The organism is Oceanospirillum beijerinckii DSM 7166 (assembly GCF_000422425.1).
GTDB lineage: Bacteria > Pseudomonadota > Gammaproteobacteria > Pseudomonadales > Halomonadaceae > Oceanospirillum > Oceanospirillum beijerinckii.
Genome location: NZ_AULT01000050.1, coordinates 1 through 46,698, shown reverse-complemented (window position 1 = coordinate 46,698; position 46,698 = coordinate 1). Strand labels below are relative to the sequence as shown.

At 47.7% G+C, this 46,698-nt stretch carries 39 protein-coding genes and 1 pseudogene; 18 read left to right on the top strand and 22 right to left on the bottom strand.

Annotation, left to right across the window (positions count from 1 at the left end; all coding sequences use genetic code 11):
* The 3 genes from H579_RS25875 to H579_RS29685 all read left to right on the top strand — a co-directional run.
* Positions 1-657 (top strand): Rpn family recombination-promoting nuclease/putative transposase (locus tag H579_RS25875; protein WP_036566377.1); only part of this gene is annotated, 657 nt, incomplete at its 5' end.
* Between the two features lie 232 nt (positions 658-889).
* On the top strand, positions 890-1,147 hold the full coding sequence (locus H579_RS29690) for a DUF2442 domain-containing protein (protein WP_245583285.1): 258 nt from the start codon (positions 890-892) through the stop codon (positions 1,145-1,147).
* Entirely contained in the window at positions 1,148-1,399 is a 252-nt protein-coding gene (locus H579_RS29685; RefSeq protein WP_245583284.1) for a helix-turn-helix domain-containing protein, read from the top strand.
* Here the strand turns inward: H579_RS29685 and H579_RS30115 are convergent.
* The 3 genes from H579_RS30115 to glyA form a co-directional block, all read right to left on the bottom strand.
* The gene (locus H579_RS30115) at positions 1,392-1,541 is read right to left on the bottom strand and encodes a DUF4351 domain-containing protein (protein WP_157834630.1); all 150 of its coding nucleotides are present in this window, start codon (positions 1,539-1,541) and stop codon (positions 1,392-1,394) included. The two genes, H579_RS29685 and H579_RS30115, sit on opposite strands and share 8 nt — an antisense overlap.
* 219 nt (positions 1,542-1,760) lie before the next feature.
* A complete protein-coding gene (locus tag H579_RS0115000; protein ID WP_028301363.1) occupies positions 1,761-3,143 on the bottom strand; it encodes an L-serine ammonia-lyase in 1,383 nt (460 codons plus the stop codon).
* Positions 3,144-3,235: 92 nt separating this feature from the next.
* A complete protein-coding gene (gene glyA / locus H579_RS0114995; RefSeq protein ID WP_028301362.1) occupies positions 3,236-4,516 on the bottom strand; it encodes a serine hydroxymethyltransferase in 1,281 nt (426 codons plus the stop codon).
* A gap of 597 nt (positions 4,517-5,113) precedes the next feature.
* On the opposite strand from glyA, the gene H579_RS0114990 reads away from it, so the two are divergent.
* From H579_RS0114990 to folD, 4 genes are all read left to right on the top strand, one after another.
* On the top strand, positions 5,114-5,839 hold the full coding sequence (locus H579_RS0114990; protein WP_028301361.1) for a response regulator: 726 nt from the start codon (positions 5,114-5,116) through the stop codon (positions 5,837-5,839).
* A 112-nt stretch (positions 5,840-5,951) separates the two neighbouring features.
* Complete coding sequence (locus H579_RS0114985; protein WP_036566376.1) at positions 5,952-6,680, top strand: substrate-binding periplasmic protein; 729 nt, start codon at positions 5,952-5,954, stop codon at positions 6,678-6,680.
* 19 nt (positions 6,681-6,699) lie between these two features.
* Positions 6,700-9,345 carry an ATP-binding protein gene (locus H579_RS25865; RefSeq protein WP_051227679.1) on the top strand — a complete coding sequence of 882 codons (2,646 nt, stop codon included), beginning with the start codon at positions 6,700-6,702 and terminating at the stop codon, positions 9,343-9,345.
* 166 nt (positions 9,346-9,511) lie between these two features.
* Positions 9,512-10,375 (top strand): bifunctional methylenetetrahydrofolate dehydrogenase/methenyltetrahydrofolate cyclohydrolase FolD, encoded by an 864-nt coding sequence (folD, locus tag H579_RS0114975; RefSeq protein WP_028301358.1) that lies wholly within the window; start codon positions 9,512-9,514, stop codon positions 10,373-10,375.
* Between the two features lie 139 nt (positions 10,376-10,514).
* Here the strand turns inward: folD and H579_RS29175 are convergent, their stop codons facing one another.
* Together H579_RS29175 and H579_RS0114965 are read right to left on the bottom strand one after the other, a co-directional pair.
* The gene (locus tag H579_RS29175; RefSeq protein ID WP_157834629.1) at positions 10,515-10,661 is read right to left on the bottom strand and encodes a hypothetical protein; all 147 of its coding nucleotides are present in this window, start codon (positions 10,659-10,661) and stop codon (positions 10,515-10,517) included.
* Between the two features lie 336 nt (positions 10,662-10,997).
* Entirely contained in the window at positions 10,998-14,432 is a 3,435-nt protein-coding gene (locus H579_RS0114965) for a beta strand repeat-containing protein (RefSeq protein WP_028301357.1), read from the bottom strand.
* Between the two features lie 696 nt (positions 14,433-15,128).
* Between H579_RS0114965 and H579_RS0114960 the strand changes: the two genes are divergently transcribed.
* The 4 genes from H579_RS0114960 to H579_RS0114945 all read left to right on the top strand — a co-directional run bounded on the left by H579_RS0114960 (position 15,129) and on the right by H579_RS0114945 (position 19,616).
* Entirely contained in the window at positions 15,129-16,766 is a 1,638-nt protein-coding gene (locus tag H579_RS0114960; protein WP_028301356.1) for an ATP-binding protein, read from the top strand.
* Positions 16,767-17,043: 277 nt separating this feature from the next.
* Entirely contained in the window at positions 17,044-17,586 is a 543-nt protein-coding gene (locus tag H579_RS0114955) for a hypothetical protein (protein ID WP_028301355.1), read from the top strand.
* Positions 17,587-17,707: 121 nt separating this feature from the next.
* Positions 17,708-18,892: a tetratricopeptide repeat protein gene (locus H579_RS0114950; RefSeq protein ID WP_036566375.1), complete on the top strand. Its 1,185-nt coding sequence runs from the start codon at positions 17,708-17,710 to the stop codon at positions 18,890-18,892.
* Between the two features lie 22 nt (positions 18,893-18,914).
* Positions 18,915-19,616 carry a response regulator gene (locus tag H579_RS0114945; protein WP_028301353.1) on the top strand — a complete coding sequence of 234 codons (702 nt, stop codon included), beginning with the start codon at positions 18,915-18,917 and terminating at the stop codon, positions 19,614-19,616.
* A gap of 48 nt (positions 19,617-19,664) precedes the next feature.
* On the opposite strand, the gene H579_RS0114940 is transcribed toward H579_RS0114945, so the two are convergent.
* The 4 genes from H579_RS0114940 to H579_RS25860 form a co-directional block, all read right to left on the bottom strand.
* Positions 19,665-20,228: a hypothetical protein gene (locus H579_RS0114940; RefSeq protein ID WP_028301352.1), complete on the bottom strand. Its 564-nt coding sequence runs from the start codon at positions 20,226-20,228 to the stop codon at positions 19,665-19,667.
* 408 nt (positions 20,229-20,636) lie between these two features.
* Positions 20,637-22,547 (bottom strand): PhoX family protein, encoded by a 1,911-nt coding sequence (locus H579_RS0114935; protein ID WP_028301351.1) that lies wholly within the window; start codon positions 22,545-22,547, stop codon positions 20,637-20,639.
* A 275-nt stretch (positions 22,548-22,822) separates the two neighbouring features.
* A complete protein-coding gene (gene modB / locus H579_RS0114930) occupies positions 22,823-23,497 on the bottom strand; it encodes a molybdate ABC transporter permease subunit (RefSeq protein WP_028301350.1) in 675 nt (224 codons plus the stop codon).
* 447 nt (positions 23,498-23,944) lie between these two features.
* On the bottom strand, positions 23,945-25,954 hold the full coding sequence (locus H579_RS25860) for a methyl-accepting chemotaxis protein (RefSeq protein WP_169449715.1): 2,010 nt from the start codon (positions 25,952-25,954) through the stop codon (positions 23,945-23,947).
* 343 nt (positions 25,955-26,297) lie between these two features.
* On the opposite strand from H579_RS25860, the gene H579_RS0114920 reads away from it, so the two are divergent.
* Positions 26,298-26,516 carry a hypothetical protein gene (locus H579_RS0114920; protein ID WP_028301349.1) on the top strand — a complete coding sequence of 73 codons (219 nt, stop codon included), beginning with the start codon at positions 26,298-26,300 and terminating at the stop codon, positions 26,514-26,516.
* 161 nt (positions 26,517-26,677) lie between these two features.
* On the opposite strand, the gene gcvA is transcribed toward H579_RS0114920, so the two are convergent.
* Positions 26,678-27,580 (bottom strand): transcriptional regulator GcvA, encoded by a 903-nt coding sequence (gcvA, locus tag H579_RS0114915; protein WP_342662792.1) that lies wholly within the window; start codon positions 27,578-27,580, stop codon positions 26,678-26,680.
* Between the two features lie 114 nt (positions 27,581-27,694).
* Here gcvA and H579_RS25855 point away from each other — a divergent pair, with 114 nt between their 5' ends.
* Entirely contained in the window at positions 27,695-27,880 is a 186-nt protein-coding gene (locus H579_RS25855; RefSeq protein WP_036566374.1) for an RSP_7527 family protein, read from the top strand.
* 619 nt (positions 27,881-28,499) lie between these two features.
* Here H579_RS25855 and H579_RS0114905 read toward each other — a convergent pair.
* Entirely contained in the window at positions 28,500-29,444 is a 945-nt protein-coding gene (locus tag H579_RS0114905) for a DMT family transporter (protein ID WP_051227677.1), read from the bottom strand.
* 198 nt (positions 29,445-29,642) lie between these two features.
* On the opposite strand from H579_RS0114905, the gene H579_RS25850 reads away from it, so the two are divergent.
* Entirely contained in the window at positions 29,643-30,056 is a 414-nt protein-coding gene (locus tag H579_RS25850) for a thiol-disulfide oxidoreductase DCC family protein (RefSeq protein ID WP_051227676.1), read from the top strand.
* Between the two features lie 127 nt (positions 30,057-30,183).
* Here the strand turns inward: H579_RS25850 and megL are convergent, their stop codons facing one another.
* The 5 genes from megL to H579_RS0114870 all read right to left on the bottom strand — a co-directional run bounded on the left by megL (position 30,184) and on the right by H579_RS0114870 (position 35,975).
* Positions 30,184-31,392: a methionine gamma-lyase gene (megL, locus tag H579_RS0114895; protein WP_028301346.1), complete on the bottom strand. Its 1,209-nt coding sequence runs from the start codon at positions 31,390-31,392 to the stop codon at positions 30,184-30,186.
* Between the two features lie 388 nt (positions 31,393-31,780).
* Positions 31,781-33,004, bottom strand: coding sequence for an organoarsenical effux MFS transporter ArsJ (gene arsJ / locus H579_RS0114885; RefSeq protein ID WP_028301345.1), 1,224 nt, complete (start codon positions 33,002-33,004; stop codon positions 31,781-31,783).
* Positions 33,005-33,154: 150 nt separating this feature from the next.
* Positions 33,155-34,171, bottom strand: a complete 1,017-nt coding sequence (locus H579_RS0114880; protein WP_028301344.1) for an ArsJ-associated glyceraldehyde-3-phosphate dehydrogenase — start codon at positions 34,169-34,171, stop codon at positions 33,155-33,157.
* Positions 34,172-34,249: 78 nt separating this feature from the next.
* Positions 34,250-34,603, bottom strand: coding sequence for a metalloregulator ArsR/SmtB family transcription factor (locus H579_RS0114875; RefSeq protein WP_036566373.1), 354 nt, complete (start codon positions 34,601-34,603; stop codon positions 34,250-34,252).
* A 298-nt stretch (positions 34,604-34,901) separates the two neighbouring features.
* Positions 34,902-35,975, bottom strand: coding sequence for an NAD(P)H-dependent flavin oxidoreductase (locus tag H579_RS0114870; protein WP_051227675.1), 1,074 nt, complete (start codon positions 35,973-35,975; stop codon positions 34,902-34,904).
* A gap of 164 nt (positions 35,976-36,139) precedes the next feature.
* Between H579_RS0114870 and H579_RS25845 the strand changes: the two genes are divergently transcribed.
* The gene (locus H579_RS25845; RefSeq protein ID WP_036566372.1) at positions 36,140-37,015 is read left to right on the top strand and encodes a LysR family transcriptional regulator; all 876 of its coding nucleotides are present in this window, start codon (positions 36,140-36,142) and stop codon (positions 37,013-37,015) included.
* Between the two features lie 76 nt (positions 37,016-37,091).
* Here H579_RS25845 and H579_RS29170 read toward each other — a convergent pair whose 3' ends face one another.
* The 5 genes from H579_RS29170 to H579_RS0114840 form a co-directional block, all read right to left on the bottom strand.
* Complete coding sequence (locus H579_RS29170) at positions 37,092-37,265, bottom strand: hypothetical protein (protein ID WP_157834628.1); 174 nt, start codon at positions 37,263-37,265, stop codon at positions 37,092-37,094.
* 170 nt (positions 37,266-37,435) lie between these two features.
* A complete protein-coding gene (locus tag H579_RS0114855) occupies positions 37,436-38,323 on the bottom strand; it encodes a DMT family transporter (protein ID WP_028301341.1) in 888 nt (295 codons plus the stop codon).
* A gap of 225 nt (positions 38,324-38,548) precedes the next feature.
* Positions 38,549-39,214 carry an anthranilate synthase component II gene (locus tag H579_RS0114850; protein WP_028301340.1) on the bottom strand — a complete coding sequence of 222 codons (666 nt, stop codon included), beginning with the start codon at positions 39,212-39,214 and terminating at the stop codon, positions 38,549-38,551.
* Positions 39,215-39,225: 11 nt separating this feature from the next.
* Positions 39,226-40,722, bottom strand: coding sequence for an anthranilate synthase component I family protein (locus H579_RS25840; RefSeq protein ID WP_084624159.1), 1,497 nt, complete (start codon positions 40,720-40,722; stop codon positions 39,226-39,228).
* Between the two features lie 8 nt (positions 40,723-40,730).
* Entirely contained in the window at positions 40,731-40,988 is a 258-nt protein-coding gene (locus H579_RS0114840) for a Trp family transcriptional regulator (RefSeq protein WP_028301339.1), read from the bottom strand.
* A 342-nt stretch (positions 40,989-41,330) separates the two neighbouring features.
* Between H579_RS0114840 and H579_RS25835 the strand changes: the two genes are divergently transcribed.
* The 3 genes from H579_RS25835 (at position 41,331) to H579_RS29165 (ending at position 46,261) form a co-directional block, all read left to right on the top strand.
* Positions 41,331-44,018: a sensor domain-containing protein gene (locus H579_RS25835; protein WP_169449714.1), complete on the top strand. Its 2,688-nt coding sequence runs from the start codon at positions 41,331-41,333 to the stop codon at positions 44,016-44,018.
* 206 nt (positions 44,019-44,224) lie between these two features.
* On the top strand, positions 44,225-45,883 hold the full coding sequence (locus H579_RS0114830; protein WP_084624158.1) for a methyl-accepting chemotaxis protein: 1,659 nt from the start codon (positions 44,225-44,227) through the stop codon (positions 45,881-45,883).
* Positions 45,884-46,096: 213 nt separating this feature from the next.
* Entirely contained in the window at positions 46,097-46,261 is a 165-nt protein-coding gene (locus tag H579_RS29165) for a hypothetical protein (protein WP_157834627.1), read from the top strand.
* Positions 46,262-46,502: 241 nt separating this feature from the next.
* On the opposite strand, the pseudogene H579_RS29480 reads toward H579_RS29165, so the two are convergent.
* Positions 46,503-46,698 (bottom strand): annotated as a pseudogene (locus H579_RS29480) (IS4-like element ISCku4 family transposase); the annotation flags it as partial.

The following is a 46,698-nucleotide window of genomic DNA, read 5'->3' as shown; positions in this document are numbered from 1 at the left end:
AAAGCGAAACAGAACTTCTTTAAAGATCGTAGCCTGTTTTATGCGACCTTCCCTATTCAACAGCAGGCTCAACGCGGCGACTGGAACTTTAAACTCTCTGCGGTATATACCATAGGTATTCTGGATTTTATCTTTGATGATGAAACCCCTGCCACCCGAAACGATGTCGTACACCACGTTCAGCTCAAAGATCAGCATAACCAAACGTTTTACGACAAGCTGACCTTTATCTATCTGACGCTACCTAATTTCACCAAAACAGAAGACGAACTGGAAAGCCTACAGGACAAGTGGTTCTATCTTTTTCGCCACCTGCATGAGCTGGAAGAGATTCCACCCCGCCTTAGGGAAAAAGTGTTCTTAAGTCTGTTTGAAAAAGCCAATATTGCTCAATTTCAACCCGAAGAACGCCAAGCCTACGAGTCTAGCCTGAAGTATTACCGTGATTTAAAAAATGTCATTGATACGGCCCGAGACGAAGGACGTGAAGAAGGTGAACAGATCGGCTATGAAAAAGCTCAATCTGAAGCACATCAGAAAATTGCGTTAGCTGTAATGAACTTAGTAAAGCTTGGCCTACCAGACCAACAGGTCGCAGAAGCTTTTCAGCTTAGCGTAGATGAAATCCAGGAGATTAAGAAGTCTTACCACGATTGAAAAAAGCCAGAGAACAAGAAAACCAGGACAGTCATTATTTAGGACATGATTTGATGGCTGTCCTTTCATCTCACTTTCATCCCATCCTTTCTCCTGCACCTTGCCACCAAACATCAAACAATCGGGGACATCCAGCATTTACGCCTTGATTCTCAAGGATTATTTCACGGTTATCCTACACTCTTAACATAGCCGTTCAGGGCGGTAACCCCGGTAAGTTATAGATGATGTGATGTTGAAAATTACTGATGCAGACTGGTTAATTGACCATAAATTAGAGCTGGTTTTTAGCGATGGCTTTGCAGGTACGGTGGATCTGACAGAAATCTTCCAGGCTCCTGCATTTAAGGTGGTTACAGACTTTAAACGCTTTGCTTTAACAACTGAAGGCCATCTTGATTGGGGAGAAGTTCAACTCACCGCGAGTACCGTTCGGGATATCACTGAGGGTGATTTCACCCACGCGCCTGAACAGAGCGATCTACAGTAGATGGAAGACGTGATTAAACAAGCGGCTTGGGATTCCATTCAGGAAGGTCGCCCCGATATTTTGCAGGCGGCAATTCGGGCCTATGTCGAGCAATTTGGCCATAAACAGGTCGTTGAGCGGGCTGGCATTAAAAGTCGCACCAGCGCTTACCGCTCACTCAAACCTGAGGTGTCGCCAAACTTTGGTACTCTGGTTCAGTTGGGGCATGCTGTCGTTGAGATCGCTCAGGAACAACAATCTCAGACTATTTGACCTCAAACACCTGCTCAAGTGTCTCAACTTGCAGTAGCTGCTCACCCCATTGCTCTAACTGAGTAGTATCGGCTTCAGCTAGCTTATCAATAACCCAATCAGGTAACTCACCAAAACGAAACTTAATCTGTTTTGTGAGCAGACGCGCTTCACCTTAAAGCAATCCTTCTTTTATAGATAGCAATGAGATTTTTACCAGAGAGGGATATAAACAAATAAGAAAAGCTCCGGGAGAGGGACCAACCCCGGAGCTTGGGCATTCTCTGAAAGCACGACAGGGCGTCGTATCAGACTGGGGTGTGCTGTTAAACGACTAATTCAGAGGTTTCCCGCAAGGTGTAAAGTTAAGCACAGCAAATCACTAACATTCGATTACGTTGACGGCGAGTCCTCCTCTGGAAGTTTCTTTGTACTTATCCAGCATATCCCGACCCGTGTCGCGCATGGTTCTGATCACTTTGTCGAGGGAAACGAAGTGTTCACCATCACCGCGTACTGCCATCGCCGCCGCGTTAATGGCTTTCATGGAAGCCATAGCGTTACGTTCAATACAAGGCACTTGCACCAGACCACCGATAGGATCGCAGGTCAGACCCAAATTATGTTCCATACCGATTTCTGCGGCATTCTCGACCTGTAGCGGTGTGCCGCCGGTCGCTTCCGCTAAACCTGCCGCCGCCATGGCACAGGCCGAGCCTACTTCACCCTGGCAGCCCACTTCAGCGCCCGAGATTGAAGCATTCTCTTTAAATAAAATTCCGACTGCTGCCGCTGCTAATAGGAAGCGGATCACGCCTTCTTCGTCTGAGTTAGGGCACCAGTTGGTATAATAGTGCAGTACTGCTGGGATAATCCCCGCCGCGCCATTTGTCGGTGCGGTAACCATACGACCACCTGCGGCGTTTTCTTCATTCACTGCCAGGGCGTACAGGTTAACCCAGTCCATGGCACCCAGTGATGGGGTGATCATGTCCATACGGGTACGGTTTTTTAGTTCACGATGCAGCGCTGCGGCACGGCGTTTTACTTTCAACCCACCAGGCAAAATACCTTCGTTTCTGATGCCGTTTGCTACGCACTCTTTCATCACTTGCCAGATTTCAAGAATACCGGCACGGATCTCTTCTTCTGTGCGCCAAGCCTGTTCGTTGGCCAGCATCACATCAGAGATCGACAGACCCGTTTGCTTACAGATCTGTAATAATTCTTCACCTGTACTGAAAGGATATTTCAGTGGGGTGGTATCTTCTACAATTCGATCGGCACCCGCAGCAGCCTCATCAACCACAAAACCACCACCGACGGAGTAGTACACCTTCTCGGCAACCACTTCATTTTTGGCGTTAAACGCGGTAAAGCTCATGCCATTAGCGTGAAACGGCAGAGACTCTTTCATGTGGTAGATCAGATCTTCCGATTCATCAAAGTCGATCACTCGCTCACGCAGCAGAGACATTTGGCCTGTCTGGCTGATCTCTTCGGCACGGGGTACCACAATGGTCGGGTCGATCTTTTCCGGCAGATAACCTTCCAGCCCCAACAGAACTGCTGGACCTGAACCGTGACCTTTACCCGTTGCCCCCAGAGAACCAAACAGCTGAGACTGTACACGGCTGACCTGATTTAACAGATCACTATCACGCAGACCTTCGGCAAACATCTGCGCCGCTTTCATCGGACCTACGGTATGGGAACTGGATGGACCGATACCGATTTTCAGCATATCGAATAAGCTGATCGCCATGTCAAAACACCTCTAAAGAGTCACACGTCGCGCAAGGCGACGTGGACAGATTTACGCAATTTCTTATGCCTGTATATCAGACAACCAGAGGCTTATTTGTATACCGGGTAGTCTGCACACAGAGAGCGCACTTTCTCTTTTACTTCAGAGATTTTAGCTTCTGTAGCGTCTTCGCCTTGCTGCATCGCATCCAGAATATCGACGATCCAGTTAGTCAGAGTGCGACACTCGTCTTCTTTCAGACCACGGGTAGTGATTACCGGAGAACCGATACGCAGACCAGAGGTCACAAATGGAGACTGAGGGTCGTTTGGTACGGCGTTTTTGTTTACGGTGATAGAAGCACGACCCAGAGCAGCATCGGCATCTTTACCGGTCAGACCTTGCTTGATCAGGCTCAGCAGGAACAGGTGGTTCTGAGTGCCACCGGATACGACGTCGTAACCGCGCTCGATAAAGACCTGCGCCATAGCATCAGCGTTTTTCACAACCTGCGCCTGGTACTCTTTAAACTCAGGTAACAGAGCTTCCTTGAACGCCACCGCTTTTGCTGCGATAACGTGCATCAGAGGACCACCCTGACCACCCGGGAATACCGCAGAGTTCAGTTTCTTCTCCAGCTCTGGCTTAGCACCTTCACGCTGGAATTGCGCTACGATCAGACCGCCACGTGGACCACGCAGGGTTTTGTGAGTGGTAGTCGTCACTACGTCAGCATACGGCAGTGGGTTCGGATACAGACCGGCGGCAACCAGACCGGCAACGTGTGCCATATCGACAAACAGGTAAGCGCCTACTTCATCAGCAATCTCGCGGAAACGCGCCCAATCAACGATCTGAGAGTAAGCAGAGAAACCGGCAACGATCATTTTTGGCTGGTGTTCTTTCGCCAGTGCTTCAACCTGATCGTAATCGATCTCACCAGCATCGGTCAGACCATACTGAACCGCGTTGTAGATTTTACCGGAGAAGTTTACGTGTGCACCGTGAGTCAGGTGACCACCATGTGCCAGGCTCATGCCCAGAATGGTATCGCCTGGTTCAACCAGGGCCATATAAACCGCAGCGTTCGCCTGAGAACCAGAGTGCGGCTGTACGTTTGCGTAGTCTGCACCGAACAACTCTTTTGCACGGTCGATGGCCAGTTGCTCAACTACGTCGACGTGCTCACAACCACCGTAGTAACGTTTTTCCGGGTAACCTTCAGCGTATTTGTTGGTTAGCAGAGAACCCTGAGCCTGCATCACACGAGGACTGGTGTAGTTTTCAGAAGCGATCAACTCGATGTGGTCTTCCTGACGTACCGCTTCGTCCTGCATTGCACTCCACAGTGCTTCATCGAAGTTTTGGATCTGATCGTCTTTACTAAACATTCTTTTTATTCTCCTGGTTTGAGAAACTTGGGCAAGGTTGCTTAATCAACGTCTGCCTAACCATAATTCCGACCTGTTAAATCCATTGAGTGAGACGCTCGTTGAAACTTCAGGTCCGAGATTCAGCATGCTGAACCCTTTAAAGTTTCGTCATAGTAATCAGGGAAAACGGCTCGCAACTGCTTCCCAGCGGCCTAATAGTGTCGATTTGCGACAGCCCGGAAACATATTTCTCAAGCCCTGTCAGATTGCGACAACCCGATGTAGAAACACGACACATAGAAAAGGACTAATATTTTTTTTGATCTGGAACAGTTTGAAAATGTATTAAAGAAGGAAGACTTGTAGCTGACAGATAAAGCGAAAAGAAAGCAATCAACAGAACAGTATGCAGAAAGAACAACCCAACCGTTTAAGGCCGGAAATAGCTGTGAAAAAGTGTCCAAAGTTGTAAACAAAATGTAAACAATGCTTGTAAAACGCTCATCCTTGTCGCAGGCTAAAAGCGACAGCTATCGCTGATAAAACAGTTTTTGTCGCAGACTAAAAATAGTCTTAGCCTATCAACACAATAAGAATAACCCCGGAAGTCACACCATGCATACAGACGCCAAGATTCTGGTTGTCGACGACGAAGAGATCACCCGAGATTGCCTGAGCAGTTATTTTGAAGAGGAAGGCTATCGGGTGTTTTGCGCCGAAACCGCCGAAGAAGCGGAAGGGATTCTTAATAGTGAAGCCATAGATGTTGTCCTGCTGGATATTCGTTTACCCGGTAAGGATGGCCTGACACTAACCCGTGAGCTGAGGGTTCACAGTGAAGTGGGCATTATTCTGGTCACCGGTCGTCAGGATGAGGTGGATCGCCTGATTGGCCTGGAGTGTGGTGCCGACGAATACGTCACCAAGCCCTTTAATCCCCGTGAGATTCTGGCGCGCAGTAAAAACCTGATCCGCCGGGTTCGTCATAGCCAAAGCAAACCCACCGATGCCCTGCCTCATAGCTTTAAAAGTTTCGATCGCTGGAAACTGAACATGGATCGCCGTCAACTGCTTGATGAGCGCCGTCAGGAAACGCAGCTGACCGAAGGTGAATTTAAACTGCTGACCTGCCTGATGGAGCAAGCGGGTGAAGTGATGAGCCGGGAACAGATTCTGGATCAGATTCGTAACCGGGAATGGGTGCCCAGTGATCGCACCGTTGATGTGCTGATTGGCCGACTGCGCCGCAAATTAGGTGATGATACGACCAACCCTAAACTGATCCTGACCGTGCATGGTGCGGGTTATCTGTTTACCCCTAAACCTGTTGATCTCAACTAGGTCTATCTCCATGATCACTGTATTCGGTAGAGGGCGATATTCTGCTCTCTATCCATCTGCTTTTCTAAACAAACGGCTGTTGCTATGTCTACCGGGCTTGCTTGTGTTCTGTATGGCTTTAACAGCTTATGCTGAACCCAATCGCTCACTAAAAGCCTGCGGTCACCCCTTTTACCCTCCGGTATCCTGGCACAGTGAAAACCGCTTAATGGGTCTCGCTCCAGCAGTAACGAAGCAACTGTTTGCGGAGTTGGGCTTTAAGGTACAGCTCAGCGCCGACAGTAACTGGAAGCGCTGCCTGCTGGAAGTGGAACAGGGCAATGCAGATATCATAGTAGCAGCCTACCGTATTAGCAGCCGGGAAGCTTATCTTCGCTACTCCGAACAACCCCTTATTGCCGACAAGGTCATACTGTTTGTTAATCGTCAGCAGCCCATGGGCTTCACTCACCTCAGGGATCTCAGAGGTAAAACCGTAGGTCTATTACTGGGCGATAGCTGGGGCGATGAGTTTGATCACTTTATCAGACAGAACAGCCGCATTGAGTATGTCTCCCGTGGGGAACAAAACTTTTCCAAACTGGCTCTCGGTCGGATCGACTATATGCCCGGAGGTAAACTGAGCGGCCAGTTGCAAAGCCACAAGTTGGGTTTTCATGATCAGATAATGGCGCTGGATACCGAGATCACCACAGAGCATTATTATCTGGCCATTGGCCGTCAGAGCGGTCTGAACAGCTACCTACCCTACCTGAATCAACGACTGAAAGAGATGAACGATGACGGCACCATAGAGCGTCTAAGGGCATATTACAGCTTTCAGTATCTGAATACGCCTTAAGCGATTGATGAGCTGGCTTATGAGTTTCTGGCTAAAAAAACGCCCCCGTTACGCCCGACAACACCCGCTGGGTTACCGCATTATGGTGTATGTCATCGCGTGCAGTTTTATCTTTATTCTCTTCTCTACTGCGCTGCAGCTATCACTGGATTATCGTCGCGAACTTAAAGCCATTGATCAACAAGTGGAGCTAATTCGCAGCAGTTATCTGGCCAGTCTGGCCAAAAGCCTGTGGGATGTGGATCAAGCTCAGGTAGAGCTGCAGTTACTGGGCATCCATACCCTGCCGGATGTGATCTATCTCAGCTTACAAGATAAAAAACTCAGTGGTAATCTCCAGCTACCGGCATTGGAAGCACCGCCAGAGAACCATCAGGTGCAGATCCATAGCTTTAATCTGATTCATACCACCGCCAGCCTGCAACAGCGTCATCTGGGCCGTTTAGAGGTTAGCTTTGATATGCAGGCGGTCTATGCCCGTATCTGGCAGACCGGTTTAAGTGTATTACTCAACCAAACCCTGTTGGTGTTGTTAATCGTATTGGTGATTCTGGTGATCGTACAACGTCAGATCACCCGTCACCTGGAAAGCATGGCAGATTACAGCAGACGCATTGGGGCGGGCCAGCTGGGTGAAGAGCTAACGCTGATACGGGCAAAACCCAAACAACCGGATGAACTGGATCAGCTGGCTGGCGCACTCAATGAGATGGGCCGGGCAATTCAACGGGATCGGGATCAGCTGCAACAGATGGTGGAGCGCCGCACCGCCAGTCTGCGTCGTGCCAAGGAAGCCGCAGAAGATGCCAGCAACGCTAAGTCTCAGTTCCTCTCGACCATGAGTCATGAGATTCGCACGCCGATGAACGGTATGCTGGGCATGATTCAGCTGTTGGAAAACAGCTCGCTTACCAAGGTACAGCAGGATCATATCCGGGTACTGCATGACGCTACAGACTCCCTGATGGAGACCTTTGATCATGTGCTGCAATACGGTCGTCTGGAGGAGGGGGCTTATATCTCCAGTGAGAGTGATTTCTCACTACAGCAACTGCTCACTAACCTGATGATGCTGATGACTCCGGGAGCAGAGAAAAAACAGCTCACTTTGGCTCTACAGCAACCGGATGATCTCCCACCCTGCTATTTTGGTGCAGCGGGAAGTTTACGCCAGATTCTGACTAATCTGCTGGCCAATGCTATTAAGTTTACCGACCAAGGAGGCGTAACTCTGAGCTGTTATCTGATCACCGAAACAGAAGACAAAGACAAAACCGAAAATGAAACCGATCAACAGCACGCACTAAGCGTTGAGCAGGGCAGCCAACATATCGAGCAACGCGCCCAAACTATTGAACAGCACATATTGCGTTTTGAGGTGCAGGACACAGGTATCGGTATAGAACCCGAGTTACAGCAACATATCTTCGATCGTTTTACCCAGGCCGATGAGAGCATTACCCGGCGTTTTGGTGGTACCGGTTTGGGATTGGCAATCAGCAAGGCTTTAGCGCAGGCGCTTAATGGTCATATGGGGGTTGAGAGCCAGCCGGGCACAGGCAGTTGCTTTTGGTTAGAACTGCCACTGCAGGTTAGCACTGAACAAAATCTGATAGCAGTACATGATGCTGAAGCAGATACACCGTTGGAGGTGTCTGCTAATAGCAAGACCTATAGTAAGCACCTACCCACCAGTCCAGCGCTAAAAGCATCTACTCCTCATATTCTACTGGTAGAAGATGTGGAGATTAATCAGCAAGTGGTGCAAGGCCTGCTGGAAGGCCACTATCTGATCAGTCTCGCAGAGGAAGGCCAACAGGCACTGCAACTGTGCCAGCAATATTGCTTTGACTGTATTTTAATGGATATGCATCTACCGGGACTGAGCGGTTTGGAAATTAGTGCGCAATTGCGTACTGATCCCAATGGCATAAACTTCAACACGCCGATTATAGCTCTGACTGCCAGCGTCCGCCCCGATGATATTCATCAATACCTACAAGCGGGTTTGCAGAATGTCGTCGCTAAACCCGTCAAAAGGCAGCAACTTGTTGCTGCACTGGAGGCTTGCCTGAACTCTTCAGTTAAATACTCTTCATCTGAACAGTTTGAGTCAACGGAGACACTTGAGGCAGCTGATAGTCTTACGCCTCCAGATGTTGAAAACAGCTCATCTGTATCTGCTATAAAGCGACTACCGACACAGACTGCTCAAGCTGAGCTGCAAGATCAACTGGAAGCTCATTCTAAGCCTGTAGGCTCCTCTTACTTAGAGGCGTCACTACTGAACCCAAAACACCTGAACCCAAAACACCTGAACCAAAAACTGCTGGACTCAAAAATAGTATCGGTACATCAGCAGATGTTGGGTGAGAAAAAAGTTGCGGATATGATGGCTAACTTTTACCAACTGCAAGATACGCTCTGGCCCTTGTTACAAGCCAGTTTGCAGGAAAACGACCTTTACGAAACTACGCAACTGGCCCATAAATTGGCTGGCGCCTGCGAAACCTTAGGCTTTATTCGCGCTGGAGAAACGCTACGAACATTGGAAGCGGACGCCGATATGAACGATAATGCTGCCTGCCGGGCAATCTGGCAGCCTCTGGAGGTGATTATGCAAGGGAGTTTTACTATCGCTCAGCAATGGTCTCAGAGGCAGTAATCAAATGAATTACGCACAACAGTGACGCATTTAGACAGGTGTTTACCCAATGACTGGGGCACTATAAACGACAATATTCTGTATTTTCTGACTAGATAGTCGGAAATTCAGCACTTCATTTCAGTGCTTACGTTCAACCCCGAGCATTCTTTAAAAGGCAGTATAAATGAGCAAAATCATTGATGGCAGACAGTTAGCAGCCCAGGTAGTGGATGACGTTGCGACGGAGGCTCAGTTTTTTTACGAGCAACATGGCGTTAAGCCAGGTCTGGCCGTAGTACTGGTCGGGGATGACTCAGCCAGCCAGGTCTATGTACGCAATAAGATCAAACGCGCTCAGGAAGCAGGCTTAAACTCCATTGAGCACAAACTACCGGCAGATACTGATCAGGCCACGCTGGATAGTCTGGTTGCTCAACTGAACGAAGACCCTGTAGTACACGGTATTCTGGTTCAGCTGCCTCTGCCTGATCACCTGAATGAAAAAGCCATCATTAACGCGATTGTACCGGAAAAAGATGTCGATGGTTTCCACCCGGTCAATGTTGGCCGATTAAACTCTGGTCAGGATGCTCTAACACCTTGTACCCCGCTGGGCTGTATGATTATGCTCAAGCGTGAGCTGGGTGATGATTTGAGCGGCAAAAACGCCGTTGTGGTCGGTCGCTCCAATATCGTAGGTAAGCCTATGGCGGCTTTGCTATTAAAAGAAAGTTGCACAGTGACTCAGGTCCATTCCCGCACCAAGAATATTGAACAGATCTGTGCCCAAGCAGATATTCTGGTTGTTGCAGTGGGTCGTCCTGAAATGGTTAAAGCAGATTGGGTTAAACCGGGGGCAGTAGTGATCGATGTGGGTATTAACGCTATCGAGCCAAATGGTGAATACAAGCTGGTAGGTGATGTGGATTTTGAATCTGTTGCTCCGATTGCCAGTGCCATTACTCCTGTTCCTGGCGGTGTGGGTCCTATGACTATCGCTTGCCTGATGAAAAATACTCTGACAGCAGCCAAGCAACAACTTACTTAAACCGTATTAACTTTTTAGCTGTTCCTGCCTTATTGACGCTGCTTTTATCAGTCTCATATTTTTAAAATCAGTTGCCCGTCGTTAGCCACTTTCCACTCAATCTCTTTATAACAGAATGGAAAGTGGCCGATGAAAGCGCTTACCTGGCCTGAGCTTTCGCAATCATCTGCTTCGCTTTTAACACATGGGAGTTAGCATTGATCTGCGCTTGGCGAGCTTTTGCACGCGCGATAGCAATACCCGCTTCAGCTTTAACTTTGTTCATTTGCGCTTCTTGAATCGCCATGGTGTTTCTCCATCTCTTCGTAAATACCCATTGCTGGGCTAAGTTAACTTTTGCTTTTGACCGGCCCTGTTAAGCGCTAACGGTTCAGCTATTTAACCTATTAAAGCACCCATAGAACCGATTTATTTAAGAACCGATTGATTTAAAATTATTTTTAAATCAATCGGTTGGCTCAACCTGGTACATACCTGAGCGAATAATGTGTCTTGGTCGGCATTTTCAGAGGCTGATCCATTTAATTGGATTTTGGACCACCCTCTGAATCCTCCTGCTTAGCACCTGGTTTTCAGATCACTAAACCATCTTATCTATTGCAAGCCCATCTACCATCAAGGGTTAAGGCGCAGGCCAACTTTCAACAGTACCATCCGGATAAGTTACGCTACCGGAACCGTCCGCGTTATAGACCCAACTAGTACCGTCGGCTTGAACATAAGTACTTGAACCATCGGTTTCCCAGCTACCGGAACTACCATCGGAGCCAGTAAAGCTACCGGAACCATCCGCATTCCAGGTACTACTATTGCCCTGACCATCAGACCAGCTACCACCGCCCTGACCATCCCAGGTTTCAGTAGAACCATCTGGGTAAACCGCACTACCGGAACCATCTGCGTTATAGGTGTAGACCGTACCATCTGCACCCGTTTCAGTGCCCGAATCTTCTGTTTCTGTTCCAGCTTCAGAGCCTGTGCCTGTGCCTGTGCCTGTGCCTGTGCCTGTGCCTGAACCATCGCTGACTTCATTGCCACCAGCATCGTAGTAAGTCACATTTCCAGAGCTATCCCAGTGCTCACTGGAGCCATCAGAATAAGTTGTGCCCCAAGATCCGTCTGAGTTGTAGTAACCACTGCTACCATCTGAGCTGGTCCAGCTACCTGAACCATCCGCATTCCAGCTGCCACTGTTACCATTAGCATCAGACCAGCTACCACCACCCTGACCATCCCAGGTTTCTGTCGTGCCATCAGGATAATTAGCACTACCGCTGCCATCAGCATTCCAGGTGTAGCTGCTGCCATCTGCATAGGTTTCAGAACCTGAACCATCCGCGTTATAAGTACCCGAGTTACCCTGGCCATCATCCCAACTGCTGGAGCCATCTGCGGCACTGTAGCTGTAATGAGAACCATCGGCCCCGTTATACTCATAGGAGCCATCTGCACTCCAGGTTTCTGCTGAGCCATCGGCATAAGTCGCTGAACCCGAGCCATCAGCATTCCAAGTACTACTATTGCCCTGACCATCATCCCAGCTGCCACCGCCCTGACCATCCCAGGTCTCAGTGCTGCCATCTGGGTATTCGGCACTACCAGAACCATCTGTGTTATAGGTGTAGACTGTACCATCTGCACCCGTTTCAGTGCTCGAACCTTCTGTTTCTATTCCAGTTTCAGAGCCTGTGCCTGTCCCTGAACCATCGCTGACTTCATTACCACCAGCATCGTAGTAAGTCACATTTCCAGAGCTATCCCAGTGCTCACTGGAGCCATCAGAGTAAGTTGTGCCCCAAGATCCGTCTGAGTTGTAGTAACCACTGCCACCATCTGAGCTGGTCCAGCTACCGGAGCCGTCTGCACTCCAGCTACCTGAGTTGCCTTGAGCATCAGACCAGCTACCGCCACCCTGGCCATCCCAGGTTTCTGTCGCGCCATCAGGATAAGTAGCACTACCACTGCCATCAGCATTCCAGGTGTAGCTGCTGCCATCTGCATAGGCTTCAGAACCAGAACCATCGGCATTGTAAGTACCTGAGTTACCCTGGCCATCATCCCAACTGCTGGAGCCATCTGCGGCATTGTAGCTGTAATGAGAACCATCGGCCCCGTTATACTCATAGGAGCCATCTGCACTCCAGGTTTCTGCTGAGCCATCGGCATAAGTCGCTGAACCCGAGCCATCAGCATTCCAGGTACTGGTATTGCCCTGACCGTCATCCCAGCTACCACCACCCAGAGCATCCCAACTGCTGGAACTACCATCAGCGTAAGTTACTGAACCAGAACCATTGGCATTCCAAGTACTGGAATTACCCTGACCATCATTCCAGGAACCACCACCCTGGCCATCCCAGGTTTCTACGCTCCCATCTGGGTAGACGATACTACCGGAGCCATCTTCGTTGTAAGCATAAACAGTGCCATCTTCAGCCGTTTCAGTGAAAGACTCATTGCCCTGTCCATCTGGAACACCGGACTCACCGACTTTATCGACTTCATTGCCATCAGCATCGTAGCAAGAAACATTGCCTTCACTATCCCAGTGCTCAGAGCCTCCATCAGGATAAGTCATACCCCAAGAGCCATCGGCGTTATAATAACCATTGCTCCCATCAGCACCGGTCCACGAACCAGAACCATCGGCATTCCAAGTGCTGGAGTTACCTTGACCATCATCCCAACTACCAGAACCATCTGCGTTCCAGGTTGAACTGCTACCATCTGGGTAAGTCTGACTGCCGCTGCCATCCGCTTCCCAAGTATAGGAAGAACCATCCGCATAGGTTTCGCTACCAGAGCCATCAGCATTATAGGTACCCGAGCTACCTTGACCATCATCCCAGCTGCTTGCACCTGTCGATGCATCGTAGCTATGGTGAGAACCATCAGCTCCGTTATATTCGTAGGAACCGTCACTGTTCCAGGTTTCTGCTGAGCCATCGGCATACGTCGCTGAACCCGAACCATCAGCATTCCAGGTACTGGTATTGCCCTGACCATCATCCCAGCTACCACCACCCTGACCATCCCAGCTTTCGCTACTGCCATCCGGGTAGGCTACGCTACCGGAACCGTCAGCGTTGTAGGTGTAAACCGTACCGTCTTCACCGGTTTCTACAATCGTATCTTCAATCCCGGTACCTTGATCCGCACCATCTTCAATCTGATTACCATCCGCATCAAAGAAGGACGCATTGCCTTCATTGTCCCAATGCTCGCTGGAGCCATCGGCACTGGTCACGCCCCAGGAACCGTCTGAATTATAGTAACCACTGCTACCGTCAGAACTTGTCCAGGAACCGGAACCATCCGCTTCCCAGCTACCGCTGTTGCCCTGACCATCATCCCAGCCACCAGAGCCATCAGCATTCCAGCTACCCGTGCTGCCATCGGCATTAGTGTAGCTACCGGAGCCATCTGAGTCCCAAGTACTGGAGTTGCCCTGGCCATCATCCCAGGAACCGCCACCCTGGCCATCCCAGGTCTCTGTGCTACCGTCGGCATAAGTATTACTACCACTACCATCGGCGTTATAAGTACCCGAGCTACCCTGACCATCATCCCAGGTACCGCCGCCTTGACCGTCCCAGCTTTCAGAACTACCATCCGCATGGGCTACACTACCGGAACCGTCTTCATTCCAGGTTTCTACCGCGCCATCATCATGGGTCACAGAACCAGATGCGGGTTTATCACCGGCTCCTCCATCACCATCCGCTTCACCACCTGTTGAACCGGAATCATCACCTTCCGGAGGTGGCGAAGGAAGATCGCCTTCAGTAGAGCCATCTGTAATGCCACTGCCCGTGGTGCCAGTACCATCATCACTATTGTCTTCAGGCGGAGGAGTTTGATCATCTGCAGGAGGAAGATCGCCACCTGTACTATCTGTCGTAGTACCAGAATCATCCGTTGGCGGAGATGCATCACCGTCAATACCTAAATCACCAATGACACCACCCAGTGCTCCTGGTGCGATACGATCTTCCAGCTCTTCTAACTTAGAACCTGCCTTTTTCTTGGGTTGATTCGTTCCGCTCTGCTTTGACATCTTTCAATACCCTTCTAAGTTTTGTATCGCCTGGGCCACCGGGCCGAAGTTGATTAAGCACTCACACAAAAATCTCTCTATAGCAGTAGCAGATGACTTCACTCTTCAGCAGCTCGCCGAAAAATAGCGAAATACTCTTATGTAAGTGTGTATATGTGCCAGTCAGTCTGGCAGTGTTTAGAATTTAATTCTGTTAAACACTGCACAAAATTTTGTGCCTTCTTAACTCTCAAAACAGAGAGGTTCACTGAATCACTTCTTTTATCATCATTTCACCTTAACCGATAAGCCATAGACTTTTTACTCTATACAACCCTTTGTTTTTAAAGAATAAAATAAAAGCCAATAAAATATGACCCATCTCAAAATCGATACAAGGATTAGACCTGACAAATCAAGTATAGGTGAAATTCTGACTCAGTCTCTTTGAATAAAAGCACTAGCAAATCTAATCCCCAACGAAGACTTATACCAATACAGTGCGATTAACAAAGAGCTTGCTACATTACCTATACAAACCAAGAACATATGCCCCCACCAAAGCCTGTAGAATCTTGGATTCAGTAGTCAAAGACAGGTTATGCCACTCTTTTTTATGCCACTCCTTTTACAGATAGACTGTTGTTCAGGTAACTATTTTGGTAGAACACTTGGTGCTGACACGCATACTGAACGAGCGAAAAGCGTTAAAACTCTATGAAAAGTATTTTTTTCAAACTGTACAGCGGATTAATCTGCATCTTGCTGCTGGCTGCATTGCTTGGCTATCTGGCTCTACAACTAGTCAATCAGATTCGATACGAAAACTATTTGGTTAACAACGTAGGCGGGACATTTTCATTGATGGCTGCAGGCATTGTGCGCCATGACGGCGACAAACAACAGCAATGGATCGAGATTGTAGAGCGCCTGACAGGCATTCCTCTTGAAGTGGGCCCTCTGAAAGAGCCAGAACGCTTTACTCTATATCATCTGAAAAAAGACAATCAAGCGTTACTGATCGCCTCAGATCCTGGTCAGCAAACAGCCTCAATTGCTTTACCTCTACCGGGAAATAGTCAGCACTTTGTTCAGGCTAAACTGGAAGATATTAACCAAACCGTCACCCGTATGACTGCTTTATTGATTCTGAATGAGTTAGGCCGTCACCCCAAGCAGCAACGGGAAGCGATCCTAAAACAGCTGGATCAGAATTTTAGCTACGATTTGACACTGGTGACCGCGAAAGAAACCGAACTGGATCAGTCTCAACTGCGCCAATTAGCCCGTGGCGATATTGTGATCAATCTTAATGACACCCTATCCAGCAATCCTTTTATTAAAGTCTACGCTCGCTTTGGCAACAGTGGTCTCTATCTAACCGTGGGTCCAATCAATATTTTCCAATGGTATCCCGTGTCTATCATTTTCCTGTTAGTTATTTCCGGCGCTCTGCTAGTGCTGGCAGCAGGTTATATTTTAATTGCTCCTTTTGAGAAAAAGCTTAAACGCCTGGAACAGGGGATCAACTTAGCAGGCACCTCAAAAGCCAATCCAATTGAGCTAAGCGGCAATGATGGTATATCCCGTATGGCAGACAGCGTGAACGCCATGATGCTGCGCATAGAAGGCCTGATAAAACAGCAGCGCCAGCTGACTCACGACATATCCCATGAACTGCGCACCCCGGTTGCCCGCATGATGTTTCGGGTTGAAGGCATGAGTATCGATTGCCTGGATACCCAGCGACCCCATATCTCAGGCATGAAAAAAGATCTGGGCAACCTGAATCATATGATTGATGAAATTCTTACCTGCGCCCGCCTGGATGACAATCCTCAACCGCTGGATAAGGAGGAATTTGACCTGCTGCCCCTGGTTCAGAGCATGGTGTATGACCTGACAATTCAACACCCTGATATCGCGTTTCATAATGGCTCTAATTGTGAACGACTCATACTGCGTGCCGATGACGCCTTACTGCTAAGAGCGATTCAGAACCTCCTTAACAATGCTTGTCGCCACTGTCAAAGTCATATTCTGACCACGATAAAAGTCACTGAAAAATATATTCATATCTGCGTAGAAGATGATGGCTCTGGCATTCCTGAAGAAGAGCGTGAACGTATCTTTGACCCGTTTATCCGTCTGGATAAAAGCCGTAACCGAGCTTTAGGGGGCTTTGGTTTGGGGCTGCCTATTGTACAAAAAGTGACTCAGCATCATGGCGGTCACGTTTATGTCGAACAGAGTCCATCATTAGGCGGCGCAAGTTTTATTATTGATTTGCCAATCGCACTTCTGAGCAGGGAACAACCGGTATATAAAACCGACAAAAAAGCAGATAAAACATAAAGATAACATGCAGATACAAACACGATACCCAGCACTAATATTGACCTTTGCCATCTGGCTTTAAGATAATGCATTGCCTGACAAAGCCCGGATTAATCAATACCTGTACTCACTTACACCAATATGTTTCGACACTCTTCTGCCTGATGCTGGGCATAGTGTATGTTGTTATAGAGAAGTGTTTGTAAGTGCTCAAAGGAAAGTACAATAAAGTATAGCCTGTGAGAGATAGCGTCATTCGATATGCCCTTAACACTGTGCCATGAGATATAGCGCCATGAGATATATCCTTTTCTCGATTTTGATTTTAACCAATAGCCCTGCCTTGGCCGAAAATGCCAATCAGTGGGGTAGCTGGGGACAGTCTCCAGACAGGTTCCGCCAGGAAATGGAATCGGACACCCCACTACTGGATAGTGAAGGTCACCACTATGGCAGTGGTATTGCAGGCACAGATGAAAAGCTGCTTCATGAGCTGGATCAAAGTTCTCTGCTGGACTACCAGCAATCAGATACACGCTACAATGTCTCGTTTAGTGTCTCACCGGCAGAGTCAGCCGACTCTGACTTTGAAGTAACGGACATCATCACACTGACGGGAGTGGACGCCACGGGCCTATCCGAAGGAACACTGGATCTGTCCAAAGTATCAGAGCTACCCAATGAACTTGTCGATCTTTTGCAGGCGGAAGGCATTGCTCTTGAAAACGTAGACAGTATCACGATTGAAACAATGCCGGATAGCTTATTGGAAACCATGCCAGAGCCTGAAATTGAGCATAACATCGCTGATGACCTTTCAATAAAACCAGTGGATTAATAATAAAAGACGGTTAAAGCTTGTGACCTACCTAAGCTCAAACAATGGAACTGCCACTTGGCTCACAGTGCTTATTTTAAGCCTGTGCTTTATCCTGCCGGGAGTAACCTGGGGAGAAACAGTGCCGCAACCTTCGGCATTGATCAAAGCCGCCGTGGATGAACGTCAACAGGGTAATGTTAAGAAATCAATCCAAATCCTGCATTCTGGTTTACAGCTGCACCCTGGTAACCTACGCATTAAGCTGGAATTAGCCTCCAGTTATTTTGCAAACGAGGAATATGATTATGCCCGTAAACTGGCTCAGGAGGTGGCAGTTCACGAGGATATTCCTGATGTGGTGCGCAACAATATTAAGCAATTTCTGGCTCTGATAGCACAGCGCCAACCAGAGGGCAAAAGCAAAAGCCTATCGCGCCAAAATATTAATGTTTTCTCTGGTTATGATAGCAATGCCAATATAGCCCCGGCAGATCAGTCTATTGATATCGGAGAACTGACCAAAGACTCCGTACAAAAAAATGATAGTTTTTACGGCCTGCAGTATGACTTTGCCCGTTTTACTCCCGTAACGTTAAAACAGCCTCAGCAAGGTGAGTCTTTGTTTTATCACGCTGGTGTTAGCCTGTATTTTAAAGACTATCTGGATGTCGATGGCTCTGATATTTACTTTATCAATGCGCGCTCAGGAGCAAAATACAACTTCTCAAAACAATGGAGTCTGCAGGGCAGGGTTGCTATGACTCATATCGGTTTAGATAAACAGAAACTCGTAAACTACTACGATCTTTCAAGCATGCTGGACTATCGCTTTGATCGTTCCAACCTTTCTCTGAACCTGGAAGCTAACTTTAAAGATTATTATGACAGCGATGACAGAGACAAAAATGGCTATCACCTCAGTCCCAGTGTGAGCTATAAGTTTATGCTGCCAAAGCAGGTTATCATACGTCTTAAAGCTGGCCATACCGCCGCAAACCTGAAAAGTACAGTTCATTCCTATACTGCCAGTGAATATGGCCTAAATATATCCGTGCCATTTACCTTGTTTGAAGAACAACGCTTTATCGTCGAGCTAGGTACAGGAAAAACCAGCAGCTACTATCGGGGCATTGAAACGCACTACAGGGATAAGCGCCAGGACACTACCTATAAACACAGCCTTAAACTCAACGCACTGAATATCTATCAGCAGCTTAACATGGAGCTTTCCTACAATTGGTATAAACGCCACTCCAATCACGACATACATGAGTACCAACGAGAGCTGGTGACTTTATCCTTTAAATACCCTTTTGGCTCCTAAGCATAAGCAGAGTAAACATCTTATGGAAAAAAAAATTCTACTTGTTGAAGACGACTTTGATTTAGCCGAACTGACTGCCAGTTACCTGATCAGTAATGGTTATCAGGTAGATATTGTCAGTGATGGCATCAATGCGGTGGATCAGATTCTGCAACAACAACCAGATCTGGTGATCTTGGATCTGATGCTACCGGGTCTGGATGGACTTGAAGTTTGTCAAAAGGTGCGCCCAAAATTTGATAAACCAATTTTGATGTTAACGGCTCGCAGTGACAATATTGATGAAATTCTGGGACTTGAAATTGGCGCTGATGACTACCTGGGCAAGCCAGTAGAACCCAGACTGTTATTAGCCCATATCAAGGCCTTATTGCGCCGTACGACTCGTTCTGGTGAAGGCGCCGATGGTCCAACTAATAGCAATGCAGTGCTTAATGTAAATGGTCTGGAGCTTGACAATCGTAGTCGTAATGTCTCGCTTAATGGTCAACCCATCACTCTGTCCGATCCCGAATATGACCTCTTATGGCTATTAACCCGTAATGCAGGCAACATTCTTTCGCGGGAGTATATCTTCGAGAACCTCAGGGGCATTGATTACGACGGCAGCAACCGTGCCATTGACATTAACATTTCCCGAATTCGCAACAAGCTTGGAGATAATCCATCCAACCCCAGCATCATTAAAACTATTCGTAATAAGGGCTATCTTCTGGTGGTTTAACAAACCTGCTTTTTGACCGATAGGGAAACTGCCATCTTTATTAACTGTCTAGCTTCTGTTATCAGTACCACCACGGGCAGCAGATAAGCGTACCATCTGCTCAAATTTAGCCTTAGCGCTGCTGTCGCTAACCGGTGGATTAAGAGGGGCAGCCATGCCGACAATCGCCGCCGGTTGAGATAGGGAAACAGCCTTATCTGCCATACTGCTCAACAGTTGTTCCAGCTCAGGGTTTTGTTTAATTACAGCCGCCAATTGCTTACTAAAAGCATAGTCATCAGGAAAACTGACACGCCCTTGTTGATCAAACAGAATTTTGTCTGGGGCGTGAGGGATACCATTGGCTTGGCGAGCCTCATGAAACTGGGCGGCCGCTTCAAGAGTAAGCTTTTGGAAATCCAGCGCTAACATTGCTGCTGTCTGGTCAGGTTTGCGCTCTGTAGAGACTTTATGGCTACGGGCCTGATCGTTTGCCTGATGCTGTCTTCCCTGCTGATCAGCCATAGAATGTGAGTACAACCTGGAAAACTCCCCCCCAGGCATCGTTTTTTCCACGGTTTGATAGTGATCATCTGCAGCAAACCTGGTTTTGGTATAGAGCTTAATATCCATAAAGTCATCCCTCATCTCATGATGCATGGGGCACGATGCTAAACAAAAAAGCTTAGTAGAGATGAGCCGGTTTTACCGGGTATTAGCCGCAATTATCGACCAACTCCATCTCACTTTTCCAACTGCGTGACATTAGAGACAGCAATGAGACCATAAAGTGCCACTGTCTAAAACATGTTTTTTATTGACTGCTTGAGCCTTAAATCCGGATAAGAGAGATCTGGCCTGGTCCGATTATTTCCCCCTTACACTCTATTCTCTTTATGTCCTTATTTTTATTCAGAGCTTAGCTTAAACTCTCTGATCACACCTGCCTATCAGCAAAAAAGCCTCTGAACAGTAAACCGAACAGAGGCTTTAAACACTATAGAGGATAGCGAAAAGCGCTATAGAGGATAGCGAAGTGTATTAACTACCCACAACACCACCATCCTCACGACGAATCATAATGACAGAGGAACGAGGTGTACTGTTGCCCCCCTGAGGAAAATGTGATGGCTTCAGATCTTCGCCTGGGTGCTGTACACCGATAAACATCGTGGTGTAATCCGGGCTAAAGGTCAGGCCGGTAATCTCACAAGCAACCGGACCGGTCAGGAAGCGACGGATCTCACCGCTTGCCGGGTCGGCACACAACATCTGGTTATTACCCATACCGGCAAAGTCACCCTTATTGGAGTACTTACCATCGGTCTGAATCCACAGACGGCCTTCAGGGTCAAAACCCAGGCCATCAGGGCTGTTGAACATATTGTCTTTATTGATGTTTGGCGAACCGGCGTAAGCATCATTGTGCACTTCCGGGTTACCCGCCATCACAAACAGATCCCAGCTGAAGCCGTTGCTAGTGTGATCTTCACCATCGGGTTGCCAGCGGACAATCTGACCGTAATTGTTTTTCGCACGCGGGTTAGGTCCACCCACAGGCTGACCCTCTTTACCACGGTTCTTGTTGTTGGTCAGGGTACAGAACACCTGCTTACCGGATGGGTGTACGGCCACCCATTCAGGACGATCCATCGTAGTCGCACCTACTTGAGTCGCGGCGCGACGGGCAAAGATCAATACCTCAGCCTGATCTTTGAAGCCATTCACCGCAGTCAGACCATTTTTACCATGGGTCAGCTCCAGCCACTGCCCTCGACCAGCAACCTTGCCAGGGGTACTGTCAAAGCGTGCCACGTATAAAGTGCCCTCTTCCAGCAGATCACGATTAGCCGCTTTATTATCTGGGTTATAACGGTGCCTGGAGACAAACTTGTACAGGTGCTCACCCCGCTGGTCATCGCCCAGATAAACTACGACATGACCGTCTTTATTAACGGTTAACGCCGCATTTTCATGTTTGAAGCGCCCCAGAGCAGTACGCTTTTTCGGCGTAGACGTTGGGTCCATTGGATCAATCTCAACCACCCAACCAAAACGGTGGTTTTCCTGTGGGTTCTCAGCGATATCAAAACGGCTGTCGAATTTATGCCACTGGTAACCAGAATCCTTGCTCTTCACACCATAACGCTTGGCATCCGGTCCAAGATCCACATCAGAAGAGGAACCAAAATAACCGTTGAAGTTCTCTTCACAGGTCAGGTAAGTACCCCACGGGGTTTCACCGTTCGCACAGTTATTAAAAGTACCCAGTGCCAGCTTACCGCTTGGATCGGCCTGAGTTTTCAGAAGATCGTGCCCCGCCGCAGGGCCGGTCAGCTCCATAGGTGTATTGGCATGGATACGGCGGTTATAGCGGGAGTCTTTAACCAGCTGCCATTGACCGTTTTTCTTTTCGATCTCAAATACAGAGACACCATGAGCCGCTTGCGCTTTACGCACATCATGTGCGCTCATCTGCTCGCCTTGATGAGCAAACAGGTATTCATAGTTGGTGTATTCGTTGTTAATCGCCATGATGGCGCGATCTTCTGACAATGGGAAGAAACTCATGCCATCGTTGTTATCACCGAACTGCTTCTCCTGAGCCGCTGCAGAGTTCATACCACCATTCTTAAACGCTTCCACGCCAGAGAACAAAGGGTCGCCCCAGGAAACCAGTACATCCCAACGATAGCCTTCCGGTACAACGATAGTATCAGCAGTAGAAGCCGCCACGGGCTTAAAACCGATATTAGGCGATAGGCCCTTGCCAGATATTGACTCAACAGTATTGCTCAGCGTAGAGCACCCCGTTGCCAGTGCGCCTAAACCCAGAATAGCCGCCCCACCCAGAAACTGGCGACGATTCAGGCCTTCTTCGACCATACGAGTAAATTCTGGGATTTCGGCAACGGGGTTGTTCAGTTGATCTTGTTCATCAAAGCGGCTCATCGAAATTGCTTCCTGTTCTGTGTTTTAAAATTATCACGGTAATAATTTGATCTGGATCAGGAAGTTAACGGTCAAATGTAACAGTAATATGGCAAAGCTGTTTCTTTTAGAGCAGAGATTCTATGGCAAGAATTAGTTTTTCTACCTAAACGCAATAAACTAACGCTAGAGCGGCTATTCCTGAGAAAAACCGCCAGGGGCAAAAGAGCTAACCGTTTTGAGAAGTCTTGGAAATCTATTTATTCCTGAGAGGAACAGGCAACTACAATTGGGAATTACACCACACGCACAGGCCGGTTAGCACCATGCACAGCCAACAGCAAGACAAAGGACATGATCAGTAATATCGCAGATAAACTGTGAGCCTGGCCGTATTCTAGCGCCTCAACATGTTCATAGATGGAGATAGATACGACCTGAGTCTGCCCGGGGATATTGCCGCCAATCATCAACACAACGCCAAACTCCCCTACCGTATGAGCAAAACCCAACACACTGGCCGTAATAAAGCCCGGACGCGCCATAGGCAAAGCTACACGCCAGAAACGCTCAAGCGGTCTGGCTCCAAGAGTTGCAGCCACCTCCAATGGCCTTCGACCTATCGCCATAAAGGCATTTTTCAGCGGCTGCACAACAAAAGGCAGAGAATAGAATACCGAGCCAATCACAACCCCGGTAAATGAAAAAGCCAGTGGAGTCAGATCCAACGCTAGCATCAACTTACCCAGAGGACCATGGACGCCCATAGCCAGTAACAGATAAAAACCTAATACAGTGGGCGGTAAAATCAGTGGCAAGGCAACAATGGCCTCAACTACGTATTTAAAGCGCCAGCGACTATACGCCAACCACCAGGCCAGCGGTGTGCAAACCAATAGCAAAATCAGCGTTGTTATAAAGGCCAGCTTAAGGGTTAAAACCAGCGAGGTAAGGTCTGCTTCCGAGAACATCAGATCTGGTGCTAATCCCGTTAATCAATGGATAGTGGATTCAAGTTGGTGCGATCAGGTGGATTAATCTGGTTCAGGCAAATCTAATGCCATAAAAAGCACAGATAAGCTTTTCTTGATCGAATCTTATGACACGCTTAAATAATCCAGGTAAATGACGGTTTATCCTCTTAAAAAACAATGATAAATATACGCATCAACCATGTAATGACTTGATTTTGCATGAATTTACTATAGGGCACCAGACTTAAAAGCGACAAAAAGCGTATTCATAACGTCAGAAGCAGCACTCCATTCACCTTACTCCATAAAAAGAGCACTATAAAAGAGCAATAAAAAGCGACAAGGTTCAATGGAGAAAAGAGGGGAAAGATCGCTATAGAAGTGCTTATAAAGCCGAATGAGCCGGACACAACGGCCCACCCGGCTGAATGACAGGAGAAAATGTTAGAACTTAAAGCTTTGCACGCTGGAAGTCAGGTTTCTCGCAACACGGCTGATCTGCTCGCTGCTGGCTGCGGTTTCATTTGCCCCTTGTAATGCACGTTCGGCCACATCGTTGATCTGCTGAATATTTCGTAACAGCTCTTCGGTTGTCGCAGATTGCTCTTCTGTTGCTGAAGCGATCTGCATATTCATGCCAGTGATCTGCTTCATCTCTTCAGAGATCTGCTCTAATGCCTGTCGGGATTTCTGAACCTGCTGCACACTCTCGCCGGAGCGGGACTGACTACGCTCCATCTGAACCACAGCCTTCTCGGTCTGTTGTTGCAGATTAGCAATCGTATCCTCAATCTCCTGAGTGGACGAGTGGGTGCGATTAGCAAGCGTGCGGACCTCGTCGGCCACAACCGCAAAGCCGCGGCCATGTTCACCAGCCCGCGCAGCTTCAATGGCCGCGTTCAGTGCCAATAGATTGGTTTGATCAGCGATCTCACGAATAACATGAATCACCTCACCAATCTCCTTACTGCCTTTTTCCAGTGCACCGATGGCATCTGAAGCCGCTTTAATTTCATTAGCCTGTTGCTGAATACTATCGACCACACTGTCGACGATCGCTAAGCCCTCATCCACCTGACGGCTACCTACTTGAGCAGAATCAGAAGCCTGTTGAGCACTCCCCGCGACTTCGGCCACTGTAGAGTTCATCTCATTCATTGCTGAAGCGACCATATCCACTTCACGACGCTGCTGCTCAGAGCCTTCTTTGGCACCCTGGCTATGGTTCTCAAGCTGAGTCGAAATAGCCGCCATCTGCTGACTCTGCTCCGCAACACCGGAGACTAATACACGAATACGCTCAGCAAAGGTATTAAAGGCATGACTCAGGGTCGCAACCTCATCTTTACCTTCCACCTTTAAACGACGGGTCAGATCACCATCGCCGTTAGCGATATCATCCAGAGCACTCGCCAAATGTCCCAGTGGGCTGGAGATTCTTTTGGCAACCAGCATAATTACCACGATTAAACCCACTAATGCCACCAGGCAAATGATCAACACAGTGCGCACCAATACATCGGCTTCTTCAGTGACCTTAGCCATCGGCATAGCCACTGCAAGATTCCAGTGATAACCCGTATCGGTTAAATCAATTTTTTCATTAAGAATTAGTGTCTTACCTTCAAATAAGGGGGTAGTGGTTACCACATCAAATGGATTACCGGATTTAATTGACTGAATCAGTGCCGGAAGTGCTTCACCGGAGATATCACCTTCGGTTTTAGCGGCGTCTTTACCCAGACGTTTAGCATCAGGGTGCGCGACTATTGTCCCGTTATGAGTAAACAGAGCCGCAACCCCCACACCATAAGGATGGATTTGACTCACCTGTTTCTGGATCTCACCGACCAACATATCAACACCCACTACCCCCTTAAACTGACCTTGTTCGAGAATAGGCACTACAATTGAGGTGATTAACTGAGGCTTACCATCAATCTCATAGAAGTAAGGATCAAGAATCGTGGCTTTTTTGCTTTGTTTGGACAACAGATAGTAATCACCCGCGCCAGGTGTATCATAATCCACTAGTGCTTCAACCTGGATATTGCCTTGTCCGTCACGATACCAATAAGGGATATAGCGCCCAGTCTGATCATGATTAGCACTGTTTTGATGTCGGCCGTCCTGACCATCAAAAGCATTGGGCTCCCACAGAGTCCAACTACCAATCAATGCAGGGCGATCCCGCAGATACTGCTTTAACAAACCGTTAAAGTAATCCCGACGCACTTGTACATCAATTTGGCCTCGATTTTTGGCTACACTGGCCAGGCCTTTCAGCTGCTGTAATTCATCAATAAGAGGAGAAATCACCTTATGGCCCTCTTCTACGGCCAACAGGTGAGCGGTTTCAACGGCTTTACGGGTACTGGTATCTTTAACTTCACTGTTGAGCAGCAAGGTTATCGTCAACAGAATAATAACAATAATCGGGACAAGCGTGACCATCAGTTTCCTGGTCATAGATAGGGAGCTGAGCATCCTCGCACCTCCATGCGATTAAATATTCAAGTACTTTGTAAAAATGGCTACCAGTACTCTCATAATATTTTTATAAAATACATATATACTTCAATACTCCTAAATTAGCTAAAATTACTCAATAGACAATTGCGACCAAAACGAGAGAAAAGTCACAAATCATGACAAAAAGTAACACATAAAACCCCAGGATGACCCACCTCGGTGCTTATCGCCCTTCCAGTAAAGATTAAATACAAGAGAATCACGACTTATACGGTATCAAGGGATATACTTACCCTGAGTTTAAATTTAACTTTCAGGATAACGAATGAGTCTGCAAGAAATCTCCGTATCGAACACCCAGAAAAAGAAATTACAGAAAGCCATCCTAGATGAGAGCGTTTTAGTTCAGGAGGATGATGGCGATCTGGTTGTTCACGTAGCCGCTTATCTGGACTACAAAGCGGGCACTCGCACCAAACCTTTAGAAGAGATTGTTGGTGAAGATGAGCTGGACCTGAGTGCCGAGTTCATCGTATTGAGCTAGTCGCTGCTCAATAGACGGCCAGGTTACCCGGTTAAAGGCGAGCAGCCAAAAGCCACGACCAATGTCTGGGACTCACTCGTTCAGAGTTCCAGACATTAAAGCCCCGCACACGGGTCAGATGCTTTTGTATTAGTCACTGAAATACAGCACAGCACTCTTCCCTAGCTGTTTTCCTGCATCTCTTCTATCATCCAGTCTTTAAATACCTGCATACCATAAGAGAGTGGTCGGTTTTTCTGATACACCAGATAAAAAGATTTATGGGTATCCAGCATAATATCAAATGGCATCGCAAGCCTCCCCTGTTCGATCTCCCTGGAAGTCAACGTACTATCAGCCAAAGCCACGCCTAATCCCTCCTGAGCGGCTCCCGTTGCCAACTGGCCACTGGAAAGCTGCAAACCGCGGCTAAAGCCCTTATATTCGACCCCAGCCAACTGCAGCCACTCCGGCCACTCATATAACCGCTTACTGACATGAATCAGGGTGTTTTTACGCAGATCCTCAGGTGTTTGTAACGCTTTGGGGCCAACTAAGAGGTTTGGACTACATACAGGTACCAGCAGCACATTACGCAGGAAATGCACCTCAATATCGTGCCAATCACCATGACCAAAATAAACCGCCATATCCGTATTCTGTTTATTAAAGTCGATCAAACCGGTTGAAGCGCTAATCTGCAGCTCCACATCAGGGAACTGTTCCTGAAACCTATTCATTCTCGGCATCAGCCAACGAATCAAAAAGTTAGGTGCCACACTAATAGTCACAGCATCCCGTTCAGGATTTGAGGTGATACGATAAGTTGCCGCTTCGATCTCATCCAGCGCCTGACGAATCGATTGCAGATACTGTGAACCTGCAGGTGTCAGCTCAACCTTGCGCTTATTGCGCCTAAACAGAGCCAAGCCCAGATACTGCTCTAGCCCCTTCATCTGATGGCTGACCGCTGACGCGGTGATAAAAAGCTCTTCAGCAGCAGCAACGAAACTCTCATTCCTCGCTGCGGCTTCAAAAACCTTAAGCGAATTCATTGGGGGAAGACGTCTGATAACCCACCTCACAAATGATTAGATTTTTTCATCATTCTGTTAAAAATTCATCGTTTGTTCAAGTCCATCAAACACTTTAATATGCGCCTATCGAAGCAAAACACTATATCCATTGAGGAAATCACAGTGAAAAACGATATTAAACTAGACCAATTTGATAATCTGGACGTTGAATACTACATTCGTGAAGCTAAGCTGGAACGTGACGCTTATATTGCAGATTTATTCAGCAGTCTAAAAGCTAAGCTGGTTGCTAAACTGGCAATCCGTCTGCCAAAAATCAGCATTCAGATCAGCCGTCCAGCTCACTAATGACTGGATATATAGAGTAACAATACCAGGCACTCAAACAAAAAGCTTCTCTCCATCAAAGCGCTGTATTCTCCAGCGATGGACAGAAAAATATTGAGACCCTTTGTTTAGCTATGTATTGAAGCTGCTATAAACGCTCCAACCAGTGATGCCAAATCACGAACTTTACATAACAAGAGTAGCAATAGCTTACCCTTTGCGGGGTAACTGCTGGTAACACAGAGTAAGCACCAAAATTTAACAGGTGCCTAAAGGTATACACCCAGGCCACAATGGCCTCTGTCACAGATCCTCTCTGAAGTTATAGTACAGCTAACAACTGGCTGACTACACTTGCCTCAAGCTTTATCAGGCCGATCTTTTTCAAGAGAGGGGGAACAGTTTAGACTGCCCCCGACTATTCTCTTTCTGCTGCTCCCTACTATTTATTTGTACCAGATTATTTGTACCAAACCTGATCATAAGCTGATCTTGTGAAACAGAATCCATCCCCCAAATACCAGACGAAAAAAAGGGCGACCTAAGCCACCCAAACTACATGAAACGATCAATTTAGCGCGCTCAGGCGTTAATGACCCATTCTAGCGAATTCTCTTTCACGCTTTTGATTAATCAACACTTATGGCGCTCGATCCCGAACAATGCCACTGGCCAAGACAACGCCGACACTGATTAGCGCAATACCCATAAGTACATTTTCACTCAACACTTCGCCCAACCAATATAAAGCGATAGCTGATGCAGCAACCGGCGTCATAGAACCAATGGCAGACGTGACTTCAGCCCCCATACGGGAAATTGCAAACGCAAACAGAAAACTGGAGGCTAAACCTGCACCAAAGCCCTGTGTCAGCATCTGTGCCAGTAACTCATTACCGGAAAGCTGATGCCAACCCAGCTCAGGCTGTACAATCAAACCAGTAGCCACCAGCACCAATCCTGTCGGTAAAGTCACCACAGAAGCCGCTACAAGTGGTGATAAACCGCACTGACGTACAGAGATGGCAAATAACGCCCAGAAGAAGCTCGCGACTAAGAAAATACCCTGCGCCTGTAAGCTGGCATCACCTAACAAAGAATCGATCAGAAAAGCCGCTACACCGGTAGCAATCAAAAACAGCCCGAATAAGCGCCATTTAGACAGTGGCTGGCGATAGATCGCCACTGCAATTCCCGTAACAAACAAAGGTGCAACACCAGGGATCAGCGTACTGCCCTCAGCGACCTGTCCTGATTGCATCCCCATCGCTCCCAGCCAGAAGAACGGCAGGCCACCACCTACGAGCATCCCAGCCAGATAAAGCTTGGGCACCTGGCGAATCTGTGTCAGATGTTTAAAAAATAGCGGTGCTAATAACAAACCTGGAATCGCAAAACGAAATAGCGCAATTTCAAAGGTGGTCAAAGGCGATGCAGCACCGATACGCAGCGACATAAAATAGCTCGACCAGACCAAAACCATCATCAAAGCCGCCGCCAGACCTAACGCTTTTTGCTGGGCGGTCACCTCTAACTCTTTAACCTGCAGCACAGAAGCTGAGCTTTGGGAAGATACACTGGACATAACACTGAACCCGTAAATGAAAACAGCGCTATTGTGCAGGATTAGCGGTAACGAAAGTGCTCAAATATCGACATAAGATCAACGCCAATTAGCAGATTTCACCAAAAAAACGACCTTATAAGAGCTAGACAGCACCAAAAGCCAGAGCTTGCCGTAAAAGTCACTACACCATTCTGCTCTAAGTTTCAGGTTAACCAAATGAACCAACCACCTTTGACAAATACCGACACCTTTAGTCTTTTTTATGACGGAGCCTGCCCTCTGTGCCAAAAAGAGGTTCGCTGGCTAAAGAGGAGAGTCTTAAATCGAGGAGTAGGACTGACTTTTATAGATATCAGTGCTACTGATTTTGATGCCAAACAGCATGGAAAAGAGATCAGTGAGTTTATGGCCAGCTTGCATCTGCGTAATGCTAACGGACAGTGGCTGCAAGGGATGGAGGCTACAAGAAAGATTTATCAACTTATTGGACTTGGCTGGTTAATGGCCCCTACAGGCTGGCCGTTACTAAAACCGTTATTTGACCGGGCATACACGACTTTTGCCCGTTATCGACCTCGGCTACAGAAACCAGGATCAGATAAAGATAGCTGTGACCGCTGTGTTCCTTGAACATTCTTCACCTACATCCATTTCATCAAAAAATTTCACTTAGACCAAACAAAGAGCCCGCTTTCACTTTGCAGTAAAGCGGGCTTCTTTTGATAAAACCTGTAGGCAGAAGGAGCTGACTCAAGCCTTATCTCGCTGCAGTGAGCGCCTGCCTAACATCATCTTGAATATCGCTCACTGATTCCAACCCAATCGACAGACGTACCAAACCTTCTGAGATGCCGTGAGCTATACGCTCTTCAGGTGTGTAGGTAGAGTGCGTCATACTCGCCGGATGCTGACACAGGGTTTCTGCATCACCAAGACTGACCGCACGTTTGATCATCTCCAGATTGCTCATAAAGCGCTTGCCCATCTCCAGGCCACCTTTCAGCTCAAAGGCGATCATGCCGCCCGACAGTGCCATCTGCTTTTTAGCCAGCTCATAAAATGGACTCTCTTCCAGCCCCGGATAATAAACATGCTCAATCTCCGGCTGTTCGGCTAACCACTGAGCAATCTTCAGTGCCGATTCACTATGGCGCTGCATACGGATTTCAAGGGTTTTCAGACCACGTTGAATCAGAAACGCAGTCATTGGCGAGATCACTGCACCGGTCATATCCTTAATACCTTCCAGGCGTATACGTTGCAATGTCTCTGCATCGCCAATCACAGCACCAGCAATCAGATCGCCATGACCACCAAGATATTTAGTCGCCGAGTGAACAACCAGATCAGCCCCCAGGGTTAATGGTCGTTGCAGTGCTGGAGTGCAGTAAGTGTTATCAACAATCACTTTAATATCAGCGTTGTAAGCGTGTACTCTTTCGCTGATCGCCGCGATATCCATTACCCGAAGGGTTGGATTTACTGGCGACTCAAAGTACACCAAGCGGGTTTGAGCCGTTAACGCGGCTTCAACAGCTTTAACATCGCAGCAGTCGACATAACTGACCGTCACACCGAACTTGGTTAAGCCGTGTTCCAACAGAGCAAAAGTGCAGCCATACAGGGTTTTATCGGCCACAATATGATCGCCAGCACTTAAAAGCGTCCAGAAAGTCGCACTAATGGCGCCCATTCCCGATGCCGTTGCCAATGCCGCTTCACCTTCCTCCAGGTCAGCCAAACGTGTTTCCAGAATATCCTGAGTAGGATTACCCAAACGGGAATAAATAGGACCTTCAGCTTCACCGGCAAAACGCTCTGCGCCCTGCTCTACCGAGTCAAAAGCAAAAGTTGAAGTCATATAGATGGGCGGGGTCAGTGATCCCTTCTCTGTACTGGCATCATACCCGGAGTGGATTGCACGGGTTGCAAAACCGGCCTTGTGAGCCTTATCAGACTGCTTCATAAAACACCTATTCAGCTTCTTATTCTTGGGTTTACTTAATAGTTTTGATCTCTTTTTAAAAGCTTAGTGCACTCACCATGGCCTTTTGCACCAAATAGATGGGTAACAAAGCGGCTAATTTGGTGATTTTCACCAACCAGAAAGATAAAGAGTGAAAAACACACCACAAAACTGAAAAACAAGCGATAAGCCTACCAATTGATAGAGACAAACCTGCAAAAGAAAAACAGGTACATCAGAGTAATATTCTGAGCCCAATAAACGCAGAGATAGCGAATAGAAGAGAAAGCGTGAAAAAAGATAAACAAGAAATGGAAAAAGCCAGCCAGAGCGAATCCGGCTGGAAGCATCTAGCGAAAGATACAAGTCGGTCTATACAAAGTGATGCTTAATATCGGGTTGAAGACGCCTTCTGACTGGGCAATGCCAAAGAAACACCCGTCGCTACCAGCAGCATCAAGCTGGAGACCCACAAGCAGGCTTCAAGCCCTGCTACCTGAAAGATCCAACCAGACAGCACTGTACCCAACAGACGCCCCGCAGCATTGGCCATATAGTAAAAGCCCACATCCAGCGATACACCGTCACGTCCGGCATAACTGACAATCAAATAGCTGTGCAGTGAGGAGCTCACTGCAAACAGCGCACCAAAGATCATCAAGCCACCCAATAAACTGATCTGCGGGCTAACCTGATTGCTTAACGCTAATGCAATCAACGCAGGGGTTAGCATCAACACACCAGCCCAGACAAAAGCCGTTTTACCATCAGGCACCTGACCACTGCGTTTGCCGGTCACATAAGGGGCCAATGATTGCACAATACCGTAGCCGATCACCCACAGCGCCAGAAAACCACCGACATAAGCATGATCCCAACCAAACTCTGCGGCCAGATAAACCGGCAGGGCGATAACAAACCAGACATCACGGGCACCAAACAGAAACAGGCGTGCGGCAGAGAGCATATTCACGGGTTTGCTCTTGGATAACATATCCTTGAACTTAGGCTTGTTTTTGGCTTTGCCCAGATCTTTTTTCAGGCTTAAGACACTAAACACCCATACCACGGCCAGCATAACCGCCATAGCGCCAATGGCTCCGGTAAAACCTAATAGGGCTAATAGCAAACCACCCAGAAAGAAACCAACACCCTTAAGCGCATTTTTTGATCCAGTAAGAATCGCGACCCACTGATACAAGCTACCTTGAGCATTTTCCGGCACTAACAGCTTGATAGAGCTTTTAGCGCTCATCTTGTTCAGGTCTTTAGCAATACCTGACAGCGCCTGAGCCGCCATCACCCAGGGTACCGTTAGCCAACTGGCGGGCACCAGCAGCATGCACAAGGCGATCACCTGCATCGCCAAACCGATATTCATGGTGCGGTTTAGCCCCAGATGAGCTCCCAGCCAGCCACCTACCAGATTAGTGATCACACCAAAAAACTCATAAAACAGAAACAACAGGGCAATTTCCAACGGGCTATAACCCAAGGCATGGAAATGCAGAACCACCAACATGCGCAAGGCACCATCGGTTAAGGTAAAAGCCCAATAGTTTCCGGTCACGATCAGGTACTGACGCACCGCCGGTGACAGCTGACTTAACATTACTTATCTCCAGTTGTATTAGCCGTCAATTTCATATCAGTCGCTGCGCTGCAAAGAGACAGAGAAGCTCTAATGATGGCAAAGGCAATGACAGCACCGTTACCAAAAACACAGCGACCAATCGTGATTCAATTACGGATTAAATGACGGTTACTGATCCATTAAACCGACCATACGGGCCAACTCAACTGTGCGATTGGCGTAGCCCCACTCGTTGTCATACCAAACATACAGTTTCACCTGAGTACCATTGACCACCATAGTCGACAGCGCATCCACCACGCTGGAACGTGGATCGGTACGGTAATCAATAGACACCAGAGGGCGCTCTTCATAACCTAGAATATCTTTCAACTCACCCTCTGCGGCCTCTTGTAGCAGTGCATTCACCTCTTCTTCAGAGGTCGACTTTTCTACCTCAAATACACAGTCGGTCAGAGAAGCATTGGCCAGAGGCACACGTACCGCATGACCATTCAGCTTGCCTTTCAGCTCAGGGAAGATATGGGTGATCGCAGTGGCAGAACCCGTCGTTGTCGGGATCAGGCTCATACCACAGGCACGGGCACGACGCAGATCCTTATGAGGCGCATCCAGAATAGTTTGTGTATTGGTAATATCGTGGATGGTGGTCATAGAACCGTGTTTAATACCCAGTTTTTCGTGGATCACCTTCACAACCGGAGCCAAACAGTTAGTGGTGCAGGATGCCGCTGTCACAATCGGGAACTGCTCAGGATCATACAAGTGCTGGTTGACACCCATCACCACGTTTAGCACGCCTTCTTCCTTAACCGGAGCAGTCACAACCACACGCTTAACACCTTGATCCAGATAAGCCTGTAGCAGCTCTTTGGTTTTCATCTTACCAGAGGCTTCAATCACCAGATCACAATCGGACCAGTCGGTTTCTGCGATAGTTTTATTCTGAGTGACCGTCAGCGCCTGACCTTCAATCATCATCTGATCGCCTTCAGCACTGGCCTCTTTCCAGCGGCCATGAATAGAATCAAAAGTGATCAGATGCGCCAGAGTTTCAGCGTTCCCCGCAGGATCATTGATGCGGATAAACTCCATCTCAGGCCAATCCCAGGCCGCACGCATTGCCAAGCGGCCCATACGGCCAAAACCATTGATACCGACTTTGATTTTTTTTACCGAACTCATCTTTGCTTCACCCTAATGTTTAGCTACAGGTATGAAAAGTCATATATATGAAAAAACAGATATTTGAATCAAAAATTTTTAGCTGCAACAGCTGGAGAGTCGCTCCGGACGCGCGCCCATCTTATTCAGATTATCCAGGTTTGATTGCAGAAAATGGACATTGGCGTTAGCCGTATCGGTCAGTACTTGTCTCGCCCATTGCGGTAGCTCTGGCGACAATTGATAAAACACCCACTGCCCCTGGCGACGATCCATCAAAATGCCGCACTTTCTCAACTGGGCCAGATGTCGGGAGATCTTAGGTTGGCTCTCATCCAGTGCTGCCATCAGTTCACAGACGCAAAGCTCCTGCTCCTGTTCAATCAACAGCAGACAACGCAGACGGGTTTCATCCGCTAAACACTTAAAGAATTGAACCGTCTCTACGCTCATCAAACCACCTCATATCTCAAGCGCACTCATACCACCCGGCCTTCACACTGCCGCCATCAGGCCGTTTGATCACATGGACTGAATGGCTGTCGATAATATATGTTATTTCATATATTTCAACTCATACGGTATCAGATCTTTAAGTATGTGCACAAAAGCCACCGTGAAACGAAGACCAACGAATAGCTGACTTAGCCTTTCGAACAGCCCGTACTGCCCTATAGCAGCCTAAAAAAAGCAGCAGCCTAAAAAAAGCAGCAGCCTACAGAAAGCAGGGCATGAGGGCAGGAAAAGGCGCTTAGTGACTACTGCCTAACTTGCGGGTCAGGTCGGCTGCAGACAGGCAAGACAGACCAGTGGTATTTTGTCCGGCCCACAATGGAGAGAAATCACCAAGACCTTGCTTTTCGGCTGCGACTCTTAAAGGAGCAACAGCTGAGGTCGCCAAAGGGAATGCGGGTGCCTGTGGATTGATCGGCCCCAGTTCAGAGATAAGGCGATTCACAATACCCCGTGCAGGTCGGCCGGAAAAAAGATTGGTTAACTCAGTATGCTGCGCCTGTTCTGACTGCAGAGCTTTACGGTGAATTTCAGAGGTTGTTGCTTCCGGGGTCAACAGATAAGCCGTCCCCACCTGAACGGCACTGGCACCGGCAGCTAATGCTGCCCTGACATCATCCGGTGAAATAATGCCACCCGCAGCAATCACAGGCACGGAAACAGAGTCAACGATATCAGCCACCAACTCCAATGTCCCCTTCTGACTACCCAGATCTTCAGTTAAAAACATTCCCCGATGACCACCCGCCTCAATACCCTGAGCAATAATAGCATCGACTCCGTTTTGCTCCAGCCAAACAGCCTCCTCAACAGTGGTTGCACTGGATAGCACCTTGGCTCCCATCTGCTTAACGGACTGTAAAAGACTGTCCTTCGGCAAACCAAAGTGAAAACTCACAACCCGAGGTTTGTATTTGTGCAACACATCAGCCATCTGCTGATCAAAAGGGGCACGCCCTGGCCCCGCTGGAATAGTGTCGCCATCAATCCCCCACTCCTGGTAATAGGGTTTGAGCTGCTCTCGCCATTTCTTTTCTATCACATCATCAGGAACAGCAGGTGTATGGCAAAAGAAATTTACGTTATAAGGTTTATCCGTCTGGGCAGTGATAGTTGCCAAAGCCTGATCCAGTTGTTCAGCTTTTAACATGGCGCAGGGCAAAGAGCCTAATCCACCGGCTTTTGATACGGCTACAGTTAAGGTTTCATCCTGTGCACCCGCCATTGGGGCTTGGATAATAGGTAGTTCTGTGCCCAAAAGATCCAGCAAGCTTAAAATACTGCGGTCATTGGATAACAGTAAGTCAGACATCATAAATTCCTTGCATAACGAAACAAAAGCGATAGGAGCCCAGTATTTCTGTTTCTCTAATTTTCTACTGTGACTTCTATGTACAACTGCGCTAAACCCTAATTTTATGCTAGGCTAGCCATCATTAAAAATGATCATTAGTGATAATAAAATCTTAAAAAAAGATGAGCTTAAATAACCTTGATCTGGACACGCTTGAGATCTTCCGCACCGTTGCCACAGAAGGCGGTATTACACGGGCAGCACTGCGACTGAATCGAGTTCAGTCCAATATCAGTACCCGTATTATTCAGTTGGAAGTACGTTTGGGCGTCACCTTATTTAATCGCGTCAATCGTCGACTGGAACTTACTACAGAAGGAAATCTGTTGCTCACCTATGCGGATCGTTTACTGCAGCTAGCAGAAGAAACTGAGGACGCTTTTAAGGAGGGGGTCGCCTGTGGCAACTTGCGCCTGGGCAGCATGGAAAGTACAGCAGCGGCTCGTTTACCGGAGTTACTGTCTGCCTATCATGCCTGCTGCCCACAAGTTCAAGTGGAGTTAGTGACAGATACTACAGCCAGTCTGATTGAAAGAGTAAAGAACTGCGAACTGGAAGCGGCATTTATCGCAGAGCCTCATACCCAACATTCACTACAAGGGCTGTGTACACAATTAGCGTTTCGGGAAAACCTTGTCCTGATAGCTTCTAGCAGTAAAAACTTCTCGCAAGCCACTGATGCTATAAGCGAACACCTGATTACATTCCGTACTGGCTGCGCCTATCGGCATGTGCTGGAAAGCTGGTTAACAAATCAGGGAGGAAGCATTAGAAATTCTATGGAAATGAGCTCCTATCATGCCATCATAGCCTGTGTTGCTGCGGGCACGGGCATTTCTATCGTACCTGAGTCAGTCTTGCAGGTGGTTACTTTAGGCAAGATGATTCAACGCCTACCATTACCCCCTCAATATACGAACTCAGAAACCTTACTGATCTGGCGTCAAAGTTATCAGCCCTCTAAACTTGATACATTAAGACAGTTGATACAAAACTAGCTGGACAATCATCCCCACCAAAGCGGGTAACGCAGTGATTTAGGCTTTAAGTATCAAGGTGTGTAAAAAGAGTGGTTCAGTCAGAACCACTATCACCGCCGTCATCACCCAAACCATTGTCATGCTCGACACCATGACTGCGGCGTTTGGAATATTTTCCAATTCGTTTTTTGCCCTGCTTATTCTTCTTGCGTGCAATAGCTAGCCCAAAGATCAAAGCAAACACAATAACAGCAATAACTTCTATCATACCTAATCTCCTGTAAAAGCCTTAAACATTCACTACCCTGAGTTAAATACTCAAGCTCAAGCCTCTCTTTGCTCATATAAGACCTGATACCTATACAAAAAGTACGGCATGCTTTCGCTACAAAAAACATCGAAATACTTTTGCTTAAGGTAGCACGGTCAAAAAATAATTTATTTGGCTACCACAGTCGATGGCAGGCTCTTACCTGTCATGGCTAAGATCCCCCCTGAAGTAATCAAGGCGATACCTAACCAGGTATTGAGCTCTAGTACCTCGCCCCACAACCACCACCCCATCAGAGCTGCAAAAGCAACGGAGCCATAGGTAAAGGGCCCCAATTGTCCTGCCGGGGCCAGACCATAAGCCTTACTTAAGAATAGTTGAGCCAGAGTCGAAGTTGCCGCCAGAATCAACAACCAGAACAGTTGAATCAAAGTCATTGGCTGCCAGACCATCAATGCGGGTATAGCGGATAATAGAGCACTGAAGAAAGCGAAATAAAACACGATTCGCTGTGCCGGTTCAGTATCCCGCATCCGACGAATCGTCACCTTAGCCAAAGCACCTAACATAGCGCCGACCAGAGCAATCAGCACACCGATATTCAATGCCCCTTCCTGAGGATTCAGAATAAACGCGGTGCCGGTAAAACCAATCAAAATAGCCACCTTGACTATAAACCCAATACGCTCACCTAGCCAAAACAGGGCAATCATGGGGATAAAAAACGGAGCGGTTTGCTTGATCAGTGCTGCTTGTGCCAAAGGCAGATGGCCCCAGGAGTAAAACAGGCAGGTCATGGCGGTAACACCAACTCCCGCTCTCATAAAGTGAAAACGCAGTTTCTCAGTCTTAATCGCTACAAGGCCATTACGCATTAGCCAGGGCAACAGCAACAACAAGCCCAGAAAATTGCGCAAGAAAACGATCATCTGTGTCGGCAGATCTACAGACACATGCTTGATGACCATACCGGATAACACTAAAAACACTTCGGAAATCAGAATTAAACCAGCCCCCACGACAATAGGTGAGCGCCAATTTTCGAAAAGAGTCATTGCGGCTTTATCTCGCACTAGCAAAAAGAAAACGACATTCTAGCAAAATATCGATATTTTTATCCGTCGCCAGAGCTAGACATAAGCTTAGGCCGACACAAACCAAATCGCCCCGGCTGGCAGTACCAACAGGGGCGATTGTTTTGATGTCCTGTACCATCAAATCATATAGGCTGATATATGCAGATCAAAGCGCATACTCAGCCACCTTAATCACAATAACCGTCACTCATTAAACAGAAAGTTAGCAATCAGTTCTTTACCACCTTCCGTCGCAAAAGATTCCGGGTGAAACTGGATACCATAGATAGGGTGCTCTTTATGCTGCACACCCATCACTTCAAACTCACCACCTTTGCGAATACGGGACAGGTTATCGAAATCCTTCTGTTCGATATCGTCACCCACTACGGCGGTTAACTGCAGGCAATCCGGGAAGCTTTCCGCTTCGGCCATCAAAGAGTGATAACGCATCACCTCCAGCTGATCCGGAATATTGCGGAACATACCGGCACCGTCATGGCTAATCGGGCTGATCTTACCGTGCATCGGCAGGTGGGCTTTAACCACCTTACCGCCGAAGACATGCACAATACCCTGCATGCCCAAACACACACCTAACAAAGGCGTCTTAGGACCAAACTCTTTAATCACCTGAGCACAAACACCAAAGTAACTGTCATCATCCGGTGAACCTGGCCCAGGTGAGATAATAATGCGATCAGGATTAACCTGCTCCAGCTCTGCCAGTGTCACCTCATCGTTACGCTTTACGATAATCTCAAAGCGCTCGATATTGCCCTTGCTCTGCTCTGCGGTCAGGATCTCACCGATAAACTGGTACAGGTTATAGGTAAAGGAGTCGTAGTTATCGACAATAAAAACTTTCATCTCTGGCTCCCTTACTGTGCCGAATCATTGCTGTTTGAAGGTGAATTGTTGTTAGCAGGTGAATCGTGAGACGATGACTCGGTATCTGCTTCAGCCTGTGCCGCTTCTGGCTCAGCAGGGGCAAACAGATCCAGTACCTTTTTGGTACCCGCAAACTTACGACGGATCTCTTCGTATTCATCTTCCGGGTTGGAATCGTAAACGTTACCACCACAGGTTTGAACGTAAGCCTGTTCACCGTTGGCAAATACGGTACGGATCGGAATAGCAAAGGTACAGTCACCGTTAAATGAGAAATGACCTACTGCACCGCCATAAGGACCACGACCCTCGTTTTCCATCTCGTTGATGATTTTCATCGCTTCGATCTTAGGCGCACCGGTCAGGGTGCCCGCCGGGAAGTTACTGGCCAAAGCGGAGAACATATCGTGTTTGTCGGAGATAATGCCGACAATCTCACTGGAGATATGCTGTACATGGCTGAAGCGTTTGATATCCATCAGGCTACGCACCTTCACGGTGCCAAACTGGGCCACACGACCGATATCGTTACGGTGCAGATCAACAATCATATTGTGTTCGGCGATCTCTTTTGGATCGTTCAGCAGCGCACGGGCGTAATCGGTATCTTCCTGTTCGGTTTGACCACGCTTGGCGGTACCGGCCAGCGGGAAGGTTTCCATCTCACCCTGACGCAGGCGGAACAGCAGTTCCGGACTGGCACCAATCAGCTTTTGATCGCCAAACTTCACGTAATACATCTGCGGTGATGGGTTCACCTCGCGCAGCTTCTCGTAAATATTGATGGCGTCACCTTCCAGCTTAAAGCGCTTTTTAAAGCCCACTTCGGTCTGGAAAATCTTGCCGTCGATAATATCCTGCTTCACCTTGAGCACGGCATCTTTGTGCTCTTCCTGACTCATAGTGTCGCCTAAAGAAGTGATCGTCAGCTCACCATTTTTGGCCGGTGGTGCATTAATCAGCATCAGCACCTCTTCCAGACGGCTGTCGGTGTAGTAGAAATAGATCACTTCACCGGTCATCTTGTCCAGAATAAGACCATCTTTAAATAGACCAAAGCGGAAAGCATCAAACATATCGCTGTCTTGAATGCTCAGGCTGGGCTCAAAGTAGTTCATAGCGTCATAACCCAAGTATCCGGTCAGACCACCGGCATACTTACGGGAGATGATATTCTGCGGCACGATATCCCGTAACAGGTAGTAAGGGTTATCGCTTTCACAACGCTCGGTAGAGCCATCACGCTGCTCTACCACCAACTCATTGCCATTGGCGTAGAACTGCAATTCAGGGTCAAAGCCAATAATGGAATGACGGGCGATATGGCTGTCTTCACCTAGCGATTCCAGGTAAAAACAGTGTTTAAACTTCTTTTCGATCTTCTTAAACAGACCAAAAAAATCACAATTTGCGGTAATCGTGACATAGCGCGGCTTGCGCGGCAGCTCAATCGGTGTTGGCTTTTTGGGTGCGTCTTTAGTGGCCATAGCAAACCTTATTTTGTCTCTTTTAAAGCACGAGAGCCACGGGTCACAGTGGCAATGCCCACACCCAGCTTCTCGGCGATCTGTCGCTGAGGTATGCCTTCACGCAACAGTTTGAAAATTTGTAAACGTTTGGTGATCTCAGATAACTCGGACGGTGTTAACAGGCCCTCAATAGCGCTCTGCATCTGCTCAGCGTCTTTCATGGCCAGCAAATGGTTCACCAGTTCATCCAAATATTGTTGATCGGTCGTTTTTGGCGTATTCATGTACTAGTACACTATCACATTTTTAGCTTAGGTCAAGAGGATTCACTTTATTGTATGCCAAAGGACGCTAGAGTTTTAATACTATGATTTTTCAGCTAAAAAATTAGCTACTGAATAAAAATCACCTGACAAATCGGAGCACAATTAGGTATAAAGGTTTCAATGACCTTATTTTTATACCGGTTATATTATGACTTATGGTACGACTTGTTTTAACGCAACTCGTTTTTTACCGTAACTCGGGCCTTACATCGACACTGATCAGTAGGGTGAAAAAACAGCAAAACAAGGACAAGGTTTAAAGAAAGGCGAACAATGACAGGATTTAAAACAAAAGTCTGGATGACTGCCCTTTTTTCATCCATCCTGATGCTGATTATTATCACTTTTGGCTTAAGAGGAATTAATCAGATTGAACAGATCAAGGAGCGCTGGGCAGCTTACCAAAAAACACAAAGTGAAGCTGCTCATACGCTTAACCTGATTCAAAGCCAGCTCGGTTACGGCGGTTTTATTCACGATTTTAAAAACTTCGTCCTGCACCGGGACCTCAGCCTTCGTCAGATGGCCAGCGATGATATCAAGGCCGCATTGAAGCATCTCAAACAATACACCCAGTATGAGATCAGCCAGCAAGAGAAACAGGCTCTGCGCACACTGGAAAGTGTACTGAAACGTTACACGAGTAATCTTAATCTCGCTTCTGCGATGATCGAAAAGAACGCCCCCGCTGTCGCTATCGATAACCGGGTGAAGGTAGATGATACACCTGCCCTGCAAGCGATCTCTATCCTGTCCGACATGGCGATTATCCGTAATCAGAAAAACCTGGAAGAAACCGAACTTGCTATTGATAATGCGATGAAGCAGTTCTACTGGGCTGCCTTTGTACTGCCCTTTATCTTATTACTTACCATCGCCATTATCATTTTCCTCCACCGCCTTAACAAAGCCAATACTGCTGTCCGTAAAGCCAATCTGTATTATAACAAACTGTTTGAAACCTCTCCTGATGCCATGATGATTGTGGCTGAAGACGGTCAGATCAAACAAGCCAACGATGTAGCAACCCAGATGACCGGCTACAGTCGTCAGGAGCTGATACAGATGTCAGTTGAAGATCTGATGCCAGACGACATCCGTCACTCCCACCATCATCTGCGTAATCGTTATTTTCAAGCACCTAAACAACGCTCGATGGACGGTAGCCTGGATATCGCCCTGCAAAATAAACAGGGTAATGCGGTACCTGTGGATATCAGTTTGGGGTATCTATCAGAAGACGGATATAAAGTGGCCATTGTCAGTATTCGTGATATAACGGTACGCCGTAAACAGCAGCACTCCCTGGAACGCTCTGCAGCAGTGTTTGAAAAGATCTCCGATGCGGTTCTGATCAGTGATGCCAATGAAAAAATAATCTCGGTAAATAAAGCCTTTGTTGAGATTACCGGTTATAGCGAAGAGGAAAGTATCGGAAAAAACGCAGGCTTTACGCGCTCCGGTCGCCATGGTACTGAGTTTTTCCAACAGATGCGTCAACGTCTACAGGATCAAGGCCAATGGCAGGGGGAGATCTGGGACCGACGCAAAGACGGTGAGATCTATCCTAAATGGCTGACGATCACCTATGTCGATGACAGCAAAGAACCCTACTATATTGGAGTCTTCTCCGACATCACCCTGAAAAAAGCCACCGAAGAAAAACTGCGCCAACTGGCTTTCCATGACCCGTTAACGGGTCTGTTGAACCGACTATCTCTAACCGAACAATTGGACCATGCCATTAAACACTCAGACCGGGTCAAACGTCCTGTCGGTGTGCTGTTTATTGATCTGGATAACTTTAAAAAGATCAATGACAGTCTGGGGCATCAGATTGGCGATGAGCTATTAAAAGTGATTGCCGACCGCCTAACTGCCACTGTACATGAAGATGATGTCGTGGCTCGTCTGGGTGGTGATGAATTTATGATTGTGGCCGAAGAGATTGAAGAACCACTCTATCTGGAACATCTGGCCCAGCAACTGTTAAAAACGGTGTCAGAAGTGGTTCAATACGGCGACCATGAGCTGTTTGTTTCACCCAGTATCGGTATCAGTGTTTATCCCAGAGATGGCAGTAATGCCACCGAAATGATCAAAAACGCGGATACCGCTATGTATCGGGCTAAACACGCCGGACGCAACTGCTTCCAGTTCTACTCCGAAGAGTTAGCCGAAGCAGCCATGAAACGGCTTTCACTGGAGAGCGATCTGCGCCAGGCTCTGGCCGAAGAGCAGTTTGAGGTCTATTACCAACCTCAAATTGACTTTGCCACCGGAGTGATAAAGGGGGCTGAAGCCCTGGTACGCTGGATTCACCCTGAAAAAGGTATGATATCCCCGGCGGACTTTATCCCTATCGCCGAAGATACCCGACTGATTATTCCTCTGGGACAGTGGGTGCTGAAACAAGCTTGCTGTCAGCTCAAACGTTGGCACCAGCAGGGCTATCATCTGCAAAGCATGGGGGTTAACCTGGCTGGTCCTCAGATCACTCACAGCGATATCTGCCAACAGGTCACCGATGTGCTGCAGGAGTGTGATCTGGATGCCCGCTATCTGGAGCTGGAGATTACCGAAACCTTTATTATGGAACATCAGGCTGAAGCGATTCCGGTGCTGGAACAGATTCGTGATATGGGTATTCGCCTGGCTATTGATGACTTTGGTACCGGTTACTCTTCTCTAAGCCAGCTGAAACAGTTACCGATTCACAAGCTGAAAGTCGACCGCTCCTTTGTGCAGGATATCCCTCAAGACAGCAACGATATCGCAATAACCAAGGCGATTATTTTAATGGCGAAGAGTTTGCAATTAGAAGTGATTGCAGAAGGTATTGAAACCGTTGAGCAGCAGATTTTTCTCAGTGAACTCGAGTGCGACGAGGGTCAGGGCTTCCTCTTTAGCCGACCGGTCCCTGCTGATGAGTTTGTCGGGTTGTTTAAGTATTACCAGACAAAACAGGTGCTCAATTTTACTATTTGATGCCTTCATTTTAGCTCTTTTACACCCCCCTCGGCCACTGTTGTTTGCCGTACCCGTTTTCTCTCAGAATTTGCTCAAGGGAAGATTTACTCTACTCCTAAGCCCAACCAAAAGTGTATTAACTCTAATGATACACTTTAAAAACTCCTTAACTTGGTTGTCACGCAACCGCAAACATTGCAGCGCAGCATAGGCGTTAAATAACTATGGAAAGTAAGGTAATTAAGATGACCTTTAATCTGCGCACCATCCCTATTCGCTGGCGTCTTGCATCTATGCTGATCGTTACTCTGATTGGCATGTCAATCTTATCTGCGGTTGCAATGAATGAGATTAAAGCAGTCATGCTGCAGGAAAAAGCGATCAAGACTCAGCATCTGGTCGAGTCTGCTCACGATATGCTGGATTACTGGCATAGCAAAGTAGAAGAAGGTCAACTATCTCCCACAGAGGCCCGTGAAAACGCATTAGAGTCTTTAAGATATATGCGTTACGGCGATGATGACTATTTCTGGGTACAGGATTTAAACGGCGAAATCATTATGCACCCCACAACGCCTGAACTGGAAGGTAAACAAGTACTGCGTATTAAAGATACTCACGGTGTTTATATGTTCCAGGAGATGACTGACCTGGCCCGCAATCAAGGTAAAGGTACGGTGTATTATCACTGGCCAAAACCGGGACAAGGCAAACCGGTTCCCAAATTAGCCTACGTGGAACTGGAACCAGACTGGAACTGGGTGATCGGTTCAGGCATCTATATTGATGATGTAGATCAGCAGTTTTGGAAAAGCGTGACTCTATTTCTGATGATTGCGGGTATTGCAGCAGCAGTAATCATGCTGATGGTAGTAACAATAGCAGGCTCCATTATTCGACCGATTAATCGCACTGTTGAAGCGATGGATGAGATCAGCCAGGGAGAAGGAGATCTGACTAAGCACATTGAGGCCGACGGCAACGATGAGATCTGCCGTATGGTGCGACACTTCAATATATTTGTCGATAAGATTCATGACCTGGTCTACGAAGCTAAAAAATCGACGGATCAGGTCGCGACTGCAGCGGAAGAACTGGACACCATCACCACCAACAGCAGTCGTCTGATTCAGCAACAAACCGATGAAACCGATCAGATGGCAACCGCTATCGAAGAGATCACCCATACCGTATCTGAAGTAGCCCGTAACGCCGCAGAAGCCGCAGAGGCGGCCCGCAATGCCGATTTACAAGCCGCAGAGGGCAGCGAAAAGGTCGGTGCAGCGATCAACAGTCTGGATCAACTGGTATCCACAGTTCAAAACTCCGCCAATGTGATCCATCAACTGGAACAGCGCAGCGAATCCATCGGTAGTGTGCTAAGTGTGATTCGCGATGTGGCAGAACAAACCAATCTACTGGCGCTCAATGCAGCGATTGAAGCCGCACGAGCCGGCGAACAGGGCAGGGGCTTTGCCGTGGTCGCCGATGAAGTGCGCCAACTGGCAGGACGAACACAACAAAGCACCGAAGAGATTCACTCCATTATCTCTGGTTTGCAGCAAACCGCTGCCTTGGCTGTGCAGGAGATGAAAAGCAGCCTCAGCCAAGCAGATCAAACCGTTGAAGTCGCTCACCAAGCCAATGAAGCACTTGCGATTATTCGTAACGCAGTCACCCAGATTAACGATATGAATATGCAGATTGCCAGCGCGGCTGAAGAACAAACGGCTGCAGCCAATGAGATCAGCCAGAATGTCGCCAATATGGTGGAACTGGCCAATCAGGGCAATGCCTGGACTCAGGATACCGCAACAGCCAGTCACGAGATGGCAGAACTGGCAGAAGGCCTGCGTGCCACCGTTGGTTCATTCAAAGTTTAGCCTTTTCCGTCTACCCATTGCTATAAGGTCCCTCAGACTGCTGGTCCGGTCTGAGGAAAACCTTATGTAAAAAAATGTTAAAGAAATCTAAAGGCGGCCGATATTAATGTATCAGGGTTGCAGAATAGACAACACAATCAGATACATAAATCACTCAACCTGATGCATACAAATTATTATCCCGAGTTAACATTTTGAGCAGAGGGACGCTCTATGAGATTACGTCAAATCACGAGCGCTAATGGCATGGCTTACTGGCTGGCAGAAATTCGTCTATCCAAACAGAATCGCCTTTTAACAGCTGAAGGTAGAACTATCACAGAAGCCTTTAATAGCTGTGTGGAGCAATTTAAACGCCTTACTAACGTTGTTAACTAAGTTTTTGCTAACTGAAATCCCACCTAAGAGGGTCTCCAATAAGGGTTAATTCTTCTGGATTACTATCTTCTGGGCGACTAAGTACAACCCTGCGGTACAAACGCCAGCAAGGTTGTCGAAGATAGAAGAATACTAGACAGTGCGTAGTTCTGATTTCAATGAACTGCGCATATCCAGTCTAAACTTTCGTTGTTGGAAAGCGTTTTTCTGGTTTTAGTCGATTGTTTTCTATCATCAATATTCATCCTGTGAGCTTGAAGCCTCCATAACGCTCTATCTCTATTCGCTCGCTCAGGAATTTCACCGCGTTTAGCTTTTCAATGGAAACCAAGAGAAATTCCGGCAGCGAAGATCGCATCGCTTGGGCTACAACTGCCTCAGAAGGTGGTAGAGCATTATTCATTGTTCTCAGCCAGCTTCGGAAGTAACTCCAGACT

Bases quoted from the DNA above. Each gene is read 5' to 3' on its own strand.
- H579_RS25845 (WP_036566372.1), top strand. From the start codon at position 36,140: ATGAGCTTAAATAACCTTGATCTGGACACGCTTGAGATCTTCCGCACC.
- megL (WP_028301346.1), bottom strand. From the start codon at position 31,392: ATGAAGCAGTCTGATAAGGCTCACAAGGCCGGTTTTGCAACCCGTGCA.
- H579_RS0114935 (WP_028301351.1), bottom strand. From the start codon at position 22,547: ATGAGCCGCTTTGATGAACAAGATCAACTGAACAACCCCGTTGCCGAA.
- H579_RS0114880 (WP_028301344.1), bottom strand. From the start codon at position 34,171: ATGAGTTCGGTAAAAAAAATCAAAGTCGGTATCAATGGTTTTGGCCGT.
- H579_RS0114905 (WP_051227677.1), bottom strand. From the start codon at position 29,444: ATGTCCAGTGTATCTTCCCAAAGCTCAGCTTCTGTGCTGCAGGTTAAA.
- H579_RS29170 (WP_157834628.1), bottom strand. From the start codon at position 37,265: ATGATAGAAGTTATTGCTGTTATTGTGTTTGCTTTGATCTTTGGGCTA.
- glyA (WP_028301362.1), bottom strand. From the start codon at position 4,516: ATGTTTAGTAAAGACGATCAGATCCAAAACTTCGATGAAGCACTGTGG.
- modB (WP_028301350.1), bottom strand. From the start codon at position 23,497: ATGTTCTCGGAAGCAGACCTTACCTCGCTGGTTTTAACCCTTAAGCTG.
- H579_RS0114985 (WP_036566376.1), top strand. From the start codon at position 5,952: ATGGCTTTAACAGCTTATGCTGAACCCAATCGCTCACTAAAAGCCTGC.
- H579_RS25835 (WP_169449714.1), top strand. From the start codon at position 41,331: ATGACTGCCCTTTTTTCATCCATCCTGATGCTGATTATTATCACTTTT.
- H579_RS0114875 (WP_036566373.1), bottom strand. From the start codon at position 34,603: ATGAGCGTAGAGACGGTTCAATTCTTTAAGTGTTTAGCGGATGAAACC.
- H579_RS0114955 (WP_028301355.1), top strand. From the start codon at position 17,044: ATGAGATATATCCTTTTCTCGATTTTGATTTTAACCAATAGCCCTGCC.
- H579_RS29690 (WP_245583285.1), top strand. From the start codon at position 890: ATGTTGAAAATTACTGATGCAGACTGGTTAATTGACCATAAATTAGAG.
- H579_RS0114990 (WP_028301361.1), top strand. From the start codon at position 5,114: ATGCATACAGACGCCAAGATTCTGGTTGTCGACGACGAAGAGATCACC.
- H579_RS0115000 (WP_028301363.1), bottom strand. From the start codon at position 3,143: ATGGCGATCAGCTTATTCGATATGCTGAAAATCGGTATCGGTCCATCC.
- H579_RS0114840 (WP_028301339.1), bottom strand. From the start codon at position 40,988: ATGAATACGCCAAAAACGACCGATCAACAATATTTGGATGAACTGGTG.
- H579_RS0114965 (WP_028301357.1), bottom strand. From the start codon at position 14,432: ATGTCAAAGCAGAGCGGAACGAATCAACCCAAGAAAAAGGCAGGTTCT.
- H579_RS25860 (WP_169449715.1), bottom strand. From the start codon at position 25,954: ATGGTCACGCTTGTCCCGATTATTGTTATTATTCTGTTGACGATAACC.
- H579_RS0114830 (WP_084624158.1), top strand. From the start codon at position 44,225: ATGGAAAGTAAGGTAATTAAGATGACCTTTAATCTGCGCACCATCCCT.
- H579_RS0114870 (WP_051227675.1), bottom strand. From the start codon at position 35,975: ATGTCTGACTTACTGTTATCCAATGACCGCAGTATTTTAAGCTTGCTG.
- H579_RS0114940 (WP_028301352.1), bottom strand. From the start codon at position 20,228: ATGGATATTAAGCTCTATACCAAAACCAGGTTTGCTGCAGATGATCAC.
- H579_RS0114920 (WP_028301349.1), top strand. From the start codon at position 26,298: ATGAGTCTGCAAGAAATCTCCGTATCGAACACCCAGAAAAAGAAATTA.
- H579_RS0114960 (WP_028301356.1), top strand. From the start codon at position 15,129: ATGAAAAGTATTTTTTTCAAACTGTACAGCGGATTAATCTGCATCTTG.
- H579_RS0114945 (WP_028301353.1), top strand. From the start codon at position 18,915: ATGGAAAAAAAAATTCTACTTGTTGAAGACGACTTTGATTTAGCCGAA.
- H579_RS25865 (WP_051227679.1), top strand. From the start codon at position 6,700: ATGAGTTTCTGGCTAAAAAAACGCCCCCGTTACGCCCGACAACACCCG.
- arsJ (WP_028301345.1), bottom strand. From the start codon at position 33,004: ATGTTAAGTCAGCTGTCACCGGCGGTGCGTCAGTACCTGATCGTGACC.
- H579_RS0114855 (WP_028301341.1), bottom strand. From the start codon at position 38,323: ATGACTCTTTTCGAAAATTGGCGCTCACCTATTGTCGTGGGGGCTGGT.
- H579_RS29175 (WP_157834629.1), bottom strand. From the start codon at position 10,661: ATGGCGATTCAAGAAGCGCAAATGAACAAAGTTAAAGCTGAAGCGGGT.
- H579_RS0114850 (WP_028301340.1), bottom strand. From the start codon at position 39,214: ATGAAAGTTTTTATTGTCGATAACTACGACTCCTTTACCTATAACCTG.
- H579_RS25840 (WP_084624159.1), bottom strand. From the start codon at position 40,722: ATGGCCACTAAAGACGCACCCAAAAAGCCAACACCGATTGAGCTGCCG.
- H579_RS29685 (WP_245583284.1), top strand. From the start codon at position 1,148: ATGGAAGACGTGATTAAACAAGCGGCTTGGGATTCCATTCAGGAAGGT.
- H579_RS29165 (WP_157834627.1), top strand. From the start codon at position 46,097: ATGAGATTACGTCAAATCACGAGCGCTAATGGCATGGCTTACTGGCTG.
- H579_RS25850 (WP_051227676.1), top strand. From the start codon at position 29,643: ATGAACCAACCACCTTTGACAAATACCGACACCTTTAGTCTTTTTTAT.
- folD (WP_028301358.1), top strand. From the start codon at position 9,512: ATGAGCAAAATCATTGATGGCAGACAGTTAGCAGCCCAGGTAGTGGAT.